The following is a 52,844-nucleotide window of genomic DNA, read 5'->3' as shown; positions in this document are numbered from 1 at the left end:
GGTAGGCCCAGTACTTCCGGTAGGCCCAGTACTTCCGGTAGGCCCAGTACTTCCGGTAGGCCCAGTACTTCCGGTAGACCCAGTACTTCCGGTAGACCCAGTACTCCCGGTAGACCCAGTATTTCCAGTAGGCCCCGTAGGTCCAGTAAGCCTGTAAGGGAAAATAATGTCAAGGGCCATTGACATTATTTCTTTTTTTCTAATTTCATTATTATCTTGAATATAAATCACCTCATCTTTTTAAATAAGAATGTAATAGATTTAGTATTTTTTAAATAGAATGATTAATTTATTATATTAATTAAAGCGGTTATAGCAACGGTAAAATGTTTAATATATGTAATAATTCTTTGGGAAGAAAAAAGAGAATAGTTATAAAGTTATTCTTTAATGATAGGGGTCATAATGATGTGTATGAATTAAAAAACATGTGGAATGAGGTATTAAATTGAAACGCAATGACAATTTATCATTGAATAAGGGGATGATAGGACCAGAAAATATTGGACCTACATTTCCGATTCTTCCACCAATTTATATTCCAACAGGAGCAACAGGCCCGACCGGAGAAACGGGGCCGATCGGAGTAACAGGACCGACTGGAATAACAGGACTAACCGGAGAAATGGGACCGACCGGAATAACAGGACTAACCGGAGAAACGGGACCGACCGGAATAACAGGCCCAACCGGAGAAACGGGACCGACCGGAATAACAGGACTAACCGGAGAAACGGGACCGACCGGAATAACAGGAGCAACCGGAGGAACGGGGCCGATCGGAGTAACAGGACCGACTGGAATAACAGGACTAACCGGAGAAATGGGACCGACCGGAATAACAGGATTAACCGGAGAAACGGGACCGACCGGAATAACAGGAGCAACCGGAATAACGGGGTCGATCGGAGAAACGGGGCCGACCGGAATAACAGGCCCAACCGGAGAAACGGGACCAACTGGAGAAACCGGATCAATAGGGATAACGGGACCGACGGGAGCAACAGGGATAACAGGAGCAAAAGGACCAACTGGAGAAACGGGAGCAACTGGTCCTACTGGGGGCATTGGTCCTATAACCACAACCAATTTGTTATATTACACTTTTGCAGATGGAGAGAAACTTATATATACAGATGCTGACGGGATACCTCAATATGGTACAACGAATATTTTGTCTCCTAGTGAAGTTTCTTATATTAATTTGTTTGTTAACGGAATACTGCAACCACAACCATTATATGAAGTGAGTGCTGGTAAATTAACTTTATTGGATACGCAACCACCATCGCAAGGATCTTCAATTATATTACAATTTATCATTATTAATTAAAAGGACAGTTCCTTAATGAAAAGGAATCTGTCCTTTTTGTTTTATATTTGAATAGTTAAAATTAAGTGAAGGTACATTCAATTTCTAGCTGTTATAAATGGTTGAATGATAGGAATTTTAACTTCAATCCTTTTCATAGTGTATTGGAATAAAATATAAAATGAATTTTTCAATATAGTATATGAGAGTTCTCTATAATACAAACGGCTTCATGTTTAAAAAAGAGAACACAATCTTAGTAAAGAAATAAGGTATATTTATATGAAAAAAATGGCACTGTTAATTGTTGAGTATATTCAAATTAATATGTGTATTTAAACCTAAGAGATAAACGTGGAAAAATAAAATAAACTCTTAAGTTTAGGTATTTAATCTAAGCAGTCAATTATTAAAAACATATAATTAATATGTGAGTCATGAACATAATTAAATAGCGTTTGCAAGTTTAATTATATTTCATGTTTCCTATTTTAAGTCAATATATAACACATACTCTTTTACAACTTTATGATCCTTATAATAGGAAAAACTCAAATATAAAACAAGTAAGGAGGACATAAATGACAAGTAATAATTGTTTCGGTCATAACCACTGCAATAATCCGATTGTTTTCACTCCAGATTGCTGTAACAATCCACAAACAGTTCCAATTACTAGTGAGCAATTAGGTAGATTAATTACTTTACTAAACTCTTTAATTTCGGCTATTGCAGCGTTTTTTGCAAATCCAAGTGATGCAAACAGATTAGCTTTACTCAATTTGTTTACTCAACTATTGAACTTACTAAATGAATTAGCACCTTCTCCAGAAGGGAATTTCTTAAAACAATTAATTCAAAGTATTATTAATTTACTACAATCTCCTAACCCAAATCTAAGTCAATTACTTTCTTTATTACAACAATTCTACAGTGCTCTTGCACCATTCTTCTTCTCTTTAATTATTGACCCTGCAAGCTTACAACTTTTATTAAACTTATTAACTCAATTAATTGGTGCTACTCCAGGAGGCGGCCCAACAGGTCCAACAGGTCCAACAGGTCCAGGAGGCGGAGCAACAGGAGCAACAGGAGCAACAGGTGCAACAGGAGCAACAGGTCCAACAGGAGCAGGAGTAACAGGAGCAACAGGTCCAACGGGAGCGACAGGTCCAACAGGAGCAACAGGATCAACAGGTCCATCAGGAGTAACAGGAGCAACAGGCCTAACAGGAGCAACAGGAGCAACAGGCCTAACAGGAGCAACAGGAGCAACAGGAGCAACAGGTCCAACAGGAGCAACAGGTCCAACAGGAGCAACAGGTCCAACGGGAGCAACAGGTTTAACTGGTGCAACAGGCTTAACTGGTGCAACAGGAGCAACTGGTGGCGGAGCTATTATTCCATTTGCTTCAGGTACAACACCATCTGCGTTAGTTAACGCGTTAATAGCTAATACAGGAACTCTTCTTGGATTTGGATTTAGTCAGCCTGGTGTAGCTTTAACTGGTGGAACAAGTATCACATTAGCATTAGGTGTAGGTGATTATGCATTTGTAGCACCACGCGCAGGGGTTATTACGTCATTAGCTGGTTTCTTTAGTGCAACAGCTGCTTTAGCTCCATTATCACCTGTTCAAGTGCAAATACAAATATTAACTGCACCTGCAGCAAGCAATACGTTTACAGTACAAGGCGCACCTCTTTTATTAACACCAGCATTTGCCGCAATAGCGATTGGTTCTACAGCATCAGGAATCATTGCTGAAGCTATTCCAGTAGCGGCTGGAGATAAAATACTACTGTATGTTTCATTAACAGCAGCAAGTCCAATAGCTGCAGTTGCTGGATTTGTAAGTGCAGGTATTAATATCGTTTAATTTGTTACAATGTTTAGTAGGAAATTAAACAGAGGTTTGTATATAGTCCTTCCTAATAAATTTAGGAAGGACTATATTTTTTGAGGAAATAAGTAATAAATCAATTGAACAATTACTCTTTATTAAGTTCGTATAAAAAAGTATAATTTACCCTTTCTCATTTAAGGCATAAGTTATGTAACTTTAAAAATTTCCGACCAGCAAAAAAAGATGAATTCTTTTAAAAAAGAATTCATCCATAAAATAAACTATTTATTTTTATTACAGTTACATCCTTTTTTCTTTACATAGCCTTGCTCGGCTAAGTCTCTTTGCGATTGGGAATTGGAAGATTGAGAATTGGAAGATTGAGAGGATGCTGAAGAGCTACTATTTTTATTATAAGAGTAGTTTTTTCGATAGTTATAATTACTCATAGTACTATCACCTCCAATTTAATATATAAATATTATATGTATGTACACTATCAATTGTTACTATTATTAATAGGAAGAGAACATACAATAAAAAAATCTCCTCGGTATTTTCCTAGGAGATAAATGATGATTCTTTTAAAAATTTACAAATTAATAGCCCCAGTAAAGAGGAAAGTAATAAGAATCTTGGGGATACGGATTATGTTGTTGAGGGAGGGGCTGGGTTGGGTAATTTTTCATTCCACGGTTTTGATTGCAGTTTGCCGGAGGGCCAATAACAGTAGTTGATTGAATAGGAGAAACCGCTTGTTTCCATTGTTGTTCATTGAGGCAGTAAGTATGGGCCATCATATGAGCCGGAGTTAATCTTAAAATATCAGAACCGAAAATAACTTCTGGCGCTGGGGCATTGAAAATAGCTAATAAATGAGTATTATCAGCTGTAGCAATTTCATAATGCCACCACGCTTGTGGAATGTTGGCAACTTGCCCCGGTTTTATCGGTAAGTTTAATATTTGATTCGTAAATGGATTAAGTAAAGAAACAACAGCAGACCCTGAAATACAATAAACAAGTTCAGCTGCATTTTGATGAATATGTGGTTCTACAACATTTCCTGTACTTAAATAAATATCTAATAAAGAAGTATTTTCTAAAGTGTTTAATTGTTTAATACCAAGTACATTTATATAATTTTGGGCATCTTTCCGAAAAAAATTACTTTTATTTACATCATAAGTAAAATTGGTTGAGGGGGAGGTATAGTCGATGTTGGCAGTCAATTATATTACCCGCCTTTCTATAGGTAAGTTAGGTTACAAAATTAGGATATGTGTCTAGTCTTTGTTTTGTGCTGTTGTCGGTAGCTTAATAAATTCACTTATTCCATAAAGAATAAAGTATAAAGATTAAACTATATTCGTATTCCCATTCATACTTTGGATTGATGGAAAAAAGTAATGAAAATGTTAATTTAAAAGTACATCAATCATTTATAAGGAGTGAATGTTCATGTCATTTAGTGAAATGATTAGAAATGAAGTACTCAGCTGGGCGGGTGTTTCTGAAAAACCGCATCGATTTGGTGGTATTGAAATAAATTATGGTAAGAAAGAACTTGGCCATCTTCATGGTGATAAATTAGCTGATTTACCATTTCCGAAGTTAAAGCGAGATGAATTAGTGAAGCAAGGATTGGTAAAACCACATCACGTATTACCTGAATCAGGATGGATCAGTTATTATATAAAGAGTGAAGAGGATATTCCATTTGCAATTGAGTTATTTCGTATGCAATATGACCGAATTAAAAAGTAATGAAATAAAGTAGGGTAATAAAAATTTATTTTCATGTCACATCCCTCCTTAATCGTTCGTCTTGTATGTAGAACGATAAGGAGGGATTTTATTATGAATACATTTGATGTAGCAATTGTTGGCGGTGGGCTTGCTGGATTAACAGCATCTATATATTTAGCGAAAGCTGGAAAGAAAGTGATTGTATTAGAAAAATCCAGTCAATTCGGTGGCCGAGGGATGACTATAAATAAAAATGGAATCTGCATGAATCTTGGTGCACATGCTTTATATAGAGGCGGGGCAGCGTTTATAACTTTTAATGAGCTCGGTTTGAATCTTCCAGGTGGAATACCATCTACAAAAGCACATGGAATATGGAAAGGGGATATATTCACCATCCCAACAGATTTTCGCTCAATTTTATCAACACCACTACTTTCGTGGTCTGCAAAAGTACAATTCTCACGTCTTATGATTCGTTTAGGAAATTTAGATGTAGGAGAAGTTCCGAAAATGAGTCTAACTACATGGGCAGAAAATGAAATAAAAGATCCAATGGTTCGTAATATATTTTATGCGCTATGCCGGACAACAACATATACGTTTGCTCCTACAATACAATTAGCATCATCTGTACTAAAGCAAATACAGCTTTCTATAAAAGAAGGAGTGCTTTATGTAGATGGTGGTTGGGAGACGATAATAACAAAATTAAGAGATTTAGCGAATGATGTCGGGGTAAAATTTTTGGCTAAAAAGCATGTTTTGGAAATAGAGCATTATGAAGATAAACAAAGAATACATTGTGTTGATGATGAGGTTTTTGCAGTAGATACAGTCATCGTGACGACTCCGCCAAAAGAGGCTTGTAAAATAATAAAAGGTGCAGAAGGAACAAGTTTGCATAGATGGAATGAACAATCGGTACCGGTTACTGTTGCTGCATTAGATATTGGCTTGAGACAATTACCCAATCCTACACATCAATTTGTATTAGGATTAGATCAACCTATATTTTTCACAAATCAATCGAGAGCAGCTAAATTAAGTGAAGATGGATCAATTGCAGTGAGTCTAATTAAGTACCATAATCTTATGCTAGAGATGAATCATATTCATGAAGATAAAGAACAGTTGGAAAGTACGATGGAGTTGTTACATCCAAATTGGAAAAGAGAAGTTGTTGCACAGCAATATTTACCGAAAATAACAGTAGTACATGATTTTCCTCATATTGACCGTGTTGAAAAGCCGGGTCCTAATATACCTGAAATGCCAGGTGTTTATGTTGCAGGAGATTGGGCAGGGCATGATGAAATATTAGCTGATGCTGCGGTAGCAAGCGGGAAACGAGCAGCGTTACACATTTTAAAGCAATATGGAAGTGAGGCAGTTCATCATGGAAACGGAGCAGTTATATGAAGCGTATCAACCATTATTATTTTCGTTAGCATACAGAATCCTTGGGAGTGTTATGGATGCTGAGGATATCGTTCAGGATGTATTTATCTCGCTAAATAATATAGAAGATCCTCAATCTATAGAAAATATGAAAGCATATTTATGTAAGATGGCGACAAATCGTTCAATTGATAAATTACGATCGGCAGCGCATAAACGTAACGTGTATGTAGGGATGTGGTTACCAGAGCCACTTGTAGACGAGAGTGATGAGCCATCAAAGTCATTTATAATGAAAGAATCCCTTTCCACCGCATATTTATTACTTTTACAACAACTATCTGAGGTAGAAAGGATTGTTTTCATATTAAGAGAGGTTTTCAGTTATGAATACGAAGAAATAGCTTCAATTGTTGATAAGAGTAGTGTGAACTGCAGGAAGATCTTTCAACGTGCACGAAAAAGCATTTTGGAGAAACCGAAGCAATCAAAATTAAGCACGGAGAAAATGGCTTCTTATGTTGAAAAGTTTGTATCATCATTACAGTGTGGGGATGCGGAAGGTATGTTAGAAGTATTAAAAACAGATGCTATACTCAAAGCTGATGGTGGTGGTAAAGTTACGACTGCGATTAATCCGATTTATTCTGCGGATCGAATTATACGTTTGTTCTTTGGGATTGCACAACGATTGACAGAAGAGTACACTGTTGATTTCAAAATGGTAAATGGTATACCAGGAGTTATAGTTACAATAAATAATAAAGTAACGTATGTTCTTTCGTTTGCATTTGAGGATGAGAAAATTTCAAATATTTATATGATGGTTAATCCTGAAAAACTTATGCATTTAAATGTAAAAATATAAAAAAGCGCATTTCTTCAGAAATGCGTTTTTTATTATTTTTCTAACATTTCAAGAGGTACATCTTTTTCGCCCGCTACCTCAAATTTAATTTCCCCGTCTTCTTCATAAATACGTGTAATAATCGGTATAGTAATCATTAATTTTTTATGCTGCTTTCGTTTTCGAGCAGCATCTAAGCTAATCACGTTCATTTGTAAGCATCCTTTCTTCTGGAAATATAAAAACAAAGAAAATGCGTCCGAAAAGGGCGCTTAATTGAATTTGAAATACCGATTCATTTAAATGGGGTTTATATAATTTAATAACTGCAATTTTAATATGAAATAATATGAATGGAATAATTGCACGTAGAAATTAACTTTACCAAAAAACGAAACAATATGCTATAAAAAATTATAAATCTTTGTCATATAACAGGAAAAAGGTTTTTGTTTCGCATATAATAAAAAGTAGACGGGCAGCAAGAGCTTTTTCATCATATTGCTTGGAAAGGCGATGAAAAGAATGGATACAGTAGATTCATTATTATTGCAACTTGAACAATATGGAGAAGAGCATGATCGAAATAAAAAAACAAGGGAAGAAAAACTACGGAATGTTTCTCGTGAGATGGGGCAATTTTTATCAATTTTAGTAAAAGGGTGTAATGCAAAAAATATCTTGGAAATTGGAACTTCTAATGGTTATTCTACATTGTGGTTAGCTAATGCGGTAGAAGAAACAAATGGAAATGTAACAACTGTAGAGCTTTCTTCAGAACGAGTTGGAGAGGCACTTGTCAATTTTGAAAAGGCAAACCTGTTACAAAGAATCGATATTCATAATCAAGAAGCAGGGGCATTTTTAGATTCCCAATTAGATCATTCATTTGATTTTATTTTCCTAGATTCAGAGCGCACGCAATACATGTGGTGGTTTGAGCATATAAAACGTATGTTACAACCAAAAGGTTTTCTTGTTGTTGATAATGCAACTTCTCATGCGAGTGAATTAGATGAGTTTATAAAAATGATTGAAGAAGATGATACGTTTGAAACGGTGTTATTAGCGTTTCAAAAGGGAGCATTTGTAGCTCGCAAAAATAAATAGAAGTGAGTGTAATAGAATTATCACATTGAAAACGGGTGAATGTCAAAAGATTGAGTGTAGCACGATTGAAAGAACGTAAATTATTTAGGAAATATATGAAGAATCCGCCTTCAGCATGTTGTTCTCTAGGTCTTAAGTCTGAGGAAAATTATGTTGATTACAGGTATACTTATAGTAAGAAACAGGGAATGACTGCATAAACAGGCATTTCTAAAAAAGTCGATTTCAAGCAGTCAGAATGTATATGAAATACGATATAATTGATGAAATATAGTGCATATAAATTCGCACATATAAATAAAGGAGCGATTTTGTTGACTGAACTCGAGAAAAAAGAACCTGTATCCATTGTGAAAGATAATAATGTAGAAGTAGTAGTTGATACAGTTATAAAAGATGCAGAATTAGAGGAACTAAATAAAGAAGCGGATCTTTATGTACAAAAGTTAAATAGCGAGCAAAATACAGATTTATCAAAAGTATTGTCTCAGCTAGGAGATTTAGGGGATAAAGAGCAACAAGCAGCAGGACAAACGTTATCAGCTTTAAAACGCCCTGTAACAGCGATGATGAATGGGAAAAATGAAGAAATTCCAAATACATTGTTAGAATTACGAAAAGTGGTATCAGAGCTTGATCCCAATTCACTTAAAGCAAGTGGTATGAAGAAAATAATGTTTAAAGTATTCAAGAAAAATCCACTTGAAACATACGTGCATAAATACCAATCTATAGATAAACAAATCGAGGAAATTATTAGATCCCTTCTAATTGGTCGTGATAACTTACAAGAGGATACAGTTGGTCTTGAAATGTTAAAAGAACAATCGCACGATAAAATTCATGCTCTTGATAAACAAGTATACTTAGGGAAAAAGCTTGCTGGCATGCTTGAAGCTGAGAAACAAAACCCAGAGCGTCAAAGGGATATTCCGTTAATTAACGATGCATTAGAAAAGATACTTGTACGTACACGTAATATGCAGCAAGCGAAAAGTGTATTATTACAATCTATAGCTTCTGTAGACATCATTAAGAAAAATAACGAAAAATTAACAGAGGCAATACGTAATGCGATTACGATGACGCAAAACGTTGTAACAGTTTCAGCTGCTATTCAGCTTGCATTAACGAATCAACGTAAAACAATTGATGCAGTAAATGCGACGAATGAAGCAATTGAATCGATGGTATTAAGTAATTCTCAAGCGTTAAAACAAAATACAGAAGAAACGACGAAATTGCTTGAAAACCCTGCTATTAGCATGGATAAATTACGTGAATCATTCCAAAATGTGTTCGCTGCAATTGAAGCATCTGAAAAATCTTCAGAACGTATTATTGAGTCAAGTAAGAAGTTCGTTATTGAACTAGACACATTTAATGATGAGATGAAGCAGAAACTCATTCAGCGTCCAAGGAAATAACTGATTATTAGAGGAGGTGAACAAATGAGTTTCATTCAAACAGTACTATTACTACTCGGTACATTGCTTTTAATAGCATTTACTGTCGTTGTTTTAGTCGTATACTTCGGGCGGAAACTGTATTTTTCATGGACGAAGCCATATAAAAGAGCGCAAGATTCTCTAGATAAGATATCAAACAAATCAATACCGTTTCTACAAGAATTTACACAACATCCACTGTTTTATCGCTGGATTCGCACCGAAGGAAAGAAAGAACAAAATACATTAAATACTCTATTTTGTACATCAGGTCAACGTACGAGAGAGCAAGTCTTCTCGATGTTACCGAAAGAAAAGCAGAAAAAAGTGCATGTAATGGCAAAAACTACGAAAAAGCTTACGAATGAAGATATTGATGTGGCTGCGATGAAAGTGAAAGATTTCTTAAGACAAGAAACGCAGCAAACTGTAAAACCGACAGACTTATCATTTTACAAATTGTATTTTTATGACCGTTATCCAGACGCATTAAATGCAATTCAAGCGTATAAACGCTCAATAAATCCTTCATTACAAAGAACGGTTGATGATATTACAATTTCAGTATTAAATGCACTTCCGTACTATCAAGAGCAACGCATGTTTGAACAACAACATAAACTTGAAACATTCTTAATGAAAGATTTAACGGCCATGTTATCGTTGGTAGTACAATTACCACCTTCACAAAGACCAGAGAAGGAAGAAGAACTGAAGATCTACTTGGAAAATTTCAAAAAAGAAATGGAAGTAGTAGAGCGAGATATTCGCGACTCGATTGATCACGATTTAAATGTGAAGATGAGAGCAGCGACTGAGAAGTTTAAGAATAAATAACAAAAAGCGCCTTAAAAGCTAAATATCACAGCTTTAAGGCGCTTTTTTTATGAGGTTTTATTTTGCTCTAACGGTAGTATGACTAGAAGCCACACTTTCATTATGCAATCGATCAACTGCAGTTACGACATACGTATACGTTTCTCCAGAAATAGCGGTTTTATCTACATAAATTTCTCCAAGTTTTGTTTTTCTTACAGTAGTAAGTAAATTTTTTGGGTTTTGTATATCCACTTCATTTTTCCCATTCACGCGGTAAATAGCGTAATAAGCAGAATCATTATCTCTATTGTCAATGATACCGATTGCAATACCTTCATCTCTTGGAATGGCGCCTTTTAAAGTCGGCTGTTTTGGTGGATAATGATCAAGCCAAGGCATAGGCGGGATTAATGCAGGATGTTTATATATGTTTTTTGAAAGTCTATCTTTAACTCCGAGTGGATTGTTATTAATATCTTTTAAGCTAAAATGCATACTACCTTTTATATCAGGATATAGCCGGTTTAATGCAATTTGTTTTGGATATTCTTCTGGATCAGACCAAGCAGGGACGGAGTTATTATTAATTTTATAGGCCGCTTGACCGATGTATAGGTGAAGCGGTTTGTTATTTGTTTCTTTAACCCACCAATCTACTAATATGTCATATGCAGCTGGGGTGAAACCTATATTCCAATATATTTGCGGTGTAATGTAGTCAATATATCCTTTTTGTATCCACTCACGTGTGTCAGCATAAAGGTCATCATAGTTTCTTTGGCCTGCGGTTGTGTTAGAGCCAGTGGGATCGTCAGCTATATTTCGCCATACGCCGAACGGACTAATGCCAAACTTTACATATGATTTTTCTTGTTTTATAGCAGTATTTAAATCTTTTACAAGTTCATTTACATTATTACGTCGCCAATCTTCTATATTTGTAAATCTACCATTATTATATGTTTCGTATGTTTTCTGATCTGGAAATTCTTCACCGGCTACTTTATATGGGTAAAAATAATCATCCATATGCAGCGCATCAATATCGTAATTTTGTACGATTTCTAAAGCGCCTTCTGTTATAAATTTTTTCACTTCCGGAATACCGGGATTGTAATATAACTTTCCGCCATAAGTGACAACCCAATCGGGATGTTGCCTTGCAGGGTGATTATTTGATAATCGATTTATATCGGTGTGATTCATCGTTATTCGGTATGGGTTAATCCAAGCGTGGAATTCTATATTTCTTTTATGAGTTTCTTCAATCATAAATGCGAGCGGGTCATAACCAGGATCTTTTCCTTGTGTTCCTGTAATGTATTCAGACCAAGGACCGTAATTTGAAGGATAGAAAGCATCAGCGGTTGGTTTAATTTGTACAACAACTGCATTCATACCAGTGCTTTTTACATCGTCTAATAATCTTATAAATTCTTGTTTCTGTTTTTCAATGGGTAAGCCAGTTTTTGAGGGCCAATCAATATTCAGAACAGATGCAATCCATACAGCACGTAATTCATGTTTTTTGTACGTAGTATTTACTTCAGCATAAGTAAAGTGAGGGGGAATGAAAGAGAAAGGGATGAACAAGATGACGATACAACATATCATTAATAAACGTTTAACGATCATTTATACGCCTCCCTATCATATGATTATTTAAAATAATATATGAGGCGAGGTTGACTTTGCAATAGAGAAAATTGCATATTGAAACATTAATTTAATAGGAAAAATATTTTTAATGAAATTTACTTTCATTATAACTAAATTCATTTACTACTTCATATGCTTGTTAGTAAAGTGAAACTTCCTTTCATTTGAAGGGTAATAAATTATAAGTATAGGAGGATTAATAAATGAAAGTTTTGTTCGTCTGTTCTGGAGGAATGTCCAGTGCAATTGTTGTAAACGCTTTAAAAAAAGAAGCGGAGAAAAATGGTGTGAACATGGAAGTGCATGCAATTGGAACGAATGAGGTAGAGGAAGAAGTAAAGAATGGCTGGGATGTCGTAATGGTGGCACCTCAAATAAGACACCGATTTGACTCTGTAAAAAAATTTGCAGAGGAGGAATCTATTCCGTGTGGCATCATACCGCCGCAAGCATACACACCGCTTGGTGGCCCGACTTTATTAAAAACTGTAAATGAATTAATAAGTTAGGGGGAAACGTTATGAATAAGTTTGTCACGTTTCTTGATAAAAACTTATCTGGACCGATGGCAAGGCTTTCTGAGCAGAGACATTTACAAGCAATCCGTGATGGAGTTATTTCGGCGTTACCATTTATTATAGTAGGAAGCTTCTTTTTAATAGTAGCATTTCCACCACTGCCGAAAGATAGTTTCATATCAGTTTGGGCATTAAAGAATCAAACAAGTATATTGATACCATATCGTTTAACCATGTTTATTATGTCCTTATATATCGCATTTGGAATAGGATATAATTTAGCGAAAAGTTATAAATTAGATGCTTTATCAGGAGCACAGCTCGCGGTATGTTCACTACTTTTAACATTAACGCCTGAGTTAATTGATAAAAAAGGATTCATGCTTCCGATGACAAATCTCGGAGGTCATGGATTATTTGTGACGATGATTGTTTCTATTTTATCCGTAGAGATTTTAAGATTTTGTAAGAAGAAAAATGTAATGATTAAAATGCCAGAACAAGTACCGCCATCTGTATCGCGTTCATTTGAAGCACTTATACCTGCAGCATTCGTTATTATTATAATGAGTCTAGTAACTGTCGTTTTTAGCATTGATTTACACCATGTTGTTGATAAATTAGCAGCACCATTAGTAAAAGCTGGGGATAGTTACTTCGGTGTAATGATTCCAGTGTTTTTAATTACGTTTTTTTGGTCATTCGGAATCCATGGTGTGTCGGTTGTTGGAACTGTTGCTCGGCCATTATGGGAAGTATACCTAGGGAAAAATGGTGAAGCAGTTGCTAGTGGAGCAGATCAGTTGCCATTTATTTCACCAGAGCCGTTATATCAATGGTTTATATGGATTGGCGGTTCTGGTGCGACGTTAGGGCTTGTATTAGCTATGATTATATTTGGTCGATCGAAATATTCGAAAGCATTATCAAGAACTTGTATTGTTCCGGGTATTTTTAATATTAATGAACCAGTCATATTCGGATTACCGATTGTACTAAATCCAATTTTAATTATCCCATTTATCATTACACCACTTGTAACAGCAACTGTTGCATATTCAGCAACTGCGATGGGATTTGTAACACCAACGCATATTATGCCGCCATGGACATTACCTGCTCCAATTGGTGCATATTTAGCAACAGGTGGAGATTGGCGTGCGATTGTATTAGTATTTATAAATATAGCAATATCGTTCCTTATTTATTTACCATTCTTTAAAATGTACGACAAAAATATGCTTGAAATTGAAAAGAATGGTGACGGGGAATCTGTTAATCCTTAATCTGCACGCTGTTATTTTGAGTGATAGACTTTTTGTCTATCACTTCTTTCACATTAAAACTAGAAAGGGGGAAATAGAATGAATATAAAATTTAGTTATAAAGGCGTATTTTTATTATTATTTGGAGTGATTTGTGCAAATTTACTTTTTGTCCCTTTATTAGGCATGCTAAATCTATCACAAATGCATAGTATATGGCTCGTTACAAGTATTGCGGCAAGCGTTTTGCTTACGGTAGTTGTTTCTTTCATTGATGGATCGTTTGCATCGAAAGCTCAGTTGTTTTTTAGATTTATATTGTTTTCGATTGGTTGTACGTTCGTTACTTACATGATTGTTTTTTAGTAAATAGGAGGTCATGCACGTTATGTATATTGCAGGGGTAATGTCTGGTACTTCATTAGATGGAATAGATGTAGCGCTCGTTCATATAGAAGGAAGTGGTGTAGATTCTAAAATCGAACTCATCCATTTTACTACTGTTCCATTTTGTAATGATATGAAAAATGAGATCCAACAAGCGTTATCAATTGAAACTTCGAATGTCCAACTTATATGTAGTTTAAATTTTAAACTTGGTTTATGCTTCGCCAATGCTGTAAAGGAAGTTTGTAAAGAGGCCAATTTTCCTTTGAGACAATTAGATTTAATAGGCTCTCACGGACAAACGATTTATCATCAGCCAAAGCAAGAAGGTAATATTCTTTCTTCAACTTTGCAAATTGGGGAACCAGCAGTAATAGCGTATGAAACGAATACGACAGTTATTTCTAATTTTCGAACGATGGACATGGCAGCTGGAGGACAAGGTGCACCACTTGTACCATATTCAGAGATTATTTTATATCGTCACAAAACTAAAAATAGACTACTACAAAATATCGGCGGGATTGGTAATGTGACTGTAATACCAAGTCAACTAAGTGAGAAGAGCGTTATAGCATTTGATACAGGTCCAGGTAATATGGTAATGGATGAAGTATGCCAAAGGTTATTTCAGTTGTCATATGATCAAAATGGTAAGATTGCAAAACAGGGGGTAGTTGTAGAAGAAATTTTGACATATTGTATGAACCACCCATTTTTGAAAATAAATCCACCGAAATCAACAGGTAGAGAACAGTTTGGAGAAGCGTTTGTGACTGAATTATTGAATCGATTTGAAAAGCATAGTAGAGAAAATATATTGGCAACTGTCACGATGTTTACAGCAAGTTCAATTGTTCATCATTATCAGGAATTTATTTTTCCGTATTATGAAATCGATGAAGTAATTTTAGGCGGGGGCGGAAGTTATAATCGTACACTTGTTGAAATGATACGATTTGGATTAAAGGAAGAAAAATGCAAAATATTTATTCAAGAAAATTTAGGCTATTCCTCAGCGGCGAAAGAAGCGATCGCCTTTGCGGTTTTAGCAAACGAAACGTATTATCGTAATCCGAGTAATGTGCCGAGCGCAACAGGTGCTAAGAATTCCGTGGTTTTAGGGAATGTAACATTCCCTCCAATATGTAAATGAAAATGAGGCGAACATATGAAGTATATGATCGGAGTAGATGGCGGGGGAACGAAGACAGAGGCAATTGCATTTGATCAAAATGGAAATGAAGTTGTAAGAGGTATGAGCAGATTTGGAAATGTATTAATAGATTTTGATGAGGCACTTTTGCATATTATGGAAGCAATTGATCAATGCCAGAAGAGTTTAATAAATGGGCATTGCGTTTGTGTTTGTTTAGGGTTAGCCGGCATAAGTGGCGCGAATACAAATGAATTAACATTACGTTTAAAAAAGAAATACGGAACAGAAATTGAAATTTTTAATGATGCAATGATTGCGCATGCAGCTGCTTTAAAAGGTAAGGATGGAATATTAACTATAGGTGGTACAGGGGCAATTTGTATCGGAAAGAAAGGAGAAGTGTATGAGTATAGCGGTGGATGGGGACATATTTTAGGTGATGAGGGGAGCGGATATTGGATTGCATTACAAGCTTTAAAGAAAATGGCAATTCAATTCGATCAAGGAATCAGTCTTTGTCCATTGAGTTTGAATATTCAAAGTCAGTTTCAACTGTTGACACCGTCTCATATAAAAAGCTTAGTATATACTTCTTCTAAAGATAAAATTGCAGCAATCGCGCCATTAGTTATTCAGGCAGCGAGAAATGGCAATGATTATGCGCATGAAATTATAATGCGAGCTGGAAAGGAATTAGCAAGAATTACGGTAGATGTTTATAACAAGATGCAATTTAAGCGCTCAACTCCAATTGCAGTAAGTGGCAGTATATTGCGTTTAGTTCCTGAAATATTTGCTGCATTTAAGAAATGCTGTGAAGAAAGTATTAAAGAAATTGTATTTGTATCACAAGCAGAAATGGCAGTGAAAGGAACATATTATTTAATGAGGGATATATATTTTTAAAAATAGCGTATGAGAATTTTTGTATGATTTGTAAAAATATGATGTTAAAATGTATAAAGGGATGTATGTTAAAACGTACAATATACGTAGTAATTGAATATTGTATATGTAATCCCATGTAGAAAGTGAATGATTACATGATTAATAGTATGCAGTTTTTATATTTGATGGCTTCTTATTTAATTGGAAACATCTTGACCGCTTATATAGTAACAAAATTGAGACATAACGTTGATATTAGGGGTGAAGGAAGCGGAAATCCTGGTGCAAGAAATATGGGGCGCGTATATGGAAAAGGGTATTTCATCGCTACATTTTTAGGTGATGCGATTAAAGGGGCAATCGTTGTTACTGTTGCAAAATATCTTTTTGAAGATCCTACATTCGTAATGTTAACATTATTGGCCGTTATTATTGGACATATTTACCCAGTTTTATTTAAAGGTAAGGGCGGTAAAGGTATTTCAACATTTATTGGAGGATTAATCGCATTTGATTATTTGATAGCGCTTACCCTCATAGGCATTTTTATTGTATTTTATTTAATATTTAAAGGATTTACGAAGCCAGGACTAATTACGATTGCTTGTTTACCAATTTGTATGATTTTTTATTCTTATTCTATTGTTACGACTATTTTAAGTGGAATGATTATTGTACTTATTCTATATGTAAATCGAGAATAAAATGAATGTTTAATAAGTGGGGATAATCTCCACTTATCATTTTTTATTAAATAGATAAAGGAGATAAGGCATGGGGTTAATTTATAAAGTTGCTGATCAAGATTGGGAATTTGAAAGTATACATAAATTGAATTATAAAACTTTTGTAGAAGAGATTCCGCAACATGAAGAAACGAAAGACCGGTTTCGTATAGATCGGTTTCATGAAGAAAATACATATTTAATTTGTTTAGATGAGGATAGATTAGTAGGTATGGTCGCGGTGCGGGGAAAACGACCATTCTCGTTAGATTATAAAATTTCAAATTTAGATATTTATTTGCAAGAGCATGGAGAAAAAGTGTATGAAATTCGTTTACTTTCAGTAGAACGTGAATATAGGAATGGAAGAGCGTTATTAGGATTAATTCGTTTTCTACATCGTTATTTGCTTCTAAATGGATATGAATTGGCACTCATTTCTGCAACAACACGTGAACTAGCTTTATATGAGCAAATGGGATTCAAATCTTTCCATACGTTAGTTGGTACAGAAGAAGCAGCCTTCCAGCCAATGTATGTTACCCCTGCTATGTTTGAAGAATCGAGTGTTGGAAGTATTATGACGAAAGAATACACGTTTTTACCTGGTCCAGTAGATATTGAAGAGAATGTTCGAAAGGCATTTTCTACGCGGCCTATTTCGCATCGCTCTAAGTCATTTCAAGTGACGATGGACAATGTGAAAAAACGGTTACTTCACATGACAAAAGCAAAACATGTACAGCTTATGTTAGGAACAGGGACGTTAGCAAATGATGCAATTGCTTTGCAACTACGTTCTTTAAAAGGGAAAGGACTAGTATTAACAAATGGAGAATTTGGAAATAGATTAGTTGGGCATGCAAAACGAGCACAATTACATTTTGATACGTATAAAAAGGAAATGGGAGAGCCGTTTATTTATAACGAATTAGAAGAAATAATGACAACCGGAAATTATGAATGGCTTTGGTTTGTTCATCATGAAACATCTACTGGAATGTTAAACGATTTAAACGAGCTAAATACTCTTTGTAACGAGAATCAAATGAAACTATGTGTAGATTGCATAAGCTCAATTGGAGCAATACCAATAGACTTGAAGGATGTGTATTTTGCAAGTGGTGTTAGCGGTAAAGCGATTAAATCATATACAGGAATTTCTTTCATTTTTCATAACCACATTGTAAAAATAAACGAGGCTGTGCCGGCTTATATGGACATTGGTATGTATGAAGAAAATGAAAGCATTCCATACTCACAATCATGGAATTTAATTTATGCATTGCAAGAAGCGTTGAAGAGATTTGAAGATGAAAAGGCATTTGTAAAAATTAAAGAGACATACGATTATGTTGAAGAAGTTATTACTGATATGGGGTTAAAGCTTGTTTCACCTAAAGAACATGCCGCGAAAATTATATTTACAATTCAATTAAGCGAAGGTCAGTCTTCTAAAACGGTAGGTGATGCGTTAGCTTTACAAGGATATATTGTCCATTATGAATCAGCGTATTTACAAAAGAATAACTGGATCCAAATTGCATGCCTGAATCATTATAAAGAACGTGATATGAAGAGGATGTTAAATTGTTTGCAAATGTGTTTATTTCAGAGTGGGGTACATATATAAAGACTTTTTCTTTTCGTATAAAGGAGCTACGACTTACGAAAACTTAGGAATAGAACATTGGAAGAGGTGTAAGTATGATAACTAGAAAACTACCATTACATATAGACGATATTAAAAAAGCTCACAAGATTCTAGATAGAAATGCTCGTAAAACGCCATTAGTAAAATCTTTTTACTTGACTAGTAAAACGGGCGGAGAAATTCATTTGAAATTAGAAAATATGCAATTAACGGGTTCTTTTAAATTCCGTGGCGCATTTAATAAAATGTCGCGGCTCACGGATCAAGAAAAAGAAAAAGGTGTAATTGCATGTTCAGCAGGTAATCATGCACAAGGAGTTGCATTATCTGCTCATTTACTCGGTATTAAGAGTAAAATTGTTATGCCAATTTCTGCACCGCAGGCGAAAGTTGAAGCAACTAGAGGATATGGATCTGAAGTGATTTTACATGGTGAAACCTTTGATGATGCAAAGGCAAAATGTGAAGAAATTATAAGGGAAACAGGTGAGACATACTTACATCCATATGATGATGTAGAGGTAATGGCTGGTCAAGGTACAATTGGATTAGATATTCTTGATGATATGTGGGATGTAGATACTGTTATTGTACCAATAGGTGGAGGCGGAATTATTTCTGGTATTTCTGTAGCATTAAAATCTTTTAATCCATCGATTAATATAATTGGTGTCCAAGCAGATAATGTTCATGGAATGAAGGCATCTTACGATAAAGGAGCAATCGTAGAACATTATGAGGCACCTACTATTGCAGATGGTTGCGCAGTTAAAATACCAGGGGAATTAACATTTGAAATTGTAAAAGAATTAGTAGATGATATTGTAACTGTATCAGAAAAAGAACTGGAAGTAGCGATGAAAGATTTATTACAACGTGGGAAAGCTGTTGTAGAAGGTGCAGGTGCATTAGCAACTGCTGCACTTCTTGCAGGAACAGTTGATAGTTATATAAAAGGGAAAAAAGTAGTAGCTGTTATATCCGGTGGGAACGTGGACTTACAGCGCATATCAAGTGTATGTGAGCACTTTTTTGTCGCTAATGAAGTGAAATAGTTTTATAAAAGAAGAGCTAAGAGAAATGATCTTAGCTCTTACTTTTTGTCTACCGTTTACTGTAAGTATCAATAATTTTGCTGTTTAATGAATTGTTTTATTTAAGCGCCAATTTTTACACATATCTTGAACGTTACAATAATTATTTCAATATTGTCGAAACATAAGCAGAAATTTAATATAATAGTTTTAATGTGCTAATGAGCGGTGAGGAGGGCAGGTCATGAATAAAGAAGAACAGGTCATGAACGGTTTCAGGGAATTATATAATAAGCTGGTTTGGCTTAATAAAGATAAGATGGAAGAAGGTCTTAAAGGTTTTAAGTCTTCTGAAGTTCACTGCATTGAATATATTGAAAACAATGCAGATTCTAACGTGACACAACTCGCAGAGGCTTTTTATGTGACTCGCGGTGCTATAAGTAGAATGACTAAGAAGCTCATACAAAAAGGTTTTATTGAAAGCTACCAAAAGTCAGAAAATAAGAAAGAAATTTATTTTAGGCTTACCGAACAAGGGAAAGAAATTTATAAAATCCATGAAAATCTGCACAAAGAGTTTCATGAGCGGGATAAAGCTGTATTTGAGCAAGTAACTAAAGAAGAATTCGACAGTATAATTCGTTTCGTGGAAAAGTATAGTAGACATTTGGATGCAGAAATAAAGAAACAAGGTATACATATTAAATCGTAATACATTTTAATAATGAAATGGCAGCCCTACTCTAATGCGAATAGGCTGCTTTTTTATTATGTCATTTTTGTTGACTAATCAACAAAACGGAGTTATTATTTTGTTGACGAAGCAACAAAGTATTTTAAGGAGAGAAGTTAAATGTCTATATTTAGATCACAAAATGAAAGGGAAACTGAAAAAAGCATAGATAAACATGCTTTACTATTCGGACTTATTTCTGTATTTCTTTGTGGTATAGGTTTCAGTATCATCATGCCTGTAGTCCCATTCTTAGTACAGCCATATATAAGTAATCCGGAAGAACAAGCATTAGTTGTAACACTACTAACTTCCGTATATGCGGCTTGCGTGTTTTTAGCTGCCCCAGTACTCGGGGCTTTAAGCGATAAGTATGGCCGTCGTCCATTACTTTTAATATGCTTATTTGGTTCTGCAATTGGGTACTTAGTTTTTGGAATAGGAGGAGCTTTATGGGTACTATTTGCTGGACGCATAATAGAAGGAATAACAGGCGGGAGCATAAGTACTATCTTCGCATACTTTGCAGACATCATTCCAAAAGAGCAGAGAACGAAATACTTTGGATGGGTGAGTGCAGTTGTAGGTGCGGGAACTATCATTGGTCCAACCATTGGGGGGGGACTTGCCAAGTTTGGTGATACTGTACCTATGTATTTTGGTGCAATCATAACGTTAATAAATGTTGTATATGGGATCAAATATATGCCTGAGAGTCTTGAAAAAAATAATAGGTTGAAAGAGATTACTTTTGTAAGGTTAAATCCTTTTGCACAGCTAGCAAACATACTTTCCATGAAAAGTTTAAAATGGTTACTTGTCTCAGCGTTTTTACTTTGGATACCTAACGGATCTTTACAAGCAATTTTCACGCAATTTACAATGGATACTTTCAGTTGGAAACCTGCATTAATCGGACTTATGTTTTCAATTTTGGGCTTTCAAGACATCTTTTCACAAAGTTTTATCCTGCCAAAGCTTTTGATCCAGCTTAGTGATAAACAAATAGCAATTCTTGGGATGGTTTCGGAGATTATAGGATACAGTTTTATTGCGGCATCAGCTTTGTTTTCACTCTATCCACTACTTATCGTTGGAATGCTGATGTATGGTTTTGGGGATTCAATTTTCGGGCCTTCATTCAACGGGATGCTTTCAAAGTCTGTTAGTTCTAGTGAACAAGGAAGGATTCAAGGTGGAAGCCAATCTATTCAAGCTTTAGCAAGAATGATTGGTCCTATTATTGGAGGACAAATCTATGTATCACTTGGTCATACTGCACCTGCTTTTATGGGTATGATCCTTATAGTCGCGGCAATAGCAGTTTTGTATAAGGGGACACATGCAACTATATAAACTATCTGCACTGTTATTGACTTTCGTTATGAAAGAATCTCTCTACCGGAATCTTTCATGAATCAATTGCATAACAAATATAAGAACAAATAATAGGGTGTCAGAACTTAGGAACAAGTGCTGACACCCTATTTGTTTACAGTTTGAGGACTAAGAGAAATTCTTTTACTTTTTAGGAATTTATATTGTGCAATACTCTCATGGTAAATGACTAGATAGTTTAATTATGCTTGTGCTGAAGTAAATAATGACTCCATTTTTACCTTGCTTTTCTCTCGAATTTCAGCATCTGCATGGCGCATCACATATTTATGCGCTACAGCGATTGCTAAAACATCATCTAATAAGCCAATCCCAATAATAGCAGCTATATCTGGAATGAAATCGATTGTTAATACGTAATAAGATAAAGCGGCTAATATTATGAATTTCGCTTTAGTAGGTAATTCTTTCTTTTTCATTGTGTAGAATAAGATAATACTTTCATATACGCTGGATTTACCGAGGTTTACAGAGCTTTTTTTGAACTTTTTCCAAAGTGTCTGTTTCTCCATATAAACACTCCTTTTACAAAAACATAGATTTTTTAAAAGGATGGACAAAGAAGAGAGAGATTAATCAATTTTATTGTTTTTCTTAATTATATATTTCCATAAAAATAGGGGAATACCTGTTCAAAATAATATAATGTGGATTATGCAACGATTCACAGTGTTCCGTTACATAGTATATATATTGTAAAATGTATGTGGGTGATTTAGTTATTATTATGCATTTTATAAGCGGTATGGGGGAAGAAAAATGAAAATAATAGAACTACCAATTGAATTCGAATTTAACGGGCAAAAACAATGTATTTATCCAAGTTTAATTATATTACATAATGAATTAACGTTAGTCGATACAGGATATCCAAGTTTTTTACCTTTAATTGAAAATGCAATATTAAAACATGGATATGAGATGAAAAACTTAAAGAATATAATTATTACCCATTATGATGACGATCATATAGGATCTTTATATGATTTCAAAGTGAAATATCCAAATATTAATGTTATTGCTAGTGAAATTGAATCTAACTATATTAATGGTGATATAAAATCAGAGAGGTTAGTTCAAGCTGAAGAAATGTTAGAACGTATGCCAAATGAAGAAAAAGAATTTGGTAAATGGTTTATACAACAGTTAAAAAATATAAAACATATTTCCGTCGATGAAAAAGTACATGATGGTCAAATGATTTTGAATAATGAATGTCAAGTAGTGGCAACGCCAGGACATACCTCGGGGCATATTTCATTATATTTTCCCAATTTAGACTGTGTAATTACAGGAGATGCAGCGGTTCAAGAGAATCGAGAGTTAGTTATAGCTAATCCGAATTTTTGTTTAGATATAGAAAGGGCGGAACAGTCTTTAAATAGGATTAAAAGTCTTAAAGCAGCACAGTATTATTGCTATCATGGAGGAAAGCTTACTGTATAAACTAATGAAAACCGGTCTTTCCCAAATCGAAAAGATCGGTTTTTTAGTTCATATATTTTGCGAGTTCAACCAAATCAGTAACATTATATTTCGGTAAAATTGAAGTATATATGTAAAGAAGAATATATATAATTTGAGCAAGGGTATAGGGGGGAGAAGATGGGTTCGTTATTTGATGTAATAGCAGATATCATTTTATTTTATCCTCGAAATGACATGAAATTGAAACACCATATCGCAAAATTAAGTGAATTAGAGTGGTTTTGAAATCTACATGAAGATCCGAAGTATACAAGTTTAATTTGGAGTAATAGAAAAATTAAGAAGTTCATTTTGTCTTCTACTAACATGGAAGCATTAATAAAATCTGAGAAAAAGCAAAAAGAATTTGTTCATCTAGTACAGGATGAATATAAAAAAAGAAGATAAGAATTTTTTTATTTTTCATATTTGGCGAAACAAATGGTACAATGAAAGCTAATGTGAAAAATAAGGAAAAGAAGTGGTCTATTTGAAAAACTTTTTAGAATTAGGAATTAGTGAAACTTTTAATCATACATTACGTGAAAATGGAATTACAGAAGCAACACCAATTCAAGAGAAGGCAATTCCTGTTATTATGTCAGGTAAAGATATTATTGGGCAGGCGAAAACAGGAACGGGTAAAACGTTAGCATTCGTGTTACCGATTTTAGAAAAAATCGATCCAGAGTCTAGTGATGTTCAGGCTTTAATTGTTGCACCAACAAGGGAACTAGCCCTGCAAATTACAACTGAAATTAAAAAAATGCTTGTTCAAAGAGAAGATATTAATGTACTAGCGATTTATGGTGGGCAAGATGTAGCACAACAGTTGAGAAAATTAAAAGGTAATACACATATTGTTGTAGCAACACCAGGACGATTATTAGATCATATACGACGTGAAACAATTGATTTAAGTAATCTTTCAACGATTGTACTAGATGAAGCGGATCAAATGCTTTATTTCGGTTTCTTATATGATATTGAAGATATTTTAGATGAGACACCTGGTAGTAAACAAACGATGTTATTCTCAGCAACGATGCCAAAAGATATTAAAAAATTGGCGAAACGTTATATGGATGAGCCGCAAATGATTCAAGTACAAAGTGAAGAAGTAACGGTAGATACAATTGAACAGCGTGTCATTGAGACGACAGATCGTGCAAAGCCAGATGCACTTCGTTTTGTTATGGATCGTGATCAGCCATTTTTAGCAGTTATTTTCTGTCGTACAAAGGTTAGAGCAAGTAAGCTTTATGATAATTTAAAAGGACTAGGTTATAATTGTGCTGAACTTCATGGTGATATACCTCAAGCGAAACGTGAAAGAGTTATGAAGAGTTTCCGCGAAGCTAAAATTCAGTACTTAATCGCAACGGATGTAGCAGCTCGTGGACTTGATGTAGATGGTGTAACGCACGTATTTAACTTTGATATCCCTGAAGATGTAGAAAGTTATATTCACCGCATTGGCCGAACAGGACGTGCAGGTGGATCAGGTCTTGCAATTACGTTCGTTGCAGCGAAAGATGAAAAACATTTAGAAGAAATTGAAAAAACGCTTGGTGCACCAATACAAAGAGAAATAATCGAACAACCGAAGATAAAACGTGTAGATGAAAATGGAAAACCGGTACCAAAGCCAGCTCCGAAGAAATCAGGTCAAAATCGTCAAAGAGATAGCCGCGAAGGTTCGAGAAGTGAATCAAGACGTGATTCTAGAAATAGCTCAAGAAATGATTCAAGAAATAGTTCGAGAAATGAAAACAACCGATCATTTAATAAGCCAAGTAATAAAAAAGGTAGTACAAAGCAAGGTCAGCAACGACGTGGCCGTTAAATAGGTATTATTGTCAAAGAGTCGCAAAGCGTTGCGGCTCTTTTTTTATACAAAGAAGTCGATACAAGTACAAGGGAGGTGTTAAAGAGTAATTCTTGAAATTTCATTCACCGTATTAAAATATTTTAAAAAATCCATAAAGGAAATAGAAAGTATGGTGTTGTATATGTACGATAATAGGAAACTTTTTGCAAATTAAACATATAATTTTAATAGACCGACAGTCGGTCTAGTGAGAAGGAGAACTTGAATGCGAATTGTAAAAGAGTATGAGGAGCGTAGAAAGGAAATTTTAGAAATAGCTGAGCGTTTGTTTCTTACGAAAGGCTATACGAAAACAACCGTGAATGACATTTTAAAAGAAATTGGTATAGCAAAGGGGACGTTTTATCATTATTTTAAGTCGAAGGAGGAAGTAATGGATGAAATCATTATGAGGATTATTAAAGAGGATGTCACTAAGGCGAAAAGGATTGTCTCCAATCCCGATATTCCAGTTTTAGATAAGTTATTTAAAATTTTAATGGAACAATCACCAAAATCGGGAGATGTAAAAGAAAAAATGATTGAACAATTCCATCAACCAAATAATGCAGAAATGCATCAGAAAAGTTTAGTGCAGTCCATTATACATTTATCTCCTGTATTAACGGAAGTTTTAGAGCAAGGAATAGAAGAAGGCATATTTTGTACCTCATACCCACAAGAAACGATTGAACTGTTAATTTCCTCAGCGCAAGTCATATTTGATGATAGTTTATTCCAGTGGAAACCTGAAGAAATGATAAACAGAGCTAAAGCTTATATCAAAATGATGGAAGCATCTGTCGGAGCGAAAGAGGGATCTTTTGATTATATGATGGAAGTTTTAATTAAACAGAAATAGTGATTTTCTGTTTAAGTATTATCGACCGACAGTCGGTCTAGGTTAAATGAAGGATGTGACGAGGATGCCAGCAAGTATTCAATCTTCCTTGAAAGATTTTCACTTAATGGTAAGTGGTCAAATTATTACTATTTTAGGTTCAACACTATTACGTTTTGCTCTCTCACTATATGTGCTAGATATAACAGGGCGTGCAGATATATTCGCAGGGTTATATGCGGTAACGAGTATTCCGTTTCTGCTAGCACCTCTTGGCGGAGCAATAGCAGATCGTTTCAACCGCCGTAATGTAATGGTCATTTTTGATTTTATAAACGCTGCTATTGTATTAAGTTTTATAGTTTTGTTATTAACTGAATCGGTATCTATTTTAATGATTGGAACAATTATGTTTTTACTAGCAGTCGTTAGTGCAATGTACGCACCAGTTGTAATGGCGAGTATTCCTCAATTAGTTCCAGAGAAAAAGTTAGAACAAGCAAACGGTATCGTAAATGGTGTGCAAGCATTATCTAATATAGTTGCACCTGTACTAGGAGGAATATTATACGGCATAATTGGTTTGAAAATGCTCGTAATAATAAGTTGTCTCGCTTTCTTTTTATCTGCAATTTTAGAAATGTTTATTACAATACCATTTATAAAAAGAATACAGGAAGGCCATATCGTACCGATAATTGTAAAAGATATGAAAGAAGGTTTTCTTTATGTTTTAAAGCAACCTTTTATTTTGAAGGCTATGTTACTTGCAGCTTTACTAAACTTAATTTTGACACCGTTATTTGTTGTTGGAGGACCTATTATATTACGAGTAACTATGCAGAGTAGCGATACGATGTATGGAATTGGAATGGGATTAATTGATTTTGCAACTATATTAGGTGCATTGTCAATCGGTTTCTTTGCTAAAAAGTTACAGATGAAAACATTATATAATTGGATGCTTATCATAGTTTTATTAGTAATACCAGTGGCACTATCAGTTACACCGTTTACTCTTAATTTAGGATACTATCCACCATTTATCCTCTTTATACTTTCTTCTCTTCTAATCGCAATGACTATGACAATTGTATCCATCTATGTGATTACTGTAGTCCAAAAGAAAACACCAAATGAAAATCTAGGAAAAGTAATGGCAATTATAACAGCGGTATCTCAATGTATGGCGCCAATTGGGCAAGTCGTATATGGTTTTATGTTTGAAGGATTCAGTGCGAAAATTTATTTACCTATATTTGCTATTAGTTTCATAATGATATTAATAGCTATAGTGACGAAGAAAATATTAAGAAATGAAGGGAACTAGCTTCATATGATTAGGAGAATGTTAAAAAGAGATTTCTCTAAAAATAAAATGATAATTATCATTTTATTTATGTTTATCAAGTTATCAAGTTTTTAATGGCTAGTGCTTCAAGTAACGTTATAAATCTATGATCGATTGTTTAAAGTATCAAGCGCACCGCACGTCGTACAGATTCATACCGGAGAAATAAATCAAAAGTCAATGGATTCATTTGTAGAAAAAACTCCTTTTGTAAAAAAGTAGCAAACGGCAGAGATGATCCAAGTACAAGTAAACGGGTATAACATTTTTATACAAAATAAAAATAAGGCGAACATAATAGCGTAATAGATATTAGTTCCGTGAAACAAAACGCTAATTTTAATTTTTTATTAGATTTAAATAATAAAGTGATACAGATTAGTAAAGGGGAAATAGGTGTACCGATTTATTTTATGCAAAAATACAATCTGCATATTGGAGATGAAATATGGATTATAAAAAATAATATAGAACAAGAATTTACTATATCAGCATGTGTTCGTGATGTTCAAATGAATCCATCAATCGTTAGTTCAAAGCGATTTGTAATAAGCAATGAAGACTTAGAAAGATTAAAACGAAATTTGGGAGAAAGAGAATATCTTATTGAATTTCAGTTAACAGATGTAAATTAGATAAATGAATTTGAAGATTTATACCAGTCATCGAACTTACCTCAAAAAGGTCCCTCTATTACTTATCCTCTTTTTAAAACACTTAATTCATTAACTGATGGAAGAATACTATCGGGAAATTAGTGTTATGAAAGCTATCGGCATTACAAGTAAAGATATTCAAAAACTATATGTAACAAAATATGTTGTTATTTCAGCTGGCGGATGTATATGTGGATATATTCTTTCACGATTTGTTACAAAAGTATTCACCTCAAATATCGCTCTTTATATGGGGGCAGGAAAAAGTGATATACGGATAGATTTACAGCAATCTGAAAATATAGAGCAACGATTTAAGGGCGTTATATCAAGAATATAACATGTTAGGTCAAACAAACCTTGATATAACAATGTTTGTTTAACTTGCATTTATAAAATATTTACATTTTATAAATGCAAGTTATCCAAATCAACGTAATTATAAACATAAACATGATTAACACCAATCGTTTTACGTGACATTCGTATATTTTAAGTCTTTGATAAATAATACAATTTAAATTTTGCAAATCAGTAGAATGAGGAAATATGCTTAGAGTATTAGCGAAACCCAACCCTAATCAATTCTTCATCATTTATTTCAATTACGAAGCTATATTCTTTGTCTAATAGCCAGTAATAAAAACTGACTGCATCAACGTCAACTAGTGATTGGAATACTTTATCAAGATTTGTACTTACTACAGGGATTTCATAGTTATCCCATATTATAAAAATCTGTTCATCAAAATCTAGTTGGTTTGCTCTAATAAGGGAAATTAGTTGTTCTTTGTTCGAAGCTATGAATTGATTATCTATCTGTTCCCAATCTATTCTTCCCGAGATAGTTATAGGAAATGAATTCATTAAAATAGTAGCAATCTGCTGGCTTTTTTCTTGGGAGAAAATGAGAGTTTCGTTTCCTAGGGATTCAAGGCATTCACTAAACAAAGGGTTTGTGTCATTGTTGTTTTTGGTTTTCAGTGCTCTTAACTTTTGTCGCAATTTCCATTGTCTTGACGGTCTATCATCCATTTTTAACATTCCTTATACAATTATTTAAGAATGAGTATAGCATATAAGGGAAGTCTTTATGAAAAGGGACTTTTTAAATATAAATTAAACAAAAGCGTTATTTGAAAAAAGGGCCTTTTACGGAAAGATAAGAGGCCATCAAAAAATATAACAACATGAAAATTTTATATTATGTATATACAATTTGAAAAGTTGGTGGAAATAATAAAATGTATAAAATTCTTATAAAAAAAGCCCTAGGATTAGGGAATCTAGGGCTTCCTCTGTTGGTATATCTCACACGACATTATAAAAAGAAAAGGACTTAATGAAGATAACACATGCATGTTTCGTAAATGTATCAAAAAAGTGAACAAAAGCGTTATTTTAAGGACCATGATATATCATCAAGGGCTTTATAAATATAACTATACATTCGGTAAAAGAGATATTTCGGATTGTATTTTTGTTTCCAGTTCATAATAATCACCCCTCATACAAACAGTTTAATTATATTGTACAGTTATTAATGTGAATGTTAAGAAAAATTGATATGAATTAAGGTGAATTTAAACAAAATAGTTATTGTAATTAAAAAGCAGTTAACTTTTGAAGTGAACCCGAATAGTGGTACATGAAAAAAACACCTCCTGAATTCGCATACTTAGTATGCGAATTCACTGGAGGTGTTTTTGGTTTGAAGACAAGAGTTCATTACCCAGAAGAAATAAAGTGGAAAGTGGTTGAAATGAAAAAGGATGGATATTCCAACTGGACAATTATGGAGAATTTTGGAATTAAAAATGTTTCCCAAATTAAGACGTGGATGAAGTGGTATCGTACCGGTCAAACGTACCATTTTCAACAACCTGTAGGAGAACAATATTCTTATGGAAAAGGGCCAAAAGCGTTAAATGAATTGGAACAGCTACGGTTAGAAAATAAACAGTTAAAAACAAAATTACTGATATGGGGAAAGTATCTGGAAATCGAAAGAAGTTGAACCCGGAAACTGTAGTTACTTTATGGACCGATTAAAAAAAAACTAACGGTAAAAGAATTGTGTAATGTATTAGAATTACCCCGGTCTACATTTTATCGTTGGTTATAACGAACAGTGGACCTAAGGGATAGAAGAGAAAATAAAGGATGTTTGTCTTCGGCATAAATTACGATATGGATATCGAAGAGTGACCGCAACTCTTCGGAAAATGGGGCTGTGTGTAAATCATAAAAAAGTATTATGAATCATGAGGCAAAATCAGATTCTCTCAAAAGTTGGTCGAAAGAAAAAGAAATATATCAGTGATGCGGAGCCAGTAGTAGCCCCTCATCGATTGGAACGCCAATTCGATGCATCCGCACCAAATGAAAGGTGGTTTAGGTGTTTTGATAGGTGTCCCGTTTTCGGGGTTCACTTCAAAATGTAGGAGTTTTTTCTTTGTTTGAAAGTTCAAAAAGATATATAATAATTTTCTGACTATTAATTTATGGAGGGGTATTAATGAAAAATGAAACGTTACACACACAAGAAGACATTTTAAAAATGCTTGATTCATTATTAAGACCTGCAGAACCTTTTTGGAATGAATTTTATGAGAATAGAGAAAAGGATGTTCCATTTTTTGAAAATGTTCCAGATGAGAACTTAGTTTCGTATATACAAAAAGAGAGAGTTTCAAAAGGGAAAGTATTAGAACTTGGATGTGGTCCAGGTAGAAACGCCATTTATTTAGCGACTCAAGGGTTTGATGTAACCGCAGTGGATTTATCTGTAGAAGGCATTAATTGGGCTAAAGAAAGGGCATTGGCAAAAGGGGTAGAAATTCATTTTATTTGTGATTCAATTTTTAATTTAGAGGTTCAAAACGAATTTGATTTTGTATACGATTCGGGCTGTTTGCATCACATTCCACCGCATAGAAGAATAAATTATGTGGATTTAATTAAAAACTCATTAAAATCGGGTGGTTATTTCGGATTAACATGTTTTGCGGCAGGCGACTTAGATGAACGAAATGGGTCAGAAATAACTGATTGGGACGTATATAGAGGATGGAGTCTAAAAGGTGGTCTTGCATACTCGGAAGAAAAGTTACGAGAGATATTTAAAGAATTTGAGGTAATTGAGATTAGAAGGATGGAACAAATGAAACAACCGAATGAAATGTTTGGAGAATCATTTCTTTGGACAGCATTATTTAAGAAGAAATAAGAAAGTAGATAATTGACAAACTCATCGTTTTTATAGACAATACACTCATAGGAATGTACGTTCGGTTTTTTGGCCGACTTATGTTTTACATAAATATATAACAAGGGGCTGTCTCCATATGAGTAACACAAATCAAAAAATTACTACGTTTTTAATGTTTGAAGGCAAAGCTGAGGAAGCAATGAATTTTTATACGTCGCTATTTGATCAATCGGAAATTGTAAGTATTTCTCGCTACGATGAAAATGGACCTGGTAAAGAGGGAACTGTAATTCATGCAACTTTTACGCTAAATGGCCAAGAGTTTATGTGTATTGATAGTTATGTAAATCATAATTTTACATTCACTCCAGCTATATCTCTTTATGTAACTTGTGAGACAGAAGAAGAAATTGAAACGGTCTTTCATAAACTAGCGCAGGATGGAGCAATTCTTATGCCTTTAGGTTCTTATCCGTTTAGTAAAAAGTTTGGCTGGTTAAATGATAAGTATGGTGTATCTTGGCAGTTAACTCTTGCTGAATAAAAAAGAAAAATCATAGCTTATTTGTTTAAAGGATTTAGTTAAAAGCTTGAAAAATGAAATAACATAAAAAAGCGTTCCAACTGTTAACAGATTTGGAATGCTTTTTTTATGTGGAAGTGAGTTGTTTAAAACTTACCAATTCTACGATTAGTTTAAATGAATGGAATAGATGTGTAATTCTTTGTCTTTTTAGAATTCTTTGGTAATTATTTGCATTTATCTGTTAATATAAATATAGACAACTATGTATGAACTATCAGGCAGGTTAATAGAAAAAGGAAAGCATTAAGCTTACACATTGAATGCAACTAGATCGTTAGGAGGACTAATCGCGATGGATACTACACAACAAAACAGCAATGCATGGGATAAGAAGGTTGAAGAAGGTTCTAGATACACGCAGCCTGTAAGTAGCGAGATTGTTGAGAAAAGCAAATCAGGTGAATGGGAGATTACAGTCACTACGGAAAAATCAGTTCCTAGAGAGTGGTTTCCAAAGTCATTAGATGGATTAAAGATACTTTGCTTAGCATCAGGTGGTGGACAACAAGCACCTGTTCTAGCTGCTGCTGGAGCAGATGTAACAGTAACTGATATATCTAAGAAGCAATTGGAACAAGATGAAAAGGTAGCAAAAAGGGATGGTTTGTCTTTAAAAACCGTACAAGGAGATATGTCAGACCTTGGTGATTTTGAGGATGATTATTTTGATATTGTTGTAAATCCTGTCTCTAATTTGTTTGTAAAAGATGTTCATCTTGTATGGAATGAAGTTTCTAGGGTTTTAAAGAATAAAGGTATTCTTATTGCTGGATTTACAAATCCGTTACTATGGATCTTTGATGATAACCAAGAACAAAAAGGTATTCTTGATGTTAAACATTCAATTCCTTCATCAACATTGGATTATTTACCAGAGGATGAAGTTCAAGATTACATCGATTCAAATCAAACAATAGAATATGCGCATACTTTAGAAGACCAAGTCCAAGGCCAAGTTGAAGCTGGTTTTGCTATAACAGGTTTTTTTGAGGATGATTTTGGTGGAACAAGGATATTAGATAAGCATATTAAAACATTTATTGCGACAAAAGCTATAAAGTTAAAGATGGATTAAGAATTTTTGCTTGTCATACGGGGCGTTAGTCGAAGAATGCTCTTAAAATAGAAAAGGATGGTGCTTCCCATCCTTTTCCTTATGTATTTTGAGTGTCGAAACTATTCTCAAAACAAGTTTTACACTACCAATTGTATAATTAGGTTATGCTTTTATATTAAGAATTTTGCTGACCGAATCTTTTCCCGAGTTTAGCTAACAATTCAGGTTGATCGCTTTGGCTCATTATAACTTCAATAAAGATAAGTTGATTCTTATTAAAAGTTATATTTGTTAAGACTTCTGCTAATTCTGCTTCATTTTCTACTTTAAATGTTAGACTTTTTTCTTCTGATCCAAATACCATTGATAGTTTATTGTAATCCCACATTTGTATATCATTATAAAGTTGGTTTTGGCCGTGAATGGCACGTTCAACAGTGTATCCGTTGTTATTGATTAAAAATATAATCGGTTTTAAATTTTGACGTAGTATAGTTGATAACTCTTGGGCAGTTACTTGGAAAGAACCATCACCAATAATTAAAATGTTGCGCCGTGATAAATTGGCGAGCTGTGTACCAAGTAGAGCGGGCAGTGTATATCCGATAGATCCCCATAACGGTTGTCCTACATATGCAGTGTTATTAGGTAGAGGGATAGCAGCACTACCAAAGAAAGGTGTTCCTTGTTCTACAATTAAGATGTCGTTTTCTTGTAAGAAATGGTACATTTGCTGCCAAAAACGTTTTTGTGTGACCATTTGTGCTTTTGGATTGAACTCTTCAGTAAAAGGTGATGGTGCTGAAATAAATGGCTTAATTTCAAGAGTATCTTTATTACGATGCGCAATTGAATCACTTAAATGTTGTAAAACATCCTGCATTACAACTGGACCGTATTTTTTATCTATAATTTTCACAGTGTAGGGATGGATTTCTATAACTTGTTCTTTTGTAAAACCTTGTGTGAAGCCGCCTGTAATAGTATCAGTTAACTTCACACCAATACTAATAATACAATCAGATTCATCAATTCTTTTTCTCAAGTACGGAGAACTTACATCACCAGTATAAATCCCTATAAATTGAGGGTGTTTTTCTGGGAATATTCCTTTTCCCATACTTAACGTCGCGATGGGAAACCCAGTTTTTTCTACGAATTGATGTAAATTTTCTTTAGCGTGAAATCGATCTACTTCAAAATCAGCTAAAATTACAGGTTTTTTGGCATTATTTATTATTGAAGTGGCATGTAGAAGCATTTTATCCAACGCTTCTTTATTACTTAAAATCGGTTTATATAAAATTGGTTCTGTAGGTTTATTAATTGGTTTATTATACACATCAATCGGCAAATTAATATGAACCGGGCGTTTTTCATTCCAACATGCGCGTAAAACACGGTCAATTTCCTCAGCAGCATGCTCAGGTGTTACATTTGTTTGTGCCACAGTGATTTCTCGATACATATTGGAAAAGTGATCGAACTTTCCATCTCCTAACGTATGATGGACGATTGCTCCATTTTCCATTACTTTTGTTGGTGGCGTACCCGTGATTTTTATAACTGGCACGTTTTCCGCATATGAGCCAGCAATACCGTTAATAGCGCTTAATTCTCCAACACCGAAAGTAGTAATAAGAGTAGCGATTCCTTTTATGCGAGCGTACCCATCTGCTGCATATGCAGCATTTAATTCATTACAATTGCCAATCCACTTTAACTTTTCATGTGCCACCACATCATCTAAAAAGGCAAGATTATAATCACCAGGAACCCCAAATATATGTTCAATTCCTAATTCGTGTAGTCTATCCAATAAATATGTACTTACAGTGTATTGTTTTTTCAAATGAATCAGCTCCTAATTATGCAATGAATGTTTCAATAGACTGAACAAGTTCTAATGCGTTGATTAAAATATTCATTACTAGATTGTGGTATAATTTACATACAGGGGGAAAGTAGATGACACAACATAAAGAAGAACAGATGAATGAGGCATTAGCATTATTTTATTTTGCATATAAAACATTTACTGAAAAGCCAGATGAAATTATAAAAGAATATGGCATTCAACGAGTACATCATCGAATTTTATTTTTTATCGCACGTTTTCCAGGGATAAGTGTAAATGAGTTATTATCACTATTAGAAATAAGTAAACAAGCTCTTCACGGACCGTTACGTCAACTTGTGGAAAAGGGCTTAATTGAGAGTAATGAGGCTATGCATGATCGACGTGTAAAACAGTTGTCTTTAACAGAAAAAGGTGCAGATTTAGAGAAAAAACTGAGTGATGTACAAAGACAACAAATGGGTGTTATTTTTTCAAAATTTGGTGAATCATGTGAGGACAATTGGCACCAAGTTATGAATGAAATGGCAAATAGCCGATCAGGTTTTGATGCTTGGGTATCAAAACGGGAAATACCAGTCGATCAAAAATAATGAAAAAACTTCTGTTTTTATCGTTTGAAAAAGAACAAATTTTATCCATACATTTGGCAACTATGATTTGGTCATAGAGTGAATGGATAAAAAGATACATTACTAGATACTTTATACGTGTACGCAATGGAACAATAAAATTCACATTTCCGAAAGGGGAATTATAATGATAAAACTTGTACTTATTCGTCACGGACAAAGTTTATGGAATCTTGAAAATCGCTTTACTGGATGGACAGATGTTGATTTATCAGAGAACGGATTAAGTGAAGCGAGAGAAGCAGGAGCAATATTAAAGAAAAACGGATATACTTTTGATGTGGCTTATACATCTGTATTAAAACGCGCAATTCGGACGTTATGGATTGTACTTCATGAGATGAATCTTACTTGGGTCCCAATACATAAATCTTGGAAGCTAAATGAAAGGCATTATGGTGCATTGCAAGGGTTGAATAAAGATGAAACTGCTCAAAAATATGGTGAGGAGCAAGTTCATATTTGGAGAAGAAGTGTTGATGTAAGACCACCGGCTCTTACTGAAGACGATTCTCGATATGAAGCGAATGATCCAAGATATAAAACACTCAAAAAAGGTGAATTCCCATTAACTGAATGTTTAGAGGATACGGAGAAGAGAGTACTTGCTTATTGGCATTCAGAAATTGCGCCGACATTAAAAAGTGGTAATAAAGTAATTATTTCATCACACGGTAACACAATTCGCTCGCTAGTAAAATACTTAGATAACCTTTCAAGTGATGGTGTAGTTTCATTAAATATTCCAACTAGCATTCCGCTTGTTTATGAATTAGATGAAGATTTACGTCCGATTCGTCATTATTATTTAAGTATGGATGGAGAAGTACCTGAAGGGGAAATTCCGAAACATATTTCTTTTTAATACGAAAATTTGAAATGGATGCTTGTCTACATATACAATGTAGACTCATGGTAAAGTAAAACTTTAATCAGTGGGGGTCTTATTGCCCACAAATAGCAGGATAAAAGACGTGGCACCTTCTAATATATATGCGATGTAGCTAAATTTAGAAGCTTGTCCACGTCTTTTGTCATAAAGAGAGCAGCTTGCGCATGTAATGATATCGTGAGTAGTTTTTGAATGGAGGGTGATGTGATTAATGATCTCTAACATTCGAATTGGCTTATTTGTTTTAGCGATTGTCTTTGTAGTCCTTGTTTTCTTTTATTGGAAAAATGAAGAGTTGTACGAGGAGAAGAAGCAACGTATTAGAAAGACTTGGTATGGTTTGTTTATCATATCTGTCACTGTGTATTTCATGATAAAAGGAATCGATTTAACCCACTGGAAAAATCTTTTAATGTTTACTGCAATGGTTATTTTTGTTGATATTGCGTTCATTTTAACACCTAATATTTCAGAAATATGGGGTGCGAAATTTACCGATATTGGCAAGACAGTTCAATCAATAAAACGATCATTAATTGCATCTAAAGCGAGAGGAGAAATATACACGACAATTATTCAAAATGTTAACCCATCAGTATTCGGTACGATGGAATGGCATACAGAAGAGGAATATACAAAGAGCTTAAATGCATTTTTAGATTCATATGGGGAAAAGATTGGTGCGAAAATTGTTGTTTTTGAAGCCGCGAAAGAATTAAATACAAACTTTCGGGGTATTCGCTCGCAATTTAGTATTATCGTTCCGTTAGAACATATCGAGCAATTGAATGAGCAGAAAGCGGTGCAAGTAGAAAATGTCGGGATTATACCAGCAAAAATAGTAAGTGACGTTTTCATTATTATTGATGGAAAGAAAAATAACCTGCAAGATCGAGATTTTGAAAATGTATATAATTTAACAATACATCATAGTTATTTTAGTAAATAAGGACAGAATCTTCTTCTGTCCTTTTCTTCTATACATAAATTAAAAACAAAATCCGACAAAGTTGAATAAAATTGGACAATCATTCCTACACTAGCATGTAGAGGTGATTATAGTGGTAAAAGATTATGACAATGATTTTTTTAAAGAAGATAACGAAGATACAACCGATTTCTCTTTAATAAAAGGTGATACGTTGCAGCAAGTAGAAGAATTAGAAGAAGAATTAAAAAGAAAATCATAAGTGTACACTCTTTCTATATTTGCTATATAATATAAATAAAAGGTTGTATCTTTTTGAAAAGGGGGAGAAGAGATGGCTGAAGTCAATGTACAAAAGTCTTCGTTTTTTAAAGAAAAAAAAGAAGAATCAAATACAGATTTCTCTCTTGTGAAAGGTGCATTAACGGAGAATATAAATCGGTTAGAGAAACTGATGAATAATAGTAGTTCAAAATATATACAGGTGAAAAGAACAAAAGAAAATGCATAGAGCATTTTCTTTTGTTCTTTTATTTAATAGTAAACTTTTCTCTTATTTTTTCAGGCAAATCTGCTTTCTGAATCTCTTCATAGGACTTTACTTCAATTGATGATATTTCATTTTTATTATTATCATCTTGATCTACATAAAGGCGTAAAAACGCGTCTGCATTTAATTTATGATTGTTTTCTTTTTTTGTACTTCTAAATGTAATTTGTTTTTTGACGCCATCTTCATCATATGCGGGCAGCGTATAGTTTCGTAAGTTTCTACCATCTACCTTTTCGATAGTTCCTTCGCCTTTTATCTGCATGTAATATACATCTTTACCAATTCTATTTAGTGACGCTCTCTCACAGCCAATAGTAAAACTAAAAAATAATAAACATGGTGTAATAATTGCTAAAAACTTTTTCATTTTCTTTATCTCCTTTAATGTGTTTCTTTAAAAAGTATACGACTATTATTAAATGTGAAAAATCGATATAGCTTACAACGCCCTTACAATGTTGTAAGAGTGTTGTACATAAAATGAACAATAAAAGTTAAAAGAAAGGTAAAATAATGAATCGTGGTATAATGATATGAGACTTACATATTATTTTTTCATTTTGAGAGGAGCTTGAAAAATGTATTCTACTTTAGAACAATTAACAAAGCACCCTGTATTTTATCATTTTGCAGAAATTTCAAAGATTCCTAGAGGATCAGGTAATGAAAAGGAAATTAGTGATTATTTAGTGGGCTTTGCAAAAGAGCGTAACTTAGAAGTCATTCAAGATGAAGCATTGAATGTCATTATTAAAAAAGAAGCAACAGCAGGTTATGAAAATGTACCAGCTATTATTATTCAAGGTCATATGGATATGGTTTGCGAAAAAAATCAAGCAACAGTACATGATTTTGAAAAAGATCCAATTGAATTACGAATCATTGGGGACATGTTATATGCAAATCAAACAACTTTAGGTGCTGATAATGGTATTGCAGTTGCGTATGCATTAGCTTTATTAGATTCAAAAGAAATTCCGCATCCAGCACTTGAAGTCGTTATCACTACTGAAGAAGAAACGACAATGGGCGGGGCTTTTGCTATTGATCCAAATCATTTTGAAGGAAAGATATTTATAAATATTGATTCTGAAGAAGATCATAAATTACTTGTAAGTAGTGCAGGTGGTGCGAAAGCTGTTGAAACAATTCCCGTAATTTGGGATGAAACGCCAGCGAATATGGATGCATACCGTCTATATGTTGGTGGTCTAAAAGGCGGCCATTCTGGTATGGAAATTGATAAACAACGCGGTAATGCGAACAAAGTATTAGGACGAGTATTACGTGATTTATCAGCACATACGGAGTTTTACATAAGTGAAGTTCACGGCGGATTAAAAACGAATGCAATTCCGCGTGAAAGTGTAGCTACAATTTTAATTCGTACAGAAGATGTAGGACAAGTAGAAGAAAAACTAGAATCATGGACACGTGTATTACAAGAAGAAATGCGTGCTGTTGATCCAGATGTTCATGTTACACTGACAAAATTGGATGAAACAGTTGAAAAAGTATTTGCTAAAGAGACACAAAAGCAGCTTACTTCATCATTATTCTTAATTCCAAATGGCATTCAAAGTATGAGCATGGATATTAAAGGCCTTGTAGAAAGCTCAACGAATTTAGGTGTTATTGAAACGTTGCGAGATGAAATTAAATTACGTAACGAAGTGCGAAGTTCTGTAAGTAGTTTAAAACAACATGTTGCAGAAGAAATCAAATATATTGCTGAATTAGTTGGTGCTACATTTGAAATAGAGTCAGAGTATCCAGAATGGCCATACAATCCAAACTCACAAATTCGTAATTTATTTGAAAAAGTACATCAAGAAAAATACAATAAAGAAATTGAAATCTTCGCTGTACATGCGGGGATTGAGTGTAGCGCATTCGTTCAAAAGATGCCTGAATTAGATGCAATTTCATTCGGACCAGACATCTTTAACGTCCACACTCCAGATGAACATATCAGTATCTCTTCTGTAGTGAATAACTGGGGATTCTTCATTGATGTAATGAAGGGTACGAAAGAATTAGCTAAGTAATAACGACGAAATAAAAAGGAGCCTATAAAAATTTATAGGCTCCTTTTTTGTATTGGAATTTATCCCGCTATTTGCCGGGAAGCCCGATGGGTTCAACTAATAATCAGTGGGGGATGAATAAAACCACTACTGATTAAAGTTTTACTTTATGAGAAGTCATTTTTCGTTAGTATGTAATATTAAGCTTGAACAATTAATAAGGATGAATTGTTGATGTTTTTTAGTACTGATGAAGGGGTGGAGAAATGAAGGAAAGAAAGCATTTTATTGTTTGTATGTTTTTATTGTTCTTCACATTTAGTTTTATTGGTGTTCAGAAAATAATAGCAGAAGAAGTTGAATTTTCAGGAACAACAGCTCCATTGAATGTAAATGTTAGAGAGGCAAAAAGTTTAAATGCAAATATTGTAGATGTGATTCCCGGAAATACAAAAGTATCTTTTAAAGGATGGGAGTATGGTGAAGCGGTTAAAGATTACTGGACAGGAAATTTAGATAATCGTTGGTTTTATTATTTTAAAGATGGAAAAAAAGTATATGTAACGTCAGCGTATATTAATGGAAATCCTCCAAATACATCAATAGATCGTAAATTATCTGTACCTAACATATTACAAGAAAGGTCAAATTGGTGTTGGGCAGGCACTTCGGTTTCAGTTTTAAATTATTTTGGGAAAACTCCATCACAAGATCAGTACGTTAGGTATGTTAAGGGTGGATCATATAATAATCCTGCAACTTCACGTGAAATACAATATGGATTATCGGGATATGGTGTTAGCTCAGCTATAAGTTCTGGAGCAAAATCTTATGATTGGTTCAAAAGTCAAATTAATAGTAATCAGCCGATGATTGCACTCATTATGTGGCAAAATGGAGCTAACATCGGACACTTTCTAGTACTTGATGGGTTTTATAAAGGGACAAATGGAACAGATTATATAACATACATGGACCCTTGGTATGGTGATCATTATAATCATAATTTCAGTACGTTCCATAACAATAATAATTTTTGGTGGAGTGAAACTGTTTATAATATCCATGCAAACTAATAATATTAAAAGCGGGGGTTCATAAATGGGAAAACTACTTAAGCTTGTGATACCGTGCATGTGCTTAATGACTGTTATTATTTTTGCTAGTAAAATTAGTTATGCATCAAAAAATAAAAGTGAATCAGTACAATCGATTGCATTAAAAGATTATCAATATAGTAAGGGAGGTTCTTCAGAAAATTTAAGTTTTGAAAAAATAACAACATCTCCATTTTCGTTACCAATCTATGAAACAATTCCAGCACAGCAAATTTTAAATAGCTCTGAATTTAAGTATTTACTATTACCAACAAATGAAAAGCTATGGTTTATTATGAAGGATGAGCAGCCAGAAGGACTGATTGTTGCGAATGATACTGAACCGATTCGAACGGGCGGAGAAAATAGAAGTAAAGATTTATATGGATTATATAAATCAATAAAAAATAATACAAATGAAACAAAAGATATTATTTATTTCGAATTTGAAGGGCAAGGAATATTGGTAGTAAATCAAAATAATGATCAAGAAATATACCTTAGTAAAGGTGCCGCTGCCATATTAAAACTTCCTGCTGGTCAAAAAGTATTGAGCAGTGAAGTAATACAGAAAATGAAAGAGAGAATTGTAACTGCTTTTGAATAGTTAAATATAAACTGAATAAATATATATATGTATTTAATATGAAATTTCATGTACTGTATTATTTTCGAAAATAATACAGTACATGGTATAAAAAGGATAACAAAAAAAGAGTGTAAGATATTATGAAAAAATGATGATTATAGTAGGAATAGTTGATTCTTACTTATTTTGTATAGAGTTCGATTCAAATTGCACTTCACATTTAAAATATTTAAATAATTCAAACGGAAAAGCTTGACCTTCACACTATGTAAAGGTTTACAGTAAGACAGAAAAGGAGGTTAAGAAATGAAAAAAATAACGAATTTGTGTATGAGTGCTATACTAACCACATCTATTTTCAGTGGTTATGCTCTAGGGAAAGGGATTGAGAAAGTTCAGGCGAAGGAAATTGAAAAAACGCAAAGAAAAGATATGAAGAAAGTAGAGGTACGAAAACAAGTAGGAAAGTATACAATGCCAGATGAAAAAAGCAAACATGAAGGAACATGGCTACAATGGCCTCATGAATTTACATATGGGCAAAAATATCAGCAAGAAGTAGAGCCAATTTGGATTCAAATGACAAATGCTTTAAGCAAAGGCGAAAAAGTTCATATTGTTGCATATGATCAAGAAGAAAAAGAAAGAATTACTGAGGTTTTAATAGATCACGGGGTAAATATGGGGAAAATTGATTTCTTTATCGCACCTACTGACGATGTATGGGCGAGAGATACTGGACCAATTTTTGTTTATGATAATGACAAAAATCTAAAGATATTAGACCCAGGATTTAACGGATGGGGAAAGAAAACACCATATAAGAAAGATGCTCGTCTTCGTGAGAATCTTAGTAAACAGTTAGGAATTGAAAGAATTGATTGGAATAAATTTGTTCTTGAAGGTGGCGCATTTGAATTAGATGGTAATGGAACTGCTTTACTAACTAGAAGTGCTGTAACGAATAAAAATAGAAATGCAAAATTGTCAGAAAAAGATATTGAAAAATATATTAGTGACCTTGGGGTAACAAATTTTATTTGGTTAGATGGAGTACCTAACTTAGATATTACTGATTTTCATATTGATGGATTTGCAAAATTCCACGATAAATCTACTATTATAACATTAAACAAAAAAGATTTATCTGAATGGGGAACGTCTGATAAAGATATTAACAAGTTGTTGCAGGCAAAAGATGCTGAGGGGAATAAGTACAAGTATGTATATCTGCCGCTAAGCAAGAATAATGTTACATTAGAAAATGGGAAGCAACTTGATTATAAAGGTTCATATATTAATTATTATATAGCGAATCAAGTTATCTTAGTTCCTAACTATAATGATCCTAATGATAAAATAGCAAATGAGATGATTCAAAAACTTTATCCTGATCGTAAAGTTGTGGGGATTGATGTAAGAGAGCTTTATAAAAATGGTGGTATAATCCATTGTATTACTCAACAACAACCAATTAATTTAAAATAATATATTTATAGTGTTCAGTGGAGTTTTCTATTTCTTATGAAAACCTGTTTATCTATAGGATAGGTAAAGATGCGATGGCATTTTTACCTATTTTATTTTTTATCCTGCATTAACGGGCAGCTCGAATGATTAAAGTTTCAGTTTATAAGTTAAGTATACCTTTCCTATAAACTGAAGAAACCCACCCTTTTTGAAAAAGCTTAATCAAAATGGATGGATTTTCTACATTAAAAGCTATACTTGCTGTTACGGAAGAAACATTGTCTAAAGGTATGTTTTTACCTTTTAAAAGTTCCTGGTACAATTAGTCTTACTAAAATATCTAAATACAATCTATATTTTTTCTTTTAGCAAGCCATACATGCCCATTACCTTCAGAATACAGAATTACCTTAAATAATAAAAGTTCAGCGACTTTTCTGTTTTTATTTGTAAATGAACCACATTATACTTGGTCAATTATTGTGCAACCTTTTCGAATAAATGATTTTCTTTATTTGAAAATAAGGGTGCATCTATAAAACCATAATGATAAACTAAAATACCTAATTCTACTCTAGAATTAATATGCCATTTTTCTTTAATATGATTAATTATCGTTGAAATTCTTCGAGGGGTAACATATATTTTTTTTGAAATTTCTACATCTGTAAATCCTTTTGCTACATAAATAGCCACTTCTAACTCTCTTTCGGTCAACATTCTTTTCATAAAATACGCTCCTTTGATTATTAGTGAACCATATTTTAATAATTTCTCGTATTGTGATACAAGTTTGTAAAAGAAACTATAAATCCATATAATTAGTAATTGTAACTATATTAATTTTACATTACATTAAAAGTTGGAAAATATTCTTATACTCATAAAGTGTTACATTTGAGGGAGGAAAGATGGAATTCTACAATCTTGGTATTATTATTAAAGAACTTAGAAAGAAAAAAAACATGTCACAATCTGAATTATGTCATGGAATATGTTCACAAAGCCAAATTAGTAAGATAGAAAAAGGTATTATTTATCCATCTAGCATATTGTTGTATCAATTATCTGAAAGACTTGGTATTGATCCAAATTATATATTTGCGCTAACGAAAAACAAAAAAATAAAATATATTGAAAATGTAAAATGTGTAATGAGAGATTGTGTGAAACAAAAAGAATATAATGAGCTTTACGAAATAGTGAAAAAAGAGAAAAACGAAAATAATTTCCAATCAAAAGAAGATAAACAATTTCTATTATGGCATGAAGCGATTGCTATATATTATGTAAATGGAGCAACAATTAATGCTTTTGACATTTTAAATAGAGCACTAAAACAAACCTTAAGTAGTAGTAACTTTTTATCAGAAAAAGAAATAAGCATAATGAATTCAATTGCTATAATACATGCAGAAAATGAAGACTATGAGAAAAGCATAAATATATTAAAACAAAGTTTAATTAATTTTAATAAGATAGAATTCCCTAGAGAAAAAGAAATCAAATTAAGACTCATTCATACGTTAACAAAATGTTTACACCTTGCAAATCAATATGAAGAAGCAATAAAGTATAGTGAAATAGGCATAAAATTAGCTATAAATATGAATACTTTATACTTATTAGGTGAATTGTTTTTTGAAAAAGGTGCAATTTTATTAAAAGTTCAGCACTCTAATGAAGTTGGTTTAACATACATAAAAAAGGCATTATTTATATTTGAATTAACAGAAAGAAAACAATATATAAAAATGATCAAGGATAAATATATTAAAAATCAAGAATAAACAAGAAATAATTCTAACATAAGTTATTCCTAATTGGTATTTATTCCTAAAAAAAGTACTGTAATACGAACTATTCCTAATTGTTATTTATTGCTAAAATAAATACCGTAATATTAGATAAATATAAAGGGTGGCATTTTATGAAATCAAGAGGAATTACTCGTAAAGCAGATAGCATGGGGCGTATTGTTATTCCAATGGAAATAAGACGGAGTTTAGGAATTGTAGAAAAAGATTCTCTTGAAATGTTTATAGAAGAGGACCAGATTATTTTACGAAAATATCAATCACCAAGAGCTTGTGCACTTACAGGGGATATTTCAGACAGCAATATTTCGTTAGCGAATGGGAAGATTATTGTAAGTCCAAACGGGATGGAACTGTTAATAAAGAAGTTACAGCAATATCTTTTAAAATAAAAGGTAAGTAAGAAATTTAAAATAGAATATACTTGGAAAAAGGTCCTCTATCACCATTTAGGGGACCTTTTTATTGTTATCAATAAAATTGAGAGGCCGTAGTTGGTTCAATGAAATACGAATTACCTTATAAATAGTCTGACTATTTTTTATAAAAAAACTATTTATTTACATTTTTTGGTTTCGTGTTATATTTTTAGTGTTAATATATTTATCTTGAAAATTCTGATTTTAAACTCAGGAAAACTTTAGAAAATGAAATACTCTTACTTGAATTGAAAATCATATAAACATAGTTTGAAAGTAAAGTATGAAAATGAATCAGATTTTCAAATTAAATTTGCCAATTTAACGGAGATTCGTGGGGGAAATGTGACTAAGAAGAAATCTCTTATACTCCACGTTTTTTATCTGTAAATTGGTAGTTCTAATAGCTTTGAAGAAAAGCAAAGGAGCAAAAAAGAAGTAGGTAGTTCATTTAATAGAAGATATGGTGTGAAAAAATAAAACAACGGAGGTTTTATAATGAATAAAGGAACACTGCAGATTACAGAAATTGAAGAAATTACTATTCCGAATCTATTGAAGGATAAAATGAAGAATCTAATAGACCATGAATTAAAAACTCATAATCCTTATACTTGTGATCAAGAAATAGCTGCAAGCTTTTCAAGAGAGTGGCTTAATTGTTTGATTGATTATTTAAAGAAAACTTCGAATTCAGACATGAAAAAACTACTACATATGATAAAAGTAGCGAATTGTGGTGGGAACGTACCACCTACTCTTATTAAAAATATTCCATGTGATCCTATGGAAACACTATTACCTGGGGAGAATCGCAAAGGTTTTAATTATGGTGAAGACGAAGACGATAGAATGAAAAAATATTTTTATGCAGAATGGGTCACATGGCTTTTCGCCACACTTTTTAATTATGATGCTTTAATTCACCCATCCGAACATGCAGGGAAAAATAGATTTCACCTCATTTCCCCTTTGAACAACGATGAAGTTTTGCGAAATGTCGGTGCAAGCACCGGTGGTGGGAACTTTTATCAACATAACGATGCCACAGTGTATACAGATATGAAAGACCAATCAGATATTGAAGCAAGATTGAAAACATTCAATACGAATTTAGAAATTGTATCAAATAGACTTAATAAATCCGTGGAACGAATAGTGTCTGAAATTACTTGTGGCAAATTTACTAGAGTTGATGCTCTTTTATTAAAAGGAGTGTTAAATTTAAAAACTCAAACTCATATTGGAACGCCAAAATTACTTCAAAAGCATCTTGAAGAAAATCACTTCAGTAAAGATGACATATTGGCGATAAGTAAAATGCCTATTGCTCATATCGCAGGAATGGCTGATGGTGAAATATCTGGATTTGTAGGGGAAATAAACCAAATTATATTTTTGGATGATAATGGCGATATTATTGCAACTTGTTTAAATGGAGCAGAAAATAGATTGATTTATGTGGGAGAAAGTGAAGAAGAAAAATTGAAATTTGACATGTTTTTAGAACTCTTACGAACAACGCCTACTTATAAGGTTCCACTTACATCTGAAGATTTATTACTTATACCAAATTCATACTATGGTAAACAAACAAATGTAACTCATGGTAGAGAAAGGTTATCTGAGGAAGAATATAAAATCCCGATTGGAAATAATAAATACGGAAGAAGAATTGTTTGCAGGCAATACGTTTCCAGCCGATTACGTGATCAGAAAGAAAGTTACTTTAAAGATTTAATTAACTAGTTTAAAGAGAGGAGGGAAGATGGGGAGGTTTGGGGTATAATAGCTCAAGCCTTCCCATATTCTTTGTATGGATTTTACTATTGAATTACTCATACTACTATTTTTAGTAGCTGTATTAGCAGGATGGATAGATACGATTGCTGGAGGCGGTGGTATGATAACTATCCCGATAATGTTATTAGTAGGTATGTCTCCTTCTGTAGCGATAGCAACTAATAAACTACAAGGGAGTAGCGGAACCCTCATGGCAACAATGATTTTTATTAAGAAGAAAGAAATTAATCTCAAAGATATGCGTTTGTCCATCTTAATGACCTTTTTGGGATCCGTTTTCGGTGGATGGCTTGTTTTACAGATACGGGCAGAATATCTAATCATGATATTACCTTTTTTACTTATTATTATTGGTCTTTATTTTCTATTATCTCCAAATATAGCAAACGAAGATCGACCGAGAAAAATAAGTATGTTGTTGTTTGCGTTAACAGTGGCTCCATTCCTTGGATTTTATGATGGCTTCTTCGGCCCAGGAACAGGTAGTTTAATTGCTTTAGCATTCATTCTTTTATGTGGATATAGTGCTACAAGAGCAACTGCAAATGCTAAGATCTTGAATTTTACAAGTAATTTCGCCGCTTTGTTATATTTTATTATTTTTGGCCAAATCGATTGGACAATTGGGTTGATTATGATGCTTGGTCAAATTATAGGATCATATATTGGAGCGAAGATGGTGCTTACAAAAGGGACGTCGTTAATACGACCAATAGTGGTTATTGTTTGCTTTGTCATGGCAATTAAAATTTTTTTACAAAATATGAACTAAATGTAATCAAAATATTATTTGGATCAAAGTTAGAGTGTTTTCATGTTCTTATTGCAGTATTACGCTGTTTAAGATGTGTTCAAAATTACACAATTTGACTAGTGTAATGTATTGCGTTATGCTTTTTTTAGTATAAAAGAAAGGCTTGAAGATAATGATTCGTCGTTTGAGAAAGCTAAAAAATGTAGCTGTCGTAGTAAGCTTCTAAGTAAATAGCAAAATATATAATACTTAGAAGCGAGGAATAAAGTTATGAAGTATCCATTATTTAATCATTGGTCAGAAACACAGTATATAAAAGATATAGTAACAAATCCACTCATTGAAGTGGGAGAGTACTCCTATTATTCAGGCTATTATAGTCATCAAAATTTTGAAGATGGCTGTGTAAGGTATTTGTGGGGGGATGCTAAGTCTCAAGCACTTTTCAATCCAATTGAACAGATGGGATGGCATCTTGATAAACTCATTATTGGGAATTATGTTTGCATTGCAAGTGGAGTAGTCATTTTAATGGGTGGTAACCATAATCATCACTCAGAATGGATTACAGTATATCCATTTGCTGAGCAAATTGAACAATCATATGAACCTAAGGGCGATACAGTCATAAAAAGTGATGCTTGGATTGGAATGAATGCTATAATAATGCCTGGCGTTACTATTGGTGAAGGGGCAATTGTTGCTGCGGGATCTGTCGTAAGTAAAGATGTTCCGCCGTATACAATAGTTGGTGGAAATCCTGCTAAGGAAATAAAGAAACGATTTACTGATACAGAAATAAATATGTTAATGGAAATGCGTTGGTTTGATTGGGATAGGAAATTGATTGAGAAGGCAATTCCGCTGTTATCTAGTCCATCCATCGAACCATTATTTGCTTTTTATAAAAATAAAGTGAAAAATAAATAAATCAGTTAGAAAAACTACATCCAGTATAGGGTGTAGTTTTTTTATTACAAAAAACTAATAGTTTAGACTAAAGAAAATTCATCTCTAATATAAGTCTAGCAAATAGCTGAATTGAATAATTAAAATCCTTGATAGCTAATAAAGCATTAACGGGCAGTAAGACCCCCACTGATTAAAGTTTCACTTTATTTTTTGTAAATATGGAACAAATGTAATATCTAGATTGTCTATTAATTGTAATCCTAAAAAATATGAAAGTGCGAATCATTTTGAAAAATATAAGGGGATTAAAAATAGGGATATGTGTGGGAATACAAAGTATCAGGGCATCTAAAAGTGTCGGGTGAGATGGTCTATATGAAAGCGATTCTAATGTCTTATATGTATATACAATTTGAGAACACTGTCTGTTTTTTTGAGATTATGTTAGAATAACGCTTTTTTGAGTACAAAGATATTGGAGGTAACAGAAGTGAAAGGTATGTTTTGCAAGAGATTTATTGCAATAGTAACAGTGCTTACACTATTTTTTAGCATGTTCGTTACATTTGGAAGAGCAGCAGCGGAAACAGTTTCTGCTATAGACGTTGAAGCGGGATCAGCAATTTTAATAGAAGCAAATTCCGGAAAAATTTTATATGAAAAAAATGTAGATGAATCATTGGCAATTGCTAGTATGACAAAAATGATGAGCGAATACTTAGTTCATGAAGCGGTGGATAAAGGAAAACTTAAATGGGATCAAAAAGTTAAAATCTCTGAATATGCACATAAGATTTCGCAAGATCGTTCATTATCAAACGTTCCATTAGAAAATGGTGGCTCTTATACGGTAAAAGAGTTATATGAGGCAATGGCAATTTACTCTGCAAATGGTGCAACAATTGCTTTAGTTGAACAGATTGCTGGTAAAGAAGTTAATTTTGTAAAAATGATGAACGATAAGTCGAAAGAGTTTGGAATGAAAGATTATAAATTTGTAAACTCTACAGGCTTAACAAATCAAGATTTAAAAGGATATCACCTAGAAGGGACAACTCTAGACGAGAAAAATAAAATGTCTGCAAGGGATTGTGCAATTTTAGCACAACGTCTTATTCAAGATTTCCCCCAAATATTAAATACAGCAAAAATTCCTAAAAAAACATTCCAAGAGGGTGGTAAATATCCAATTGATATGGCGAACTTTAACTGGATGTTAAAAGGTTTAATTAAGCAATATGAAGGTGTAGATGGTTTGAAAACAGGAACGACTCCAGAAGCGGGAGATTGTTTCACTGGTACAGTAGAAAGAAATGGTATGCGCCTAATTTCTGTAGTGATAAAAGCAAAATCTCATACGGCACGTTTTGATGAAACAAAGAAATTATACGATTATGGATTTGCGAATTTTGAAGTGAAGAATGTCTACGGAAAAGATTCAGTAATAAAAGGATATGAAACAGTTCGAGTGGCAAATGCAAAAGACAAAGATGTAGTAGTTCAAACGAAGCAAGCTGTTTCACTTCCAATGCCGAAGGGCAATAAAGACATTTATAAAAAAGAATTTAAAGTATTGAATAAAGAACAAGAAGCGCCTATTAAAAAAGGTGTAACAATTAGCAAAATGATTATCTCGCCTAAAGATAATACAGATCCTGGGTTCTTATCAGGTAAATCATTACAAATAGACCTTGTAACAAAATCTGATGTGGAACAAGCAAATTGGTTTACACGTTTTATACGTAAAACAGGATCTTTTTTTAGTGGTATGTGGGATAGTGCGATTGATATAGTAAAAAGCTAATTTTATAGGATACAACTAAATGTTTCACTTTATAAAAATTTAATAAAATCTTTTCTTTGTATTAAATATTTTGTTTTAAATTATGTATATAAAGAAATGGAGGTCAAATTAACTTTGTACTGCTTATATTAGGAATTTAAAGAAAGAATATGTACAATTCTCCCACTACATTCTTATAGTGGCCTTTATGAACAGCAAAATTTACAATTTACAAGGAGAACATTTTATGAGTAACAGAATAAAAGAATTAGATTCCATACGAGGGTTAGCGGCACTTACTGTGGTATTTGGACATTTTTGTTTAATGCTACCATCGTTGCCTAATTCTATTAAATTTTCCCCGCTTAGGTTTTTATGGGCGGGTGGGGAAGCTGTTATCGTTTTTTATGTACTAAGTGGTTTTGTGTTATCTATGGCACTTTATCATTCAAAAACAAATTATTGGGGATATTTAATTAAGAGATTTGTAAGAATCTATATTCCTTATTATTTTTGGATAATCGTTACCTTTGTTTTATTTATTTTATTTTCGTCGTATGAAGTGGTAGGATTACGGGATTGGTTCTATGATAGGTGGCAAGGGTCTATAACAAAATTAGATATTCTAAACCACTTTGTACTTCTTAATAACTTTTTTACGGAAAATTATAATCCAGTTATTTGGTCATTGGCTCAAGAAATGCGTATATCTATTGTGTTTCCTTTGTTATTCCTTCTTTTTTATAAACTGAATTGGAAGAAAACGATACTATTTGCTTTGAGCTTTTCATTAATTAGTGTTGTTCTTAATATGTTGCATATTGGGAAAGCTGAAGGGTTTTATAATGGTTATGCTGATACACTGCATTTTACATCTATGTTTATGGTTGGAATGTTACTTTTTAAGTATCAGGAAAAACTTATCTACTCATATAGGAATATGAAAAAATTTAAAAAAGGATTTCTTATTACATTAGGGGTTATTCTATATTTATATTCCATTTTAATTTATGGTTTTTCCCGTAATGATACAACTTTCTTAATAAAAGATTGGGGTGTCGTAATGGGGGTTAGTATATTTATTATAATGGCTATGAGTAACCTAAAAGTAAAAGCATTTTTAAATAAGAGTGTATTTGTATATTTAGGAGAAATTTCATACAGTATCTATTTATGTCATTTTCCAATCATGATGGTACTATTTAAACTTTTGTATACAAAGATACCTATCTTTTTCCTTCTTACTTTGTGCATTGCAATGACACTACTTTTTTCTATAGTTTCATATCATTTAATCGAAAAGAAATGTATCAACTGGGCAAAACAAAGAACAACAAATTTTTTGAAAAAAGTATAATTCCTAGATAGATTGTATTTCTTTAGTAAATATATGAATATGACCGATTCCTAAGTATACTTAGGAATCGGTCAATTTTAGATTCTAAATGTAAATATAGTAAAGTGGAATATAATTGAAATCGAAAACCACTTAGAAATAACAATTACGGTGTGAGCTATTGTATAGTATAGATATGGTTAATAATAAAGGGGGAATACATATGTGGAAGCGATTTGTAGCAATTGGCGATAGTTTTACAGAGGGGATAGGGGATGAAGTTGAGGGAATTGCATTAAAAAGCTGGGTAGATCATTTTGTTCAACTGTGTGAAAACGATATAGAATATGCCAATTTTGCAAAGCGTGGGTTAGTAACTGAAGAAATTCGCTCGCAGCAATTGGAAAAGGCGCTAACTTTTAATCCAGATTTGGTTAGTCTCATTGCAGGGGCAAACGATGTTTTAAAAGGACGTTGGAATCATGATGCATATAAGAACGATATGGAATTTATGGTAGATACATTAAGTAAAGCAGGGGCTGATATTATTATAGCAAACCTTCCGGATTTTACAGTTAGGCTTCCTTTTGCTTTTGAAAAAAAACAAGTAATAAAAGAACAATTATTAGAGGCAAATGAAGTTATACGTTCATTGAGCAGAGAGTATAAGCTTCATCATGTTGATTTTTGGAATCATCATTTAGTTAATGACAATACGCTTTGGTCTAAGGATTTAATTCATCCAAACTCAAAAGGATATGTAAAAGTTGCTGAATTAATTTTTAGTAGTTTGCCTGTACAGAAGACAAAATAATAGTTTGCAATGTAACGAATATGGTATTAATTGTATTAAGCTATGTTTTTTAGTAAATGGAAAGAACTAAACATTTAGCAAACAAAGCGTATCTACGATATATTTCTACAGTAGTGCATAAATGTAGAATCACAAAGAAAGATCACTTATGGAAATAGGTGATCT

General features: G+C 33.3%; 50 protein-coding genes and 4 pseudogenes. 45 read left to right on the top strand and 9 right to left on the bottom strand.

What is annotated here, in order from left to right; all coding sequences use genetic code 11:
- Positions 1-231 (bottom strand): annotated as a pseudogene (locus AC1Q8L_RS00655) (collagen-like triple helix repeat-containing protein); the annotation flags it as partial.
- A gap of 217 nt (positions 232-448) precedes the next feature.
- Here AC1Q8L_RS00655 and AC1Q8L_RS00650 point away from each other — a divergent pair.
- Positions 449-1,333: a DUF4183 domain-containing protein gene (locus AC1Q8L_RS00650; protein ID WP_098311979.1), complete on the top strand. Its 885-nt coding sequence runs from the start codon at positions 449-451 to the stop codon at positions 1,331-1,333.
- Positions 1,334-1,893: 560 nt separating this feature from the next.
- Positions 1,894-3,192, top strand: a complete 1,299-nt coding sequence (locus tag AC1Q8L_RS00645; RefSeq protein ID WP_492339389.1) for an exosporium glycoprotein BclB-related protein — start codon at positions 1,894-1,896, stop codon at positions 3,190-3,192.
- A gap of 566 nt (positions 3,193-3,758) precedes the next feature.
- Here AC1Q8L_RS00645 and AC1Q8L_RS00640 read toward each other — a convergent pair.
- Complete coding sequence (locus AC1Q8L_RS00640) at positions 3,759-4,391, bottom strand: cupin domain-containing protein (protein WP_000126322.1); 633 nt, start codon at positions 4,389-4,391, stop codon at positions 3,759-3,761.
- Positions 4,392-4,620: 229 nt separating this feature from the next.
- On the opposite strand from AC1Q8L_RS00640, the gene AC1Q8L_RS00635 reads away from it, so the two are divergent.
- The 3 genes from AC1Q8L_RS00635 (at position 4,621) to AC1Q8L_RS00625 (ending at position 7,177) form a co-directional block, all read left to right on the top strand.
- Positions 4,621-4,926 carry a luciferase domain-containing protein gene (locus AC1Q8L_RS00635; protein WP_000010317.1) on the top strand — a complete coding sequence of 102 codons (306 nt, stop codon included), beginning with the start codon at positions 4,621-4,623 and terminating at the stop codon, positions 4,924-4,926.
- 93 nt (positions 4,927-5,019) lie between these two features.
- Entirely contained in the window at positions 5,020-6,330 is a 1,311-nt protein-coding gene (locus tag AC1Q8L_RS00630; protein WP_001091206.1) for a phytoene desaturase family protein, read from the top strand.
- Complete coding sequence (locus tag AC1Q8L_RS00625; RefSeq protein WP_000447145.1) at positions 6,308-7,177, top strand: sigma-70 family RNA polymerase sigma factor; 870 nt, start codon at positions 6,308-6,310, stop codon at positions 7,175-7,177. The genes AC1Q8L_RS00630 and AC1Q8L_RS00625 overlap by 23 nt, the downstream gene beginning before the upstream one ends.
- Positions 7,178-7,209: 32 nt before the next feature.
- Here AC1Q8L_RS00625 and AC1Q8L_RS00620 read toward each other — a convergent pair whose 3' ends face one another.
- Positions 7,210-7,368 carry a hypothetical protein gene (locus AC1Q8L_RS00620; RefSeq protein WP_001100984.1) on the bottom strand — a complete coding sequence of 53 codons (159 nt, stop codon included), beginning with the start codon at positions 7,366-7,368 and terminating at the stop codon, positions 7,210-7,212.
- 304 nt (positions 7,369-7,672) lie between these two features.
- On the opposite strand from AC1Q8L_RS00620, the gene AC1Q8L_RS00615 reads away from it, so the two are divergent.
- From AC1Q8L_RS00615 to AC1Q8L_RS00605, 3 genes are all read left to right on the top strand, one after another.
- The gene (locus tag AC1Q8L_RS00615; protein WP_002094007.1) at positions 7,673-8,266 is read left to right on the top strand and encodes an O-methyltransferase; all 594 of its coding nucleotides are present in this window, start codon (positions 7,673-7,675) and stop codon (positions 8,264-8,266) included.
- Between the two features lie 314 nt (positions 8,267-8,580).
- Positions 8,581-9,693: a toxic anion resistance protein gene (locus AC1Q8L_RS00610; RefSeq protein ID WP_000137396.1), complete on the top strand. Its 1,113-nt coding sequence runs from the start codon at positions 8,581-8,583 to the stop codon at positions 9,691-9,693.
- A 24-nt stretch (positions 9,694-9,717) separates the two neighbouring features.
- Positions 9,718-10,551 (top strand): DUF3974 domain-containing protein, encoded by an 834-nt coding sequence (locus AC1Q8L_RS00605; protein WP_000008373.1) that lies wholly within the window; start codon positions 9,718-9,720, stop codon positions 10,549-10,551.
- Between the two features lie 57 nt (positions 10,552-10,608).
- Here AC1Q8L_RS00605 and AC1Q8L_RS00600 read toward each other — a convergent pair whose 3' ends face one another.
- Entirely contained in the window at positions 10,609-12,168 is a 1,560-nt protein-coding gene (locus tag AC1Q8L_RS00600) for a glycoside hydrolase family 10-like protein (protein WP_000636002.1), read from the bottom strand.
- Between the two features lie 227 nt (positions 12,169-12,395).
- On the opposite strand from AC1Q8L_RS00600, the gene AC1Q8L_RS00595 reads away from it, so the two are divergent.
- The 10 genes from AC1Q8L_RS00595 (at position 12,396) to AC1Q8L_RS00550 (ending at position 21,914) form a co-directional block, all read left to right on the top strand.
- Complete coding sequence (locus AC1Q8L_RS00595; protein WP_000865907.1) at positions 12,396-12,701, top strand: PTS sugar transporter subunit IIB; 306 nt, start codon at positions 12,396-12,398, stop codon at positions 12,699-12,701.
- Between the two features lie 11 nt (positions 12,702-12,712).
- The gene (locus AC1Q8L_RS00590) at positions 12,713-13,996 is read left to right on the top strand and encodes a PTS sugar transporter subunit IIC (protein ID WP_001032277.1); all 1,284 of its coding nucleotides are present in this window, start codon (positions 12,713-12,715) and stop codon (positions 13,994-13,996) included.
- A 78-nt stretch (positions 13,997-14,074) separates the two neighbouring features.
- On the top strand, positions 14,075-14,341 hold the full coding sequence (locus tag AC1Q8L_RS00585) for a hypothetical protein (RefSeq protein WP_001021963.1): 267 nt from the start codon (positions 14,075-14,077) through the stop codon (positions 14,339-14,341).
- A 22-nt stretch (positions 14,342-14,363) separates the two neighbouring features.
- Positions 14,364-15,518, top strand: coding sequence for an anhydro-N-acetylmuramic acid kinase AnmK (gene anmK, locus AC1Q8L_RS00580; protein WP_000274971.1), 1,155 nt, complete (start codon positions 14,364-14,366; stop codon positions 15,516-15,518).
- 15 nt (positions 15,519-15,533) lie between these two features.
- Positions 15,534-16,427: a BadF/BadG/BcrA/BcrD ATPase family protein gene (locus AC1Q8L_RS00575; RefSeq protein ID WP_000876626.1), complete on the top strand. Its 894-nt coding sequence runs from the start codon at positions 15,534-15,536 to the stop codon at positions 16,425-16,427.
- Between the two features lie 137 nt (positions 16,428-16,564).
- Complete coding sequence (plsY, locus tag AC1Q8L_RS00570; RefSeq protein WP_000610838.1) at positions 16,565-17,113, top strand: glycerol-3-phosphate 1-O-acyltransferase PlsY; 549 nt, start codon at positions 16,565-16,567, stop codon at positions 17,111-17,113.
- 70 nt (positions 17,114-17,183) lie between these two features.
- Positions 17,184-18,767, top strand: a complete 1,584-nt coding sequence (locus AC1Q8L_RS00565; protein WP_000523042.1) for an aminotransferase class V-fold PLP-dependent enzyme — start codon at positions 17,184-17,186, stop codon at positions 18,765-18,767.
- Between the two features lie 74 nt (positions 18,768-18,841).
- On the top strand, positions 18,842-19,843 hold the full coding sequence (tdcB, locus tag AC1Q8L_RS00560) for a bifunctional threonine ammonia-lyase/L-serine ammonia-lyase TdcB (RefSeq protein ID WP_000632954.1): 1,002 nt from the start codon (positions 18,842-18,844) through the stop codon (positions 19,841-19,843).
- Positions 19,844-20,066: 223 nt separating this feature from the next.
- Complete coding sequence (locus AC1Q8L_RS00555) at positions 20,067-20,537, top strand: MarR family transcriptional regulator (RefSeq protein ID WP_001030895.1); 471 nt, start codon at positions 20,067-20,069, stop codon at positions 20,535-20,537.
- A gap of 141 nt (positions 20,538-20,678) precedes the next feature.
- Positions 20,679-21,914, top strand: a complete 1,236-nt coding sequence (locus tag AC1Q8L_RS00550; protein ID WP_000021817.1) for an MFS transporter — start codon at positions 20,679-20,681, stop codon at positions 21,912-21,914.
- A 224-nt stretch (positions 21,915-22,138) separates the two neighbouring features.
- Here the strand turns inward: AC1Q8L_RS00550 and AC1Q8L_RS00545 are convergent, their stop codons facing one another.
- Positions 22,139-22,468 carry a YkvA family protein gene (locus AC1Q8L_RS00545; protein WP_000415089.1) on the bottom strand — a complete coding sequence of 110 codons (330 nt, stop codon included), beginning with the start codon at positions 22,466-22,468 and terminating at the stop codon, positions 22,139-22,141.
- 247 nt (positions 22,469-22,715) lie between these two features.
- On the opposite strand from AC1Q8L_RS00545, the gene AC1Q8L_RS00540 reads away from it, so the two are divergent.
- The 6 genes and pseudogenes from AC1Q8L_RS00540 to AC1Q8L_RS00515 all read left to right on the top strand — a co-directional run.
- On the top strand, positions 22,716-23,402 hold the full coding sequence (locus tag AC1Q8L_RS00540; RefSeq protein ID WP_000691161.1) for an MBL fold metallo-hydrolase: 687 nt from the start codon (positions 22,716-22,718) through the stop codon (positions 23,400-23,402).
- 159 nt (positions 23,403-23,561) lie between these two features.
- Positions 23,562-23,831, top strand: a pseudogene (locus AC1Q8L_RS00535) (hypothetical protein).
- A 73-nt stretch (positions 23,832-23,904) separates the two neighbouring features.
- Entirely contained in the window at positions 23,905-25,269 is a 1,365-nt protein-coding gene (locus tag AC1Q8L_RS00530; protein ID WP_002152922.1) for a DEAD/DEAH box helicase, read from the top strand.
- A gap of 250 nt (positions 25,270-25,519) precedes the next feature.
- On the top strand, positions 25,520-26,155 hold the full coding sequence (locus AC1Q8L_RS00525; protein ID WP_001223562.1) for a TetR/AcrR family transcriptional regulator: 636 nt from the start codon (positions 25,520-25,522) through the stop codon (positions 26,153-26,155).
- Between the two features lie 64 nt (positions 26,156-26,219).
- The gene (locus AC1Q8L_RS00520; RefSeq protein ID WP_001111723.1) at positions 26,220-27,464 is read left to right on the top strand and encodes an MFS transporter; all 1,245 of its coding nucleotides are present in this window, start codon (positions 26,220-26,222) and stop codon (positions 27,462-27,464) included.
- Between the two features lie 6 nt (positions 27,465-27,470).
- Positions 27,471-28,415, top strand: a pseudogene (locus tag AC1Q8L_RS00515) (ABC transporter permease); the annotation flags it as partial.
- 287 nt (positions 28,416-28,702) lie between these two features.
- Here the strand turns inward: AC1Q8L_RS00515 and AC1Q8L_RS00510 are convergent.
- Complete coding sequence (locus AC1Q8L_RS00510) at positions 28,703-29,176, bottom strand: CDI toxin immunity protein (RefSeq protein ID WP_000342709.1); 474 nt, start codon at positions 29,174-29,176, stop codon at positions 28,703-28,705.
- A gap of 676 nt (positions 29,177-29,852) precedes the next feature.
- Here AC1Q8L_RS00510 and AC1Q8L_RS00505 point away from each other — a divergent pair.
- The 4 genes and pseudogenes from AC1Q8L_RS00505 to AC1Q8L_RS00490 all read left to right on the top strand — a co-directional run.
- Positions 29,853-30,537 (top strand): annotated as a pseudogene (locus AC1Q8L_RS00505) (IS3 family transposase); the annotation flags it as partial.
- A gap of 122 nt (positions 30,538-30,659) precedes the next feature.
- Complete coding sequence (locus tag AC1Q8L_RS00500; RefSeq protein WP_000787496.1) at positions 30,660-31,370, top strand: class I SAM-dependent methyltransferase; 711 nt, start codon at positions 30,660-30,662, stop codon at positions 31,368-31,370.
- A gap of 118 nt (positions 31,371-31,488) precedes the next feature.
- Entirely contained in the window at positions 31,489-31,896 is a 408-nt protein-coding gene (locus AC1Q8L_RS00495; RefSeq protein ID WP_000072492.1) for a VOC family protein, read from the top strand.
- Between the two features lie 334 nt (positions 31,897-32,230).
- The gene (locus AC1Q8L_RS00490) at positions 32,231-33,013 is read left to right on the top strand and encodes a class I SAM-dependent methyltransferase (protein ID WP_000381786.1); all 783 of its coding nucleotides are present in this window, start codon (positions 32,231-32,233) and stop codon (positions 33,011-33,013) included.
- Between the two features lie 157 nt (positions 33,014-33,170).
- Here the strand turns inward: AC1Q8L_RS00490 and AC1Q8L_RS00485 are convergent, their stop codons facing one another.
- Positions 33,171-34,847, bottom strand: a complete 1,677-nt coding sequence (locus AC1Q8L_RS00485; RefSeq protein WP_000745300.1) for an alpha-keto acid decarboxylase family protein — start codon at positions 34,845-34,847, stop codon at positions 33,171-33,173.
- A gap of 116 nt (positions 34,848-34,963) precedes the next feature.
- Between AC1Q8L_RS00485 and AC1Q8L_RS00480 the strand changes: the two genes are divergently transcribed.
- The 5 genes from AC1Q8L_RS00480 (at position 34,964) to spoIISB (ending at position 37,816) form a co-directional block, all read left to right on the top strand.
- Positions 34,964-35,446, top strand: coding sequence for a MarR family winged helix-turn-helix transcriptional regulator (locus tag AC1Q8L_RS00480; protein ID WP_000191887.1), 483 nt, complete (start codon positions 34,964-34,966; stop codon positions 35,444-35,446).
- Positions 35,447-35,612: 166 nt separating this feature from the next.
- On the top strand, positions 35,613-36,350 hold the full coding sequence (gpmA, locus tag AC1Q8L_RS00475) for a 2,3-diphosphoglycerate-dependent phosphoglycerate mutase (protein WP_000594158.1): 738 nt from the start codon (positions 35,613-35,615) through the stop codon (positions 36,348-36,350).
- Positions 36,351-36,588: 238 nt separating this feature from the next.
- Positions 36,589-37,326, top strand: a complete 738-nt coding sequence (locus AC1Q8L_RS00470; protein ID WP_000624974.1) for a type II toxin-antitoxin system SpoIISA family toxin — start codon at positions 36,589-36,591, stop codon at positions 37,324-37,326.
- A gap of 112 nt (positions 37,327-37,438) precedes the next feature.
- On the top strand, positions 37,439-37,567 hold the full coding sequence (locus AC1Q8L_RS00465; protein ID WP_000237818.1) for a hypothetical protein: 129 nt from the start codon (positions 37,439-37,441) through the stop codon (positions 37,565-37,567).
- A gap of 72 nt (positions 37,568-37,639) precedes the next feature.
- Positions 37,640-37,816 carry a stage II sporulation protein SB gene (gene spoIISB / locus AC1Q8L_RS00460; RefSeq protein WP_000852629.1) on the top strand — a complete coding sequence of 59 codons (177 nt, stop codon included), beginning with the start codon at positions 37,640-37,642 and terminating at the stop codon, positions 37,814-37,816.
- A gap of 19 nt (positions 37,817-37,835) precedes the next feature.
- Here spoIISB and AC1Q8L_RS00455 read toward each other — a convergent pair whose 3' ends face one another.
- Positions 37,836-38,225: a YxeA family protein gene (locus AC1Q8L_RS00455; protein ID WP_000713872.1), complete on the bottom strand. Its 390-nt coding sequence runs from the start codon at positions 38,223-38,225 to the stop codon at positions 37,836-37,838.
- Between the two features lie 211 nt (positions 38,226-38,436).
- Here AC1Q8L_RS00455 and pepD point away from each other — a divergent pair, with 211 nt between their 5' ends.
- The 4 genes from pepD (at position 38,437) to AC1Q8L_RS00435 (ending at position 43,059) form a co-directional block, all read left to right on the top strand.
- Positions 38,437-39,906: a beta-Ala-His dipeptidase gene (gene pepD / locus AC1Q8L_RS00450; RefSeq protein WP_000287544.1), complete on the top strand. Its 1,470-nt coding sequence runs from the start codon at positions 38,437-38,439 to the stop codon at positions 39,904-39,906.
- Between the two features lie 245 nt (positions 39,907-40,151).
- Positions 40,152-40,961, top strand: coding sequence for a C39 family peptidase (locus tag AC1Q8L_RS00445; RefSeq protein ID WP_000664543.1), 810 nt, complete (start codon positions 40,152-40,154; stop codon positions 40,959-40,961).
- A 25-nt stretch (positions 40,962-40,986) separates the two neighbouring features.
- Positions 40,987-41,589, top strand: coding sequence for a hypothetical protein (locus AC1Q8L_RS00440; protein WP_000517268.1), 603 nt, complete (start codon positions 40,987-40,989; stop codon positions 41,587-41,589).
- Between the two features lie 288 nt (positions 41,590-41,877).
- A complete protein-coding gene (locus AC1Q8L_RS00435) occupies positions 41,878-43,059 on the top strand; it encodes an agmatine deiminase family protein (protein ID WP_000724491.1) in 1,182 nt (393 codons plus the stop codon).
- Between the two features lie 459 nt (positions 43,060-43,518).
- Here AC1Q8L_RS00435 and AC1Q8L_RS00430 read toward each other — a convergent pair whose 3' ends face one another.
- Positions 43,519-43,770, bottom strand: coding sequence for a response regulator transcription factor (locus AC1Q8L_RS00430; RefSeq protein ID WP_000827555.1), 252 nt, complete (start codon positions 43,768-43,770; stop codon positions 43,519-43,521).
- A 182-nt stretch (positions 43,771-43,952) separates the two neighbouring features.
- Here AC1Q8L_RS00430 and AC1Q8L_RS00425 point away from each other — a divergent pair, with 182 nt between their 5' ends.
- The 8 genes from AC1Q8L_RS00425 to AC1Q8L_RS00390 all read left to right on the top strand — a co-directional run bounded on the left by AC1Q8L_RS00425 (position 43,953) and on the right by AC1Q8L_RS00390 (position 52,679).
- The gene (locus AC1Q8L_RS00425) at positions 43,953-44,831 is read left to right on the top strand and encodes a helix-turn-helix domain-containing protein (RefSeq protein ID WP_000397972.1); all 879 of its coding nucleotides are present in this window, start codon (positions 43,953-43,955) and stop codon (positions 44,829-44,831) included.
- 140 nt (positions 44,832-44,971) lie between these two features.
- Positions 44,972-45,250 (top strand): AbrB/MazE/SpoVT family DNA-binding domain-containing protein, encoded by a 279-nt coding sequence (locus AC1Q8L_RS00420; RefSeq protein ID WP_000842216.1) that lies wholly within the window; start codon positions 44,972-44,974, stop codon positions 45,248-45,250.
- Positions 45,251-45,775: 525 nt separating this feature from the next.
- Positions 45,776-47,026 (top strand): hypothetical protein, encoded by a 1,251-nt coding sequence (locus AC1Q8L_RS00415; protein ID WP_001032616.1) that lies wholly within the window; start codon positions 45,776-45,778, stop codon positions 47,024-47,026.
- A gap of 67 nt (positions 47,027-47,093) precedes the next feature.
- Positions 47,094-47,852: a TSUP family transporter gene (locus AC1Q8L_RS00410; RefSeq protein ID WP_000347984.1), complete on the top strand. Its 759-nt coding sequence runs from the start codon at positions 47,094-47,096 to the stop codon at positions 47,850-47,852.
- A 252-nt stretch (positions 47,853-48,104) separates the two neighbouring features.
- Entirely contained in the window at positions 48,105-48,764 is a 660-nt protein-coding gene (locus tag AC1Q8L_RS00405) for a CatB-related O-acetyltransferase (RefSeq protein WP_000876940.1), read from the top strand.
- Between the two features lie 472 nt (positions 48,765-49,236).
- Positions 49,237-50,550, top strand: coding sequence for a D-alanyl-D-alanine carboxypeptidase family protein (locus AC1Q8L_RS00400; protein WP_000677652.1), 1,314 nt, complete (start codon positions 49,237-49,239; stop codon positions 50,548-50,550).
- 187 nt (positions 50,551-50,737) lie between these two features.
- A complete protein-coding gene (locus AC1Q8L_RS00395; RefSeq protein WP_025118541.1) occupies positions 50,738-51,886 on the top strand; it encodes an acyltransferase family protein in 1,149 nt (382 codons plus the stop codon).
- Positions 51,887-52,088: 202 nt separating this feature from the next.
- Entirely contained in the window at positions 52,089-52,679 is a 591-nt protein-coding gene (locus AC1Q8L_RS00390; protein ID WP_000265878.1) for an SGNH/GDSL hydrolase family protein, read from the top strand.
- Positions 52,680-52,844 lie beyond the last annotated feature (165 nt).

This window comes from Bacillus sp. GW823-FHT06A11 (assembly GCF_058795355.1).
Note: the sequence above shows the minus strand (reverse complement) of the source record. Positions and strands in the feature narration are given on the sequence as shown.

Bases quoted from the DNA above. Each gene is read 5' to 3' on its own strand.
- AC1Q8L_RS00645 (WP_492339389.1), top strand. From the start codon at position 1,894: ATGACAAGTAATAATTGTTTCGGTCATAACCACTGCAATAATCCGATT.
- AC1Q8L_RS00635 (WP_000010317.1), top strand. From the start codon at position 4,621: ATGTCATTTAGTGAAATGATTAGAAATGAAGTACTCAGCTGGGCGGGT.
- AC1Q8L_RS00630 (WP_001091206.1), top strand. From the start codon at position 5,020: ATGAATACATTTGATGTAGCAATTGTTGGCGGTGGGCTTGCTGGATTA.
- AC1Q8L_RS00625 (WP_000447145.1), top strand. From the start codon at position 6,308: ATGGAAACGGAGCAGTTATATGAAGCGTATCAACCATTATTATTTTCG.
- AC1Q8L_RS00620 (WP_001100984.1), bottom strand. From the start codon at position 7,368: ATGAACGTGATTAGCTTAGATGCTGCTCGAAAACGAAAGCAGCATAAA.
- AC1Q8L_RS00615 (WP_002094007.1), top strand. From the start codon at position 7,673: ATGAAAAGAATGGATACAGTAGATTCATTATTATTGCAACTTGAACAA.
- AC1Q8L_RS00605 (WP_000008373.1), top strand. From the start codon at position 9,718: ATGAGTTTCATTCAAACAGTACTATTACTACTCGGTACATTGCTTTTA.
- AC1Q8L_RS00600 (WP_000636002.1), bottom strand. From the start codon at position 12,168: ATGATCGTTAAACGTTTATTAATGATATGTTGTATCGTCATCTTGTTC.
- AC1Q8L_RS00595 (WP_000865907.1), top strand. From the start codon at position 12,396: ATGAAAGTTTTGTTCGTCTGTTCTGGAGGAATGTCCAGTGCAATTGTT.
- AC1Q8L_RS00590 (WP_001032277.1), top strand. From the start codon at position 12,713: ATGAATAAGTTTGTCACGTTTCTTGATAAAAACTTATCTGGACCGATG.
- AC1Q8L_RS00585 (WP_001021963.1), top strand. From the start codon at position 14,075: ATGAATATAAAATTTAGTTATAAAGGCGTATTTTTATTATTATTTGGA.
- anmK (WP_000274971.1), top strand. From the start codon at position 14,364: ATGTATATTGCAGGGGTAATGTCTGGTACTTCATTAGATGGAATAGAT.
- AC1Q8L_RS00575 (WP_000876626.1), top strand. From the start codon at position 15,534: ATGAAGTATATGATCGGAGTAGATGGCGGGGGAACGAAGACAGAGGCA.
- plsY (WP_000610838.1), top strand. From the start codon at position 16,565: ATGATTAATAGTATGCAGTTTTTATATTTGATGGCTTCTTATTTAATT.
- AC1Q8L_RS00565 (WP_000523042.1), top strand. From the start codon at position 17,184: ATGGGGTTAATTTATAAAGTTGCTGATCAAGATTGGGAATTTGAAAGT.
- tdcB (WP_000632954.1), top strand. From the start codon at position 18,842: ATGATAACTAGAAAACTACCATTACATATAGACGATATTAAAAAAGCT.
- AC1Q8L_RS00555 (WP_001030895.1), top strand. From the start codon at position 20,067: ATGAATAAAGAAGAACAGGTCATGAACGGTTTCAGGGAATTATATAAT.
- AC1Q8L_RS00550 (WP_000021817.1), top strand. From the start codon at position 20,679: ATGTCTATATTTAGATCACAAAATGAAAGGGAAACTGAAAAAAGCATA.
- AC1Q8L_RS00545 (WP_000415089.1), bottom strand. From the start codon at position 22,468: ATGGAGAAACAGACACTTTGGAAAAAGTTCAAAAAAAGCTCTGTAAAC.
- AC1Q8L_RS00540 (WP_000691161.1), top strand. From the start codon at position 22,716: ATGAAAATAATAGAACTACCAATTGAATTCGAATTTAACGGGCAAAAA.
- AC1Q8L_RS00525 (WP_001223562.1), top strand. From the start codon at position 25,520: ATGCGAATTGTAAAAGAGTATGAGGAGCGTAGAAAGGAAATTTTAGAA.
- AC1Q8L_RS00520 (WP_001111723.1), top strand. From the start codon at position 26,220: ATGCCAGCAAGTATTCAATCTTCCTTGAAAGATTTTCACTTAATGGTA.
- AC1Q8L_RS00510 (WP_000342709.1), bottom strand. From the start codon at position 29,176: ATGGATGATAGACCGTCAAGACAATGGAAATTGCGACAAAAGTTAAGA.
- AC1Q8L_RS00500 (WP_000787496.1), top strand. From the start codon at position 30,660: ATGAAAAATGAAACGTTACACACACAAGAAGACATTTTAAAAATGCTT.
- AC1Q8L_RS00495 (WP_000072492.1), top strand. From the start codon at position 31,489: ATGAGTAACACAAATCAAAAAATTACTACGTTTTTAATGTTTGAAGGC.
- AC1Q8L_RS00490 (WP_000381786.1), top strand. From the start codon at position 32,231: ATGGATACTACACAACAAAACAGCAATGCATGGGATAAGAAGGTTGAA.
- AC1Q8L_RS00480 (WP_000191887.1), top strand. From the start codon at position 34,964: ATGACACAACATAAAGAAGAACAGATGAATGAGGCATTAGCATTATTT.
- gpmA (WP_000594158.1), top strand. From the start codon at position 35,613: ATGATAAAACTTGTACTTATTCGTCACGGACAAAGTTTATGGAATCTT.
- AC1Q8L_RS00470 (WP_000624974.1), top strand. From the start codon at position 36,589: ATGATCTCTAACATTCGAATTGGCTTATTTGTTTTAGCGATTGTCTTT.
- spoIISB (WP_000852629.1), top strand. From the start codon at position 37,640: ATGGCTGAAGTCAATGTACAAAAGTCTTCGTTTTTTAAAGAAAAAAAA.
- AC1Q8L_RS00455 (WP_000713872.1), bottom strand. From the start codon at position 38,225: ATGAAAAAGTTTTTAGCAATTATTACACCATGTTTATTATTTTTTAGT.
- pepD (WP_000287544.1), top strand. From the start codon at position 38,437: ATGTATTCTACTTTAGAACAATTAACAAAGCACCCTGTATTTTATCAT.
- AC1Q8L_RS00445 (WP_000664543.1), top strand. From the start codon at position 40,152: ATGAAGGAAAGAAAGCATTTTATTGTTTGTATGTTTTTATTGTTCTTC.
- AC1Q8L_RS00440 (WP_000517268.1), top strand. From the start codon at position 40,987: ATGGGAAAACTACTTAAGCTTGTGATACCGTGCATGTGCTTAATGACT.
- AC1Q8L_RS00435 (WP_000724491.1), top strand. From the start codon at position 41,878: ATGAAAAAAATAACGAATTTGTGTATGAGTGCTATACTAACCACATCT.
- AC1Q8L_RS00430 (WP_000827555.1), bottom strand. From the start codon at position 43,770: ATGAAAAGAATGTTGACCGAAAGAGAGTTAGAAGTGGCTATTTATGTA.
- AC1Q8L_RS00425 (WP_000397972.1), top strand. From the start codon at position 43,953: ATGGAATTCTACAATCTTGGTATTATTATTAAAGAACTTAGAAAGAAA.
- AC1Q8L_RS00420 (WP_000842216.1), top strand. From the start codon at position 44,972: ATGAAATCAAGAGGAATTACTCGTAAAGCAGATAGCATGGGGCGTATT.
- AC1Q8L_RS00415 (WP_001032616.1), top strand. From the start codon at position 45,776: ATGAATAAAGGAACACTGCAGATTACAGAAATTGAAGAAATTACTATT.
- AC1Q8L_RS00410 (WP_000347984.1), top strand. From the start codon at position 47,094: ATGGATTTTACTATTGAATTACTCATACTACTATTTTTAGTAGCTGTA.
- AC1Q8L_RS00405 (WP_000876940.1), top strand. From the start codon at position 48,105: ATGAAGTATCCATTATTTAATCATTGGTCAGAAACACAGTATATAAAA.
- AC1Q8L_RS00395 (WP_025118541.1), top strand. From the start codon at position 50,738: ATGAACAGCAAAATTTACAATTTACAAGGAGAACATTTTATGAGTAAC.
- AC1Q8L_RS00390 (WP_000265878.1), top strand. From the start codon at position 52,089: ATGTGGAAGCGATTTGTAGCAATTGGCGATAGTTTTACAGAGGGGATA.